Source organism: Thermobacillus xylanilyticus (genome assembly GCF_907165215.1).
Taxonomy (GTDB): Bacteria; Bacillota; Bacilli; order Paenibacillales; family Paenibacillaceae; genus Thermobacillus; species Thermobacillus xylanilyticus.
In genome coordinates this window covers 1-57105 of record NZ_CAJRAY010000041.1, presented here as the reverse complement: position 1 = coordinate 57105, position 57105 = coordinate 1, and the positions used below count along the sequence as shown (strand labels likewise).

The 57105-nt window shown below is 61.6% G+C and carries 55 protein-coding genes, 4 tRNA genes and 1 other annotated feature (1 of these 60 only partly in view); of the genes, 12 read left to right on the top strand and 47 right to left on the bottom strand.

The genetic code is table 11. The features are described 5' to 3' along the window. The 5 genes from KJQ12_RS08715 to KJQ12_RS08695 form a co-directional block, all read right to left on the bottom strand. Nucleotides 1-1799, bottom strand: partial view of a helicase-associated domain-containing protein gene (locus tag KJQ12_RS08715; RefSeq protein ID WP_213484336.1) — the 5' portion only. 286 nt of this gene lie to the left of the window's left edge; only the first 1799 of its 2085 coding nucleotides appear in the window; the start codon lies at nt 1797-1799; its stop codon lies beyond the left edge, outside the window. Next, the gene (locus tag KJQ12_RS08710) at nt 1793-3499 is read right to left on the bottom strand and encodes a DNA repair helicase XPB (RefSeq protein WP_213484334.1); all 1707 of its coding nucleotides are present in this window, start codon (nt 3497-3499) and stop codon (nt 1793-1795) included. Before KJQ12_RS08710 ends, KJQ12_RS08715 begins: the two co-directional genes overlap by 7 nt. 159 nt (nt 3500-3658) lie before the next feature. Beyond that, nucleotides 3659-4516: a thermonuclease family protein gene (locus KJQ12_RS08705; protein ID WP_213484333.1), complete on the bottom strand. Its 858-nt coding sequence runs from the start codon at nt 4514-4516 to the stop codon at nt 3659-3661. A gap of 105 nt (nt 4517-4621) precedes the next feature. Next, entirely contained in the window at nt 4622-5065 is a 444-nt protein-coding gene (locus KJQ12_RS08700; RefSeq protein ID WP_213484332.1) for a CBS domain-containing protein, read from the bottom strand. 131 nt (nt 5066-5196) lie between these two features. Continuing rightward, the gene (locus KJQ12_RS08695) at nt 5197-6396 is read right to left on the bottom strand and encodes an amidohydrolase (RefSeq protein WP_213484331.1); all 1200 of its coding nucleotides are present in this window, start codon (nt 6394-6396) and stop codon (nt 5197-5199) included. A 209-nt stretch (nt 6397-6605) separates the two neighbouring features. Here KJQ12_RS08695 and KJQ12_RS08690 point away from each other — a divergent pair, with 209 nt between their 5' ends. Both KJQ12_RS08690 and ftsW read left to right on the top strand, forming a co-directional pair. After that, nucleotides 6606-6950 carry a YugN family protein gene (locus tag KJQ12_RS08690; protein ID WP_213484330.1) on the top strand — a complete coding sequence of 115 codons (345 nt, stop codon included), beginning with the start codon at nt 6606-6608 and terminating at the stop codon, nt 6948-6950. Between the two features lie 11 nt (nt 6951-6961). Further along, entirely contained in the window at nt 6962-8188 is a 1227-nt protein-coding gene (gene ftsW, locus KJQ12_RS08685) for a putative lipid II flippase FtsW (protein WP_213484329.1), read from the top strand. 84 nt (nt 8189-8272) lie between these two features. Here ftsW and KJQ12_RS08680 read toward each other — a convergent pair whose 3' ends face one another. The 6 genes from KJQ12_RS08680 to KJQ12_RS08655 form a co-directional block, all read right to left on the bottom strand. Beyond that, on the bottom strand, nt 8273-8653 hold the full coding sequence (locus KJQ12_RS08680) for an Asp23/Gls24 family envelope stress response protein (RefSeq protein ID WP_015255072.1): 381 nt from the start codon (nt 8651-8653) through the stop codon (nt 8273-8275). A gap of 92 nt (nt 8654-8745) precedes the next feature. Further along, nucleotides 8746-9042: an Fpa/YlaN family protein gene (locus KJQ12_RS08675; protein WP_015255073.1), complete on the bottom strand. Its 297-nt coding sequence runs from the start codon at nt 9040-9042 to the stop codon at nt 8746-8748. A gap of 139 nt (nt 9043-9181) precedes the next feature. Continuing rightward, a complete protein-coding gene (locus KJQ12_RS08670) occupies nt 9182-9424 on the bottom strand; it encodes an HPr family phosphocarrier protein (protein WP_015255074.1) in 243 nt (80 codons plus the stop codon). Nucleotides 9425-9515: 91 nt separating this feature from the next. After that, on the bottom strand, nt 9516-10631 hold the full coding sequence (locus KJQ12_RS08665) for an aminopeptidase (RefSeq protein WP_213484328.1): 1116 nt from the start codon (nt 10629-10631) through the stop codon (nt 9516-9518). 57 nt (nt 10632-10688) lie between these two features. Beyond that, complete coding sequence (locus KJQ12_RS08660) at nt 10689-11447, bottom strand: hypothetical protein (protein ID WP_213484327.1); 759 nt, start codon at nt 11445-11447, stop codon at nt 10689-10691. Between the two features lie 120 nt (nt 11448-11567). Beyond that, on the bottom strand, nt 11568-13451 hold the full coding sequence (locus tag KJQ12_RS08655; protein ID WP_213484326.1) for a diguanylate cyclase: 1884 nt from the start codon (nt 13449-13451) through the stop codon (nt 11568-11570). Nucleotides 13452-13912: 461 nt separating this feature from the next. Between KJQ12_RS08655 and rpsD the strand changes: the two genes are divergently transcribed. After that, on the top strand, nt 13913-14512 hold the full coding sequence (rpsD, locus tag KJQ12_RS08650) for a 30S ribosomal protein S4 (protein WP_213484325.1): 600 nt from the start codon (nt 13913-13915) through the stop codon (nt 14510-14512). A 76-nt stretch (nt 14513-14588) separates the two neighbouring features. Here rpsD and tyrS read toward each other — a convergent pair whose 3' ends face one another. Next, nucleotides 14589-15845, bottom strand: coding sequence for a tyrosine--tRNA ligase (gene tyrS / locus KJQ12_RS08645; RefSeq protein WP_213484324.1), 1257 nt, complete (start codon nt 15843-15845; stop codon nt 14589-14591). Between the two features lie 89 nt (nt 15846-15934). Next, nucleotides 15935-16181, bottom strand: a binding site (T-box leader). Nucleotides 16182-16388: 207 nt separating this feature from the next. Between tyrS and KJQ12_RS08640 the strand changes: the two genes are divergently transcribed. Then, complete coding sequence (locus KJQ12_RS08640) at nt 16389-19484, top strand: transglycosylase domain-containing protein (protein ID WP_213484323.1); 3096 nt, start codon at nt 16389-16391, stop codon at nt 19482-19484. A gap of 76 nt (nt 19485-19560) precedes the next feature. On the opposite strand, the gene acsA is transcribed toward KJQ12_RS08640, so the two are convergent. Next, entirely contained in the window at nt 19561-21282 is a 1722-nt protein-coding gene (acsA, locus tag KJQ12_RS08635; protein ID WP_213484322.1) for an acetate--CoA ligase, read from the bottom strand. Between the two features lie 240 nt (nt 21283-21522). Between acsA and KJQ12_RS08630 the strand changes: the two genes are divergently transcribed. Both KJQ12_RS08630 and KJQ12_RS08625 read left to right on the top strand, forming a co-directional pair. After that, a complete protein-coding gene (locus KJQ12_RS08630; protein ID WP_213484320.1) occupies nt 21523-22155 on the top strand; it encodes a GNAT family N-acetyltransferase in 633 nt (210 codons plus the stop codon). Nucleotides 22156-22195: 40 nt separating this feature from the next. Beyond that, on the top strand, nt 22196-23374 hold the full coding sequence (locus KJQ12_RS08625) for an acetoin utilization protein AcuC (protein WP_213484319.1): 1179 nt from the start codon (nt 22196-22198) through the stop codon (nt 23372-23374). 86 nt (nt 23375-23460) lie between these two features. Here KJQ12_RS08625 and KJQ12_RS08620 read toward each other — a convergent pair whose 3' ends face one another. From KJQ12_RS08620 to KJQ12_RS08565, 12 genes are all read right to left on the bottom strand, one after another. Next, a complete protein-coding gene (locus tag KJQ12_RS08620) occupies nt 23461-24165 on the bottom strand; it encodes a 5'-methylthioadenosine/adenosylhomocysteine nucleosidase (RefSeq protein WP_213484317.1) in 705 nt (234 codons plus the stop codon). 106 nt (nt 24166-24271) lie between these two features. Beyond that, nucleotides 24272-25279: a catabolite control protein A gene (gene ccpA, locus KJQ12_RS08615; RefSeq protein ID WP_213484316.1), complete on the bottom strand. Its 1008-nt coding sequence runs from the start codon at nt 25277-25279 to the stop codon at nt 24272-24274. Nucleotides 25280-25412: 133 nt separating this feature from the next. Then, nucleotides 25413-25826 carry a hypothetical protein gene (locus KJQ12_RS08610; protein ID WP_213484315.1) on the bottom strand — a complete coding sequence of 138 codons (414 nt, stop codon included), beginning with the start codon at nt 25824-25826 and terminating at the stop codon, nt 25413-25415. A gap of 78 nt (nt 25827-25904) precedes the next feature. Further along, complete coding sequence (locus KJQ12_RS08605; RefSeq protein ID WP_342344833.1) at nt 25905-26363, bottom strand: VanZ family protein; 459 nt, start codon at nt 26361-26363, stop codon at nt 25905-25907. A 32-nt stretch (nt 26364-26395) separates the two neighbouring features. Continuing rightward, nucleotides 26396-28267, bottom strand: a complete 1872-nt coding sequence (gene ptsP, locus KJQ12_RS08600; protein ID WP_213484312.1) for a phosphoenolpyruvate--protein phosphotransferase — start codon at nt 28265-28267, stop codon at nt 26396-26398. After that, the gene (locus KJQ12_RS08595) at nt 28264-30150 is read right to left on the bottom strand and encodes a glucose PTS transporter subunit IIA (RefSeq protein WP_213484311.1); all 1887 of its coding nucleotides are present in this window, start codon (nt 30148-30150) and stop codon (nt 28264-28266) included. Before KJQ12_RS08595 ends, ptsP begins: the two co-directional genes overlap by 4 nt. A 144-nt stretch (nt 30151-30294) precedes the next feature. Continuing rightward, complete coding sequence (locus KJQ12_RS08590) at nt 30295-30960, bottom strand: hypothetical protein (protein WP_213484309.1); 666 nt, start codon at nt 30958-30960, stop codon at nt 30295-30297. Between the two features lie 100 nt (nt 30961-31060). Beyond that, nucleotides 31061-31495 carry a CoA-binding protein gene (locus KJQ12_RS08585; protein ID WP_213484307.1) on the bottom strand — a complete coding sequence of 145 codons (435 nt, stop codon included), beginning with the start codon at nt 31493-31495 and terminating at the stop codon, nt 31061-31063. Between the two features lie 26 nt (nt 31496-31521). After that, entirely contained in the window at nt 31522-32817 is a 1296-nt protein-coding gene (gene aroA / locus KJQ12_RS08580; RefSeq protein WP_213484306.1) for a 3-phosphoshikimate 1-carboxyvinyltransferase, read from the bottom strand. A 58-nt stretch (nt 32818-32875) separates the two neighbouring features. Continuing rightward, nucleotides 32876-33247, bottom strand: coding sequence for a FluC/FEX family fluoride channel (locus KJQ12_RS08575; protein ID WP_213484305.1), 372 nt, complete (start codon nt 33245-33247; stop codon nt 32876-32878). Beyond that, entirely contained in the window at nt 33244-33642 is a 399-nt protein-coding gene (locus tag KJQ12_RS08570) for a fluoride efflux transporter FluC (protein WP_213484304.1), read from the bottom strand. The genes KJQ12_RS08575 and KJQ12_RS08570 overlap by 4 nt, the downstream gene beginning before the upstream one ends. Beyond that, nucleotides 33639-34163, bottom strand: coding sequence for a shikimate kinase (locus tag KJQ12_RS08565; protein ID WP_213484301.1), 525 nt, complete (start codon nt 34161-34163; stop codon nt 33639-33641). The genes KJQ12_RS08570 and KJQ12_RS08565 overlap by 4 nt, the downstream gene beginning before the upstream one ends. A gap of 203 nt (nt 34164-34366) precedes the next feature. Between KJQ12_RS08565 and KJQ12_RS08560 the strand changes: the two genes are divergently transcribed. Next, a complete protein-coding gene (locus KJQ12_RS08560; protein ID WP_015255094.1) occupies nt 34367-34654 on the top strand; it encodes a hypothetical protein in 288 nt (95 codons plus the stop codon). Between the two features lie 4 nt (nt 34655-34658). On the opposite strand, the gene gndA is transcribed toward KJQ12_RS08560, so the two are convergent. The 4 genes from gndA to KJQ12_RS08540 form a co-directional block, all read right to left on the bottom strand. Further along, entirely contained in the window at nt 34659-36071 is a 1413-nt protein-coding gene (gndA, locus tag KJQ12_RS08555) for an NADP-dependent phosphogluconate dehydrogenase (protein WP_213484300.1), read from the bottom strand. Nucleotides 36072-36183: 112 nt separating this feature from the next. Continuing rightward, complete coding sequence (locus KJQ12_RS08550) at nt 36184-37737, bottom strand: gluconokinase (RefSeq protein ID WP_213484298.1); 1554 nt, start codon at nt 37735-37737, stop codon at nt 36184-36186. A gap of 193 nt (nt 37738-37930) precedes the next feature. Further along, complete coding sequence (locus KJQ12_RS08545; RefSeq protein ID WP_213484297.1) at nt 37931-38527, bottom strand: hypothetical protein; 597 nt, start codon at nt 38525-38527, stop codon at nt 37931-37933. Between the two features lie 202 nt (nt 38528-38729). Continuing rightward, nucleotides 38730-39983 (bottom strand): MFS transporter, encoded by a 1254-nt coding sequence (locus tag KJQ12_RS08540; RefSeq protein ID WP_280529256.1) that lies wholly within the window; start codon nt 39981-39983, stop codon nt 38730-38732. A 113-nt stretch (nt 39984-40096) separates the two neighbouring features. Between KJQ12_RS08540 and KJQ12_RS08535 the strand changes: the two genes are divergently transcribed. Beyond that, a complete protein-coding gene (locus tag KJQ12_RS08535; RefSeq protein WP_213484293.1) occupies nt 40097-41566 on the top strand; it encodes an aminotransferase class I/II-fold pyridoxal phosphate-dependent enzyme in 1470 nt (489 codons plus the stop codon). 85 nt (nt 41567-41651) lie between these two features. Beyond that, nucleotides 41652-42065, top strand: a complete 414-nt coding sequence (locus KJQ12_RS08530) for a DUF1885 family protein (RefSeq protein WP_041853880.1) — start codon at nt 41652-41654, stop codon at nt 42063-42065. A 93-nt stretch (nt 42066-42158) separates the two neighbouring features. Here the strand turns inward: KJQ12_RS08530 and KJQ12_RS08525 are convergent, their stop codons facing one another. The 3 genes from KJQ12_RS08525 to KJQ12_RS08515 form a co-directional block, all read right to left on the bottom strand. Beyond that, nucleotides 42159-42473 (bottom strand): DUF1292 domain-containing protein, encoded by a 315-nt coding sequence (locus KJQ12_RS08525; RefSeq protein ID WP_015255101.1) that lies wholly within the window; start codon nt 42471-42473, stop codon nt 42159-42161. A gap of 121 nt (nt 42474-42594) precedes the next feature. Further along, nucleotides 42595-43167 carry a stalk domain-containing protein gene (locus KJQ12_RS08520; RefSeq protein ID WP_015255102.1) on the bottom strand — a complete coding sequence of 191 codons (573 nt, stop codon included), beginning with the start codon at nt 43165-43167 and terminating at the stop codon, nt 42595-42597. Between the two features lie 159 nt (nt 43168-43326). Beyond that, nucleotides 43327-43527 (bottom strand): hypothetical protein, encoded by a 201-nt coding sequence (locus KJQ12_RS08515; protein WP_015255103.1) that lies wholly within the window; start codon nt 43525-43527, stop codon nt 43327-43329. A gap of 160 nt (nt 43528-43687) precedes the next feature. Here KJQ12_RS08515 and KJQ12_RS08510 point away from each other — a divergent pair, with 160 nt between their 5' ends. Continuing rightward, nucleotides 43688-44452, top strand: a complete 765-nt coding sequence (locus KJQ12_RS08510) for an MBL fold metallo-hydrolase (protein WP_213484292.1) — start codon at nt 43688-43690, stop codon at nt 44450-44452. A gap of 62 nt (nt 44453-44514) precedes the next feature. Here KJQ12_RS08510 and KJQ12_RS08505 read toward each other — a convergent pair whose 3' ends face one another. Next, nucleotides 44515-44745, bottom strand: a complete 231-nt coding sequence (locus KJQ12_RS08505) for a DUF3892 domain-containing protein (protein WP_213484291.1) — start codon at nt 44743-44745, stop codon at nt 44515-44517. 211 nt (nt 44746-44956) lie between these two features. On the opposite strand from KJQ12_RS08505, the gene KJQ12_RS08500 reads away from it, so the two are divergent. Continuing rightward, nucleotides 44957-45032, top strand: a tRNA-Val gene (locus KJQ12_RS08500). 148 nt (nt 45033-45180) lie between these two features. After that, entirely contained in the window at nt 45181-46122 is a 942-nt protein-coding gene (locus tag KJQ12_RS08495) for an S-layer homology domain-containing protein (protein ID WP_213484290.1), read from the top strand. Between the two features lie 18 nt (nt 46123-46140). Here the strand turns inward: KJQ12_RS08495 and KJQ12_RS08490 are convergent, their stop codons facing one another. The 14 genes from KJQ12_RS08490 to KJQ12_RS08430 all read right to left on the bottom strand — a co-directional run bounded on the left by KJQ12_RS08490 (nt 46141) and on the right by KJQ12_RS08430 (nt 56917). Continuing rightward, a complete protein-coding gene (locus tag KJQ12_RS08490) occupies nt 46141-46959 on the bottom strand; it encodes an SPL family radical SAM protein (protein ID WP_213484289.1) in 819 nt (272 codons plus the stop codon). A 90-nt stretch (nt 46960-47049) separates the two neighbouring features. After that, nucleotides 47050-47445 (bottom strand): LytTR family transcriptional regulator DNA-binding domain-containing protein, encoded by a 396-nt coding sequence (locus KJQ12_RS08485; RefSeq protein WP_213484288.1) that lies wholly within the window; start codon nt 47443-47445, stop codon nt 47050-47052. Between the two features lies 1 nt (nt 47446). Continuing rightward, on the bottom strand, nt 47447-47578 hold the full coding sequence (locus KJQ12_RS19755) for a hypothetical protein (protein WP_280529255.1): 132 nt from the start codon (nt 47576-47578) through the stop codon (nt 47447-47449). Further along, nucleotides 47575-48108, bottom strand: a complete 534-nt coding sequence (locus tag KJQ12_RS08480) for an accessory gene regulator ArgB-like protein (RefSeq protein WP_213484287.1) — start codon at nt 48106-48108, stop codon at nt 47575-47577. The genes KJQ12_RS19755 and KJQ12_RS08480 overlap by 4 nt, the downstream gene beginning before the upstream one ends. Beyond that, entirely contained in the window at nt 48098-48766 is a 669-nt protein-coding gene (locus tag KJQ12_RS08475; RefSeq protein ID WP_015255112.1) for a hypothetical protein, read from the bottom strand. Before KJQ12_RS08475 ends, KJQ12_RS08480 begins: the two co-directional genes overlap by 11 nt. Nucleotides 48767-48977: 211 nt before the next feature. Further along, nucleotides 48978-49066 (bottom strand) — tRNA-Leu (locus KJQ12_RS08470). Between the two features lie 17 nt (nt 49067-49083). Further along, a tRNA-Ile gene (locus KJQ12_RS08465) sits at nt 49084-49160 on the bottom strand. 23 nt (nt 49161-49183) lie between these two features. After that, a tRNA-Met gene (locus KJQ12_RS08460) sits at nt 49184-49260 on the bottom strand. A 139-nt stretch (nt 49261-49399) separates the two neighbouring features. Further along, complete coding sequence (locus tag KJQ12_RS08455) at nt 49400-49564, bottom strand: hypothetical protein (RefSeq protein ID WP_015255113.1); 165 nt, start codon at nt 49562-49564, stop codon at nt 49400-49402. Nucleotides 49565-49714: 150 nt separating this feature from the next. After that, the gene (locus tag KJQ12_RS08450) at nt 49715-51232 is read right to left on the bottom strand and encodes an ABC transporter substrate-binding protein (RefSeq protein ID WP_213484286.1); all 1518 of its coding nucleotides are present in this window, start codon (nt 51230-51232) and stop codon (nt 49715-49717) included. Nucleotides 51233-51237: 5 nt separating this feature from the next. Continuing rightward, nucleotides 51238-52110, bottom strand: coding sequence for an ABC transporter ATP-binding protein (locus KJQ12_RS08445; RefSeq protein WP_041854386.1), 873 nt, complete (start codon nt 52108-52110; stop codon nt 51238-51240). Between the two features lie 24 nt (nt 52111-52134). Then, nucleotides 52135-55071: an ABC transporter permease gene (locus KJQ12_RS08440; protein ID WP_213484285.1), complete on the bottom strand. Its 2937-nt coding sequence runs from the start codon at nt 55069-55071 to the stop codon at nt 52135-52137. Between the two features lie 3 nt (nt 55072-55074). Beyond that, nucleotides 55075-56196, bottom strand: a complete 1122-nt coding sequence (locus KJQ12_RS08435) for an efflux RND transporter periplasmic adaptor subunit (protein ID WP_213484283.1) — start codon at nt 56194-56196, stop codon at nt 55075-55077. Next, nucleotides 56162-56917, bottom strand: coding sequence for an ABC transporter ATP-binding protein (locus KJQ12_RS08430; protein WP_213484282.1), 756 nt, complete (start codon nt 56915-56917; stop codon nt 56162-56164). The genes KJQ12_RS08435 and KJQ12_RS08430 overlap by 35 nt, the downstream gene beginning before the upstream one ends. Nucleotides 56918-57105 lie beyond the last annotated feature (188 nt).

Here is a 57105-nt window from a genome sequence, read left to right as displayed (position 1 = left end):
GTCGCGCGGATCGCGTGCATCCGTCCACTGTCGGCACCTGCAGCGGCATGCATCCGTGCGGAACCGGACGCCGACTGCGTCCGTCCGGCTCCGGATGCGGCGCCCGCCGCGGGCAGACGGATGTCCAGATCCGGCGCATACCGTGTGAGCTGCATGCCGGTCAGCAGCCGAATGGCCTTCACCGCAGCGGAATCCCCGGGCTGCTCCGGTGACACTCGGCCCCGAGCGCGGTCCGCGTCGCCCGAATCCCGGACGGACGGGTACGTTTGACGCACCTGTTCATCCGCTTCCGGAAGCCCGGAGCGCGCCGGGACGCCGGCCTTTGCCAGCCGTCTGCGCAGCTCCGCAATGTGCCGCCGGTCGACCAGGAAATGCCGGTCGCCGATCCGCTCGCCGAGCCGTTCCGCAACCGGCGGTTCAGCGGCAATGCGGTCCGCAATCCGCTTGTCGTCGCAGACGAGCAGCAGCGCTTCCTGAAAGCCGATTCTGCCGGCCGTCGCTTCCCAGTCCCGGATCGACCGCTCCAGCTCGTCCGGCGGGGGGCTGCCGGCGGCTTCTTCCAGCAAGGCGAGCGCTTCTTCGGCCGTTCGGCCGTTCTCGACCCATCGCACATACGAAGCGGCCGAAAGCCGCATGCCCGTCATCGGTCCGGGTTGGACCTTGTCCGCCAGCAGTTCCAGTTCCCACCGCAGCCGCCAGTCGAGGTCGGGCGGCACGGCCAGCTCCGCTCCGGGCATGAAACGGATCGGCGCGCCGGCCGCGCAGTCCGTCCCGGCGCCTTCCCGCGGCTCGATCAGCCATCGGACGACCGTCTCGCCTTCCGGCGAGACTCCGGTCTGCATCCAGCCGAGAGCGGCAAGCGTCTCGAGCCAGACGCGCCAATGCGCCGCACCGGCCGGAACATGCCGCTTGAGCCACGCATCGATGCCCGCCGCCGGATACCAGACGCCGCCTTCGAGTCCGCGCAGCAGCGCCGCGGCGTGCATGAACCGTTCATCGCAGGCCGCGAGGCGGTCCGTCACGAACGCGAGCAATTCCCGCTCGCGGCGGCCGGCATCCATCGCCAGCCATGCGGACAGCGCCTCCCGGCGCCAGGCCGGCCGGCCATCGGATTCATCGAGCAGGCCGAGATGAACCGCCGCGGCCAGGCCGAGCTGAAGCGTCGGCTCCTCCTTGCCGCCCGGGGCGAACCGGGCTTCATACGGGCGCAGCGCTTCCGGCCCGAACGACAGCCGGGCGGCGGCTGCGGCGGCCGTCCGGCTTTGGATGCCGCCGGTCCCCGACGGCGCCAGACCGCGTTTGCCCAGCTCGGCAAGCAATTGCATGAGCTGCATGCCGAACGGTTCCGTATAGTCCTGCAGCGGACGCGCAGACCTTCGGCCGCCCGGCAGCGGCCGGATCTCCGCCGGCAGCAGCGCGGCCAGCCACGCGGCCAGCGCATCGGAGGCCATGAAATGCAGCCGGTCGCCCCATGTCTTGCGGACGGTGAAGATGATGCCGGCCGCGCGCAGGCGCTCCAGCTCCCGCGCCGCAATGCCGGCGGGCAGGCCCGCGGCGGAGGCCGCCGCTTCGTACTGATCCGGTTCGAACGGCAGGGAACCGAACCGGACCATGATCAGGCGGAGCGCGTCAGCCGTATCCCGGGACAGCGCGGCGGCCGCCCGCGACACCGTTGCCGGGTCGGCCGATTGCGCCGGCCACCCACTCCGATCCGTTCCGGCCGCGGGCCAGGGAGAAGCGGCGGCAAAGCGGTCTGCGGCATCGGGAGGCAGCCGCCGCAGCCATTCGCGAATCAGCATCCCGCCGCCTCCGTTCCGGCCGCGCCGTCCGCCTCCGGCATGCGCGCGATTCGATAAGTGTAACCTTGCTCGGTCAGGAAAAGCTGCCGTCTGCGCGCATATTCCGTCTCCTTCGTCCCTTCCGTGACGACGGTGTAGAACCAGCATTCGTTCAAACCGGATTTCGGCCGCATGATCCGGCCGATCCGCTGCGCTTCTTCCTGGCGCGAACCGTAGCTGCCTGAAACTTGCACGGCAACGGCGGCATCCGGCAGATCGACGGCGAGATTGGCCACCTTCGAGACGATCAGAACCGGCTCCTCCCCGCTGCGAAAACGGGCGTACAGCCGCTCGCGTTCGTCAAGGCTTGTCTCGCCGGTGATCAGCGGCACGCCCCAAGCGGCGGCCATCTGTTTGAGCTGGCGCAAGTACTGGCCGATGATCAGCACCTGCTGGCCGCGGTGCCGGGCGAGCAGTTCGCGGACGACGCGCAGCTTGGCCGGGTTCTCGGCCGCGATCCGGATGCGCGCCCGCTGGCCGGCGGCCGCATATTCCGCGGCGGCGGCCGGATCAAGCGGCACGCGGATCTCCGTGCAGGTCACCCTCGCGATCCAGCCTTTGGCTTCAAGTGTCTTCCAGAACAAATCGAACCGTTTCGGGCCGATCAGCGAGAACACATCTTCTTCCCTTCCGTCTTCGCGAACGAGGGTGGCTGTCAGGCCGAGCCGCCGCTTCGCCTGCAGATCCGCCGTCATGCGGAATACCGGCGCCGGAAGCAGATGCACTTCGTCGTAGATGATGAGTCCCCAGTCCCGCTCGCTGAACAGTTTCATATGGCGGTAATCATCCGTCTTCGAATTCCGGCTGGTGAGGATCGAGTAGGTTGCGATCGTCACCGGCCGCACCTGGCGCTCGCTGCCTGCATACACGCCGATGTCGCGCTCCGTCAGCGTCGTTTTGTCAAGCAGTTCGGACCGCCATTGCTGCACCGACGTTACGCTGGGCGTCAGAATGAGCGCCTCGCAGCGGAGCCGCGCCAGCGCCGCGATGCCGACGATCGTCTTCCCCGCGCCGCAGGGCAGCACGATGACGCCGCTGCCGCCCGCACCGGCGTCTTCCAGGCAGAACAGGTCGACCGCGCGTTCCTGATAGTCGCGCAGTCGGAAGAGCGCCCCGGACGATGCGGCGGCCTTCAGCTCGACATCCAGCTGCCCGCCCCGGCTATAACCGGCGAGATCGAGCACCGGATAGCCGCTTCTCGTCAGTTCGCGTTTCACTTCGCCGCGCCGCGCGGACGGCACACGCCATCTGACTTTTCCGTCCGGAGCCGGGACCCCCGCCTCCGGAAACAGTCCCAGTCCTTCCAGTTCGACGGCGAGATCGCGGTCAACCGCAAGGGCAAGTTGTTCTCCGTCCGCCTCCAGCTGAATTTTGCCGTAACGTTCGGCCCATGTCCCGATCCGGTCGATCAATCCCGCGGGCACATCGTACCGGCTGAAAGCGATCAGACAATCGGTCATCTCGTCCGCTGTCAGACCGGATGCCGCCGCATTCCAGACGGACAGCGGCGTAATGCGGTAGGTGTGCAAATCTCCCGGCCGTTTCACCAGTTCGGCGAAGCGGGCAAGCGATTCGCGCGCCTGCTCCGCATCCGGATGCCGAACATCCAGCAGAACGGAAGCGTCGCCTTGGACAATCAACGGACCCCCGGCCGCATGCATGGCATCCACCCCTCATGTTTTGGTAACAGTATGAGAACGGGAGATGTTTTTTATGCCGTCCGGAACCCATAAAAATGGCGGGCCCAGGGCCCGCGCAAGATGCCTGCCGCCCGCGGATCGCCCGCCGGCCTGCAATATTCAGCTTATCAAACCGGCGGTTCAACCGCCGTTCTTGGGCGCGCGGAATCCCGCCGCCTGCGCTTCTTCCTCGGTGCAAAACCAGACTTCCGCGACCGTCCGGTCGTAATAGCGGCTGCCGGGCACATGGTAAATGCGTTCGCCGCGCGAGTTGATGTTGCCCTTGATGTCGGGAGACGGGCAAGACGCAGCGCTTTCGCTATCCCGTGCGCCGGATGCGGCTTCATCGCCGGATGATCCGCCGCCTTCCTCCGCTGCTGCCCCATGATCGGCCGATCCCGTTTTCTTATCCGTGTCGGCCGCGCCAGCGCCGTCTGCTTTCCCGCCTCCGCCGTCACCGCCCCACAGGCCCGTTCCCGCCGTCCGGGCTTCCCTTTCCGCTTCGCGGAACCGGTCCGCCAGGCTGACATCGGGCGGGTAGGTGGCCGCATTCGCGTACCCTTCGCGGACAAGTCGTTCATTGAACATGATCCCGTCGCCCGGAATAAAAACGAACCGCAGCAGTCGGCCGTATCGGTCGGTCTCCGACACATCCTTGAACATCCATACCGTCTTGCCCGTCAGCATGCGCTTGGTGTATGCCGCCGCTTCTTCTCCGTAAAACTCCGCGCTGCCCGTGATCTCCGGCGTGTTCACGCCGATCAGCCGCACGCGGCTGCCTTCGCGGGTCACGAAGGTGTCGCCGTCGACGACCCGTTCCACGACCGTTTCCTCGGCGGTCTTGCCGCGCAGCTCCGGGTAGTCGGACCAGACTGTTTCCCACGGCCTTGTCACGGCAGTCTCGGCCGCGCAACCCGCAGCCGCCAGGAGGACCGGCAGAAGCAGCGCGATCAGGCCGGCCAGCCGCACGGCGGGCGGCGATATTTTCTTGATGCTCATCTATGTAGTGCCTCCGCTTGTCTCTGGATATCGCCTGTATGCTTGCAAACTTTCCGCCCGCGTCCGGGAGGTTCCCTTCGGCGGACCGCCGAAGGGCCTCGTCGGTCAGTGGACCGCGGACGGCTCGCGGTGGTCGTGCTCGGAGATGGCGCTGAGCGCGTCGCCCGCTTCGTTCACGAAAATTTCGCGGATCGCCAGGTCGCCGATCGATACGATGCCGACCAGTTCGCCATTGTCCACGACCGGCAGACGCCGGATCTGATTGTCGGCCATCAGACGCGCGCATTCATCGACGGTCATGGAAGGAGGCACCGTTCGGATATCCTTCGTCATGACTTCGGTTACGGACGTCGAGCCCGAATGCTTCTCCGCGTACCCGCGGATGACCAGGTCGCGGTCCGTCACGACGCCGACCAGCTTGCGGCCTTCGACGATCGGAACGAACCCGATGTCGTGCTGTTTCATCAGCACGGCGCACTCATAAATATTATCCTGCGTCGTCGCCGTCACGGGGTTGGTCGACATGATCTCCTTGACCGTCTTCGCCATGGGGCATCCTCCTCGCATGGATCATTGCCGGCCGGTCGCCTTCGCCTCACAGCCTCAAAACCGGCCTTCCGTTAGGCTTGCCTGAACGGCTGCGGGGCATTCGATGCGAAGAATGCCAGACGTGCCACGGCTTATACGGCGGACGCCGTCTCCCCGGCATAATCGTCGGCCATCGCGGTCAACAGCCGCGCCGCCGACAGCATGGCCCGTTCGTCGATGTCGAAGCGCGGATGGTGGTGCGGATAAACGGCGCCGCAATCCTCGTTGCCCGCCCCGACGAACATGAAGCAGCCGGGAACGCGCTTCAGGTAATAGGCGAAATCTTCGCCCGCCATGAGCGGACGGATCCGCTGAACCGCATCGCCGCCGAAAAGCCGGCGGGCCACCGCGAAGAAACGCTCCGCCTCCCGCTCGTCATTAACGACCGGCGGGTAGCCGTCCCGCCAATCGAGCGAATATTCCGCTCCGAACTGACGGCATACCGCGTCCGCAATCACGCGGAGCCGCTCCTGCACCCGATCGCGCACCGATGCGTCGAACGTGCGGACGGTGCCGGACAGCCGGCATGTATCCGCGACGATGTTGGGTGCGGTGCCGGCCTGAAATGAACCGATCGTGACGACTGCCGGCTCGAGCGGATTCACCGACCGGCTGACGATCGTCTGCACGGCCTGGACGAATGCGGCTCCGGCCGCGATCGCATCGACCGCCTCATGGGGCATGCCCCCGTGGCCGCCTTTGCCCCTGATCTCCACGAAAAACTCATTCTCGGCCGCCATCACCGGCCCCGGCGCGCTGGCAATCGTGCCGAACGGCAGCGGCGTCCACAGGTGGACGCCGTAGATCGCGGAGACGCCGTCCAGCGCCCCGTCCCCGATCATCCCGAGCGCTCCGCCCGGCGTCACCTCTTCGGCGGGCTGGAACAGCAGCCGGCGTTCCCCCGTCAGGCCGTCCCGCGAAGCGGCGTAATGGGCGGCAACGCCGAGCAGCGCGGCCGTATGCGCATCGTGGCCGCAGGCGTGCATGACGCCGGGCACGGTCGAACGGTACGGCACGTCTTTCTCGTCCTGGATCGGCAAGGCGTCGATATCGGCGCGCAGCGCGACGACCGGCCCGGGTTTCGCGCCGCGGATGACGGCGACCACACCGGTGCCGCCGACGCCCGTGCGCACTTCGTCGCAGCCGATTTCCCGCAGCCTGTCGGCAATCCACGCGGCGGTTCGCTCCTCGCGGAACGACAGCTCCGGATGCCGGTGCAGATGCCGCCTCCAGGCCGTCATGTCCGGCATGTATCGCAGCAACGTTCCGGCGGATTCCAGAGAATCTCGCATTCTTCCGTCTCCTCACTTTTCAGTCAGTGCCGATCTTCATAATTCTAGTGTATCAGAAGCCGGGATCGGTGTGAAATCGCGGACTTGCGCGCGGTGCATGCCGCGAGCGGCGCGGGCTTGCGCGCATTTGTGAAACATACTAATATGAGAAAGAGAATGACGGGCCCGCAGGGCTGCAGGGCATATTCCGAAGGAGGAACATCTACTCAATGATTATCGAACAAACCGGCCTGAACGGCATGACCAGCGATCTGGCTCATCTGGATGAATCCGCGGAAAAACTCGGTTTTGTCCGTTGGCAATGGGAATACAACCGCGCGACCTATGACCTGAAGCTGGAAGACCGCGCAAGCGGCGATGACTACTTCCTGCGCATCAGCACGCGGGCTGTCGAAGGCAAGCTGGAGTCTCCCGACGCGATCCTGTCCATCGAATCCGTGTACATCGGCAAAGCAACGTTTCCGCACGGACTCGATTACGAATCGCCGATTCCCGAACCGATCCTGAATACGGCCAAGCAGCGGCTGAATGAATTGAAGACGCTGCTGAGCTGACTCCCTTTTCCATGAACGCGCAGCAGTCAAGCGGCCCCCGCGGCAGACCGGATTTCCTGCTGCTCATTCTGACGCTGCTCCTGGTCGGATTCGGACTCGTCATGGTGTTCAGCGCAAGTTCGAACTATACGCTCGCCTCCGATGCGTTCAACCGGGATCCGCTCTATTTCACGAAAAGGCAGCTCGTCTGGATTGCGGCAGGGTTGTTTCTGCTGCTGGTGCTGATGAACATTCCTTACCGCCGATTCAAGAAAGGCTACGTGCTGTTCTTCATACCGGCGATGATTCTGCTTGCGCTCGTGCCGTTCATCGGCGAGGAGCGCAACGGCGCCCGCAGCTGGTTCGGCGTCGGGACGCTCGGCATCCAGCCGACCGAATTTGCCAAGCTGGCGCTCATCATGTACCTGGGCGCCGTCATCTCCAAGAAGGATGAGCGTTTTCGCGATTTCAAACACGGCTTGCTTCCGGTGACGCTTGTCATCGGGTTCGTCTGCTCCCTGATCATGCTGCAGCCGGACCTCGGGTCCGCGATGGTCACCGCGCTCTTCGCCGCGATCGTCCTGTTCGCCGGCGGCGCAAACCTGAAGCATCTCGCCGTCCTCGGACTGTCGGCCGCCGTCGTCATCACGGCCTTCGTGAGCGTCTCGATGCTCATGAACCCCGGCGCATGGTCATACCGGATCGATCGGCTTACCTCGTACCTCAATCCGTTGGAGGACGAGCTGGGCAGCGGATATCATCTGGTCAAATCGCTGGAAGCGCTCGGCCACGGCGGTCTCACGGGCGCCGGGTTCGGACACAGCGTGCAGAAGCTGAAATACTTGCCTTTTCCCTACAACGATTTCATCTTCTCGGTGATTGCCGAAGAATTCGGATTCATCGGATCGGTCATCTTTCTGCTCACGTATCTGTTCTTCATCTGGCGCGGCATAATCATCGCGCTGAGATGCCCCGATCCATACGGCACGCTCGTCGGCATCGGCATCATGAGCATGATCGGCATCCAGGCCGTCATCAATATCGGAGGCGTCATCGGGGCGATCCCGATCACCGGCGTAACGCTGCCGCTCATCAGCTACGGCGGCTCATCCATTATCGTAACGCTCGCCGGGATCGGCTTGCTGCTCAGCATATCGCGGGAATACAACCGGGTGGCGCGGCTCGAACAGGAGCAGCTTTCACGCGGCGTCAGGCCCGACGCTCCGCGATTCGGATCCGCTCCGGTCCGCCGGAGATGACGAACATGCGGACATTTCCGATCAAAACGAGCGGGACGGCATCCTGTAAGGATCCGTCCCGCTTATGTTCTCAGCCGATTCCGGTCAGTTGACACGCTGCGGCGCTTCTTCCTTCTCCTCGTCCTTGAACGCGACGCCTTCCACTTTCACGTTCACTTCCACCACGTGAAGACCGGTCATGTTCTCCACTGCCTGGCGGACATTGTCCTGGAGCTGCCGGCACACCGACTGGATCGGAATGCCGAATTGCACAATGACGCGAAGATCAATGGCCGCTTCCAGCTGCCCGACCTCGACCGAAACGCCCTTTTGTACATTTTTGCCGCTGAGTCGTTTTGCCAGTCCTTCCGATATGCCGCCCGACATGCCGGCTATGCCCGGCGTCTCCAGCGCCGCCATCCCGGCTATCGTAGCGACGACGTCGTCGGATATGCGAATGTTGCCGCCAAGAACGTCTTCGGTCATCTTCGTCATCTCCCCTGGTACCATATGTACCCATTGTAAAGGAATTGCCCGGCCCGAAGCAAGAGCGCATGAAAAAGACGAAAGGCCGCCTCTCACGGAGACAGCCTTCCTTCGCCGAGCGCTTCGTACAACAGCGCCAGATTGCGTTCAAGCGTTTGGATCATCTGTTTGCCGGTCGATTCGCTGATCAGCCCGGCGCGGATCGCGAAATCGACTTCGCGCGAAAACCCGTACATCTGGGTGTCCAGCACTTCTTCATAGAGCGGACATTTGCGCGTCGTCAGATTGTCCATCTGAACTTTGATCAATTTCTCGATTTTATCTGCATCTTCCTGAAGCAGAAGAAGCGCCTTCTGATTCAGGTGAACCATGACATCCGATGAAGACACGGTACTCTCCCCCCTGCGGCCGCCCACGCCGTCTTATACTTGTATATTAGACGAATTCGGGGCAAACCTCAAGCTCGTCTGCCTGCGGGAACAGCCGCGGACCGCGAACGGGAAAAAGGAGACGCGAACGCTGGGAAGATCAGTCCGAAACAATCGTGACGTTCAGATTGTGTTTCGCAAATACTTCGGCCATCGCCGCCTTCGCTTCTTCGGCATCCGGACCGTGTACGTGAAGTTCATACGAATGGCCGCTCACAAGCGTCGTGAACAGACCGAGAATGCTCTTGACATCGATATACTTGTTCTCGGCTTGCAGCACGATGGACGAACGGAAACGGTTGGCCGTCTGGGAAATATCCACGATCGCTGCATTGTTGGACATGTCGATTCCCTCCATAGGAATAGGATGAACTTTTCTCCATGATAGCGTGATTTTACGCCGCCTACAAGAGGAAGCTGCTTATTGGTGTAATTTACGACAAATTTTCCGGATTAAGCCCTTCCAGTTCCGGGACGACAAACCGTCCGTCCTTCCGGATCAGCCGGCCGTCGAACCAGACTTCGCCTCCCCCGTACTCCGGCCGCTGGATGAGCACCAGATCCCAGTGGACGGAAGAACGGTTGCCGTTGTCGGTCTCTTCATAAGCCTGACCCGGTGTAAAATGAAGACTGCCGGCGATTTTCTCGTCAAACAGCGTATCGTTCATCGGATGCAGAATGTGCGGGTTGAATCCGAGGCTGAACTCGCCGATGTACCGCGCGCCTTCGTCGGTGTCCAATATCTGATTGAGACGCTCCGGATCGTTCGCGTCGGCCTCGACAATCCGGCCGTTCGCGAATGTAAACCGGATCTGCTCGAACGTGAATCCGCCGCGGTTGCTCGGCGTGTTGTAGGTGATCGTGCCGTTCACCGAATCGCGAACCGGCGCCGTGAACACCTCGCCGTCGGGAATGTTACGCTTTCCCGAACATTTCTTCGCGCCGATGCCTTTGATCGAGAAGTTCAGATCGGTTCCGGGGCCGGTGATCCGCACCTGATCGGTGCGCTCCATCAGTTGTTTCAGCGGTTCCATCGCCCGGTCCATCTTCGCATAATCGAGGTTGCACACCCGGAAGTAGAAATCTTCGAACGCTTCCGTGCTCATGCCCGCAAGCTGCGCCATCGATGCATTCGGCCAGCGCAGCACGACCCATTTCGTCGCTTTGACCCGGCGCTCGAGATGCACCGGTCTCACATACAGCTGCTCGTACAGCCGCATGTTCGCTTCCGGAACATCGGTCAGCTCGCTGATGTTGTCGCCGGCGCGCACGCCGATATAGCCGTGCATCCGGCGCATCCGTTCAAGGTCGAACGCCGCCCACTCCTCGATCTGTTCGCGCGTCGCGTGGCGGAGCAGGGTGCGCCGCACAGAGAGGTCGGCAAGCTCGACATACGGCCGGCCGCCCCGCTTCGCGACCGCTTCAATCAGCGCCTTGGCCAGTTCCTTGTCTCCGCCGATTACTTCAATCAGCACATTTTCGCCCGGCCGGACATCAATCGAATAGCCGGCCAGCCGGTCCGCCAGTTCCGTAAGCCGCGGATCCCTCATCTCTTTCATCCTCCTCTTCTATGGCTGGGAGCCGGCATACGCGGCGGACAATGCCGCTCATGATGCGGGCGGTTTGCCGTCGAAGCCGCCCAGCATCATGCGGGTCACCCGCTCCTCCGTGCGCACTCTGCCGCCCGCCTCGTACCGGAGCACGGTCGTCTCCTCGAGCTGAAGCGGCAGCATCGTCTTGCGGTCGATCGTGACCAGCACGCCGGTCTCCGCCTGAAGATCTTTCAACATCCGGGTCAGCGATTCCTTGAAGCGCGCCGTCTCATCCGCCACGGCCCGGCGGTAGGCTTCCGCAGCCGCGGCATCCGCGGCCTGGAGGCTCCCGTCAGCAAGGCCGGATTCCGCCTTCTTCGCGGCAAGTTCGAACTGCCGCATCAGCCGCTCCCGTACATCCTCCGCCGCCGTTTCCCCCGACAGCTTGATGCGCAGCGCCACACAGCCGGCCGGCGCCTTCTCGGCAAATTCGACCTCCGCCTCCCGTTTTGCAAGCTCCGCAAGCCGGGAAGCCGGAGTCGCCGCAGGGTCTGCCGCCTTTGCGGAGCCGTCGGACAGGCTGCGGATCATGCGCACCGCATGGCCGGCAATCTCGCCTTCGTACGATTCCTCCTCCAGTTCGATGCCGTCGAACCGGACGAGGGTCCGGGCGCGGAACGTGTAGCGGTCCACGCCTTCCAATCCGGCGGAAACGATGGACAGCACCTCGTCCGGCCGGCGGCCGTCCTCCGGACCGGCGCACCCGGTCTGTACGGCGGCGAGAAGGAGTGCCGCCCCCAGTCCGAGGCGGCGAATCGTCAACCGGCAGCCCATGGGCATCTCTCCCGTTCATCCAGGTTCTCCGCTTAGGCTGTCCCCGGAAGCTGCGGGCTTATTCGGCTTTCATCCCCTGTCTCAAAAACAAAGAAGCCGGCCGGTCTGCCGGGCGGAGCGCTACCCGGAAATGACCGTGTTCCGGCCGCTGTTCTTGGCGGCATACAGCGCCATGTCGGCGCGGTAAAACAACGTCTCGGGACTGATCTTCTCGTCATCCTGCGTCCATTCCGATACGCCGCACGACACCGTAACATCCGGCTCGGTCTCCGCCTCGACGCGCTGCCGGATGCGGTCGGCGACGCGCAGCGCCTGCTCGACGCGCGCCATCGGCAAATACACGGCCAGTTCTTCGCCGCCCCACCGCGCCGCGATATCGGTTTCACGAATGCAGGACTTGATGACATTGCCCACCTGGACCAGAATCTGGTCTCCGATCTGGTGCCCGTATGTATCGTTCACCTTTTTGAAGAAATCGATATCGACCAGGATGAGCGAGCCGCCCGGATCTTGACGCTGTCGTTTCTGAATCTGCTCATTGAGGTAATGGCGCGCGTACAGCCCCGTCAGATTGTCCGTGATGGCCATCCGCCGGACGGCGGCATGAAGCGTGGCGTTTGCGATGGCCAGCCCGACGTGCGAAGCGATCACTTGCAGCAGTTTGTAATTGTCGTAGGAGAAGAAGTTCGCGCTCCGGTGGGCGACGAGAATGACGCCGCCGACCTCGCCGCCGACGAAAATCGGCGAAGCGATGAGCGATCTTGCTCCGGTCACTTCCATCAATTTCGACTCGACATTGCCCGATTCGCGATAATCGGAAATGATGAGCGGCTCCTTCGTCTGCATGACAATGCCGCAGAATCCGTAATCCGCGGGGAAGCTCTCGTCGACCATCGCCGGAATGTTCGACGACATCACGATAAAGCGGTGTTCTTCGCGGTCGTATTGCAGCACGCAGCAAAATTCCGCCTTGAAAACATTCAGAAACTCGCGCGTGATAAACTCGAAGATCTCTTTCGGACGGAGCGACTGGTTGAGCCGTTTCGTCATGTCGTTGATGAGCTGCAATTCCGCGATGAGCAAGTTCGATTGTTCATACAGTTTCGCGTGTTCGAACGCGGATCCGGCTTCCTCGGCAAGCATGACGAACGCGGGCAGCTCCGCTTCGTTCCATTCGCCGGCCTTGAGCTTCAGGTCCAGAACGCCGTATACCGCCTGCTTGCCGGAGAACGGCACGGCGACTTCCACGGATCCGTCCTCTCCGTACGCCGTAATCGGCCGGCTTTCGAGGAACGAGCGCGCACAGATTTCATCGACGCCCTGCTTGAAGACGAGCGGTTTGACGCGCCGGTCGACTGCCGCGTAATCCTGGGACAGATGCAGTTCCAATTCCGCGCCCGCGAACAACGTTTCGATGATGGAAATGGTCTCTCTGAGAAGCGAGGGGACGTCGATCTGGTCGTGCAGCCGGCGCACCGCGTCATGGAGCAGGTCTTTCCGCTTCCACACCCTGTCGGCTTCCCGCTGGAACTTCATGATGCGATGCAGCAAACGGCGCTCCGCCGCGGCGGCCACCCGGCTGCGGAAATGCAAAGCGCCGGCCTCCGCCAGCAAACGGCAGGCGTTCGCTCCCGCAGCCGTCGGCATGACGAAACCGAGAACCGCGCAGATGCCGTATCTCTCAGGCTCCTCGACGGAATAGGCCGCCACGTAACGGCCGTCCGGCATCGAATCCGCTTCCGCGGAGCCCCCGGAACGCATGGCGCGGGAGACGCATTCCCTGAGCACCGTCTCGACTTCTTCGGTCAGATCGCCGGCTCGCGCCAGTTCGCTCCCGTCAATGCCGAAAAGCCTGAACGCGCATCCGGACCATGCCCGGCTCTCCCCGATTTCCTTCAGCCACACCTCGAAACTGTCCGTAAGCAGCGGCCGGATCGGCCTATTCCGCTCTTCGTCCGGGCGACCGGCCGGGGAAGGCGAACCGTCGACTTCGTGATCGCGCATAGGCAACCCTTCCTGCCGCACACGGCAATGCAAGATGGAACATGAACCCGACAACAATCAAAGAATAACTCTATCATACCGTATTTTTGATCTTTTTGCACTAGTTTCCGTTTTCGCAAGCCGGATTCGGCGAGAAAGGCGGGGACTTTTCTCCTACCGGCACGTTGGAAACCCGCTCCGATCTTTTTCGGGCGTCATGTTTCAAATCGTCCGGCCGCCCCTTGCGGCCGGACGCGCCGAAGTGCAGATATTGCAGACGCGCCTTGACATCGGGCCGCGTTTATCTATAATATCTATGTGTTGAATAGGGCTACGGTTTAGTGTCACCCTCCCGATGTCTGCCGCCGGCGGGCCGCGGCTGATTTTTGCCCGTCGGGACCGGATGCGCGGTTGCAAGGCGGCGTCGGCGAATCGTTAACCCTTTTTCAAACAACCATTTGAAGAAGGAGCACATTCCACACATGGCACGTTACACTGGACCCAAATTCAAATTGAGCCGCCGGCTCGGCATTTCGCTGAGCGGCACCGGCAAAGAACTGAAACGTCCTTTCCCGCCGGGTCAACACGGCCCCGGCCAGCGCCGCAAAGTGAGCGGCTACGGCGCACAGCTGATGGAGAAGCAGAAACTCCGCCACATGTACGGCCTCAGCGAGAAGCAATTCCGCAACCTGTTCGACAAGGCCGTCAAGATGAAAGGCATCGCGGGCGAGAACTTCATGTTCCTGCTGGAAAGCCGGCTTGACAACCTCGTCTATCGGCTCGGTTTCGCGAACAGCCGCGCCGGAGCGCGCCAACTGGTCGCCCACGGGCACGTGACGGTCAACGGCAAGAAGGTCGACATCCCGTCGTACCTGGTGCAGCCGGGCGACGTCATCGGTCTGCGCGAGCGCAGCCGCAGCCTGAAAGTGATCAAAGAAGCGCTTGAAGCTCGCCGCCATCTGCCGAACTACCTCGAGTTCAACGAACAGGCGATGGAAGGCCGCTACATCCGGCTGCCGGAACGTTCCGAGCTGACCCAGGACATCGACGAACGTCAAATCGTCGAGTTCTACAGCCGCTGATCTTCGGCGCAACGACAAAGGGCCCCTTCCCTCTTCACGAGAGGAAGGCGGCCCTTGTGTTTTGCATCCGTTCCGGTCAGACCAGGCGAATCTTCGCGAACTTCCGCTTGCCGACCTGCACAATGTCGCCGTCCTGCGGCCGGATTGCTTCGTTCGGATCCTCGATGCGGCGCTCGTTCACCCGCACGGCGCCCTGCTGCACGCTGCGCCGCGCTTCGCTGCCGGACTGCTGCAGCCCCAGCGCCGTCAGCAGCTTCACGATGCGGATCGTTCCGTCCTCCAGGTCGCTGAGACGAAGATCGACCGACTCGATGTCATCGGGCAAGGCGCGCTGCTGGAAGACGGTCACGAAATGGCGTTCCGCCGCCTCTGCCGCCTCCTCGCCGTGATACATCCGGACAAAGGTACGGGCGAGCCGCATTTTCGCATCGCGGGGATGAACGGAGCCGTCCTTGAGCCCCCTCCGCAGCTCCTCAAGCTCCTCCAGCGAAATGTCCGTCGCGAGTTCGTAATATTTCACCATCAGCTCGTCCGGCACGGACATCGCCTTGCCGTAAATCTCGTTCGGTTCTTCGTCGATGCCGATGTAGTTGCCGAGGCTTTTGCTCATCTTGTTCACGCCGTCGAGCCCTTCAAGAAGCGGCAGCATGATCGCCGCCTGCTGCGCCTTGCCGTACTCTTTCTGCAGCATCCGGCCCATGAGCAGATTAAACTTCTGGTCCGTTCCGCCGAGCTCGATGTCGCTTTCCAGCGCCACGGAATCGTACCCCTGCATGAGCGGATAGAAGAACTCGTGGATGCTGATCGGCTGTCCTGACTGGTACCGCTTCGTGAAATCGTCGCGCTCCAGCATCCGGGCGACCGTCATCTTGGCGGCCAGTCCCACGACATCGGCGAACGACATCGGCGCAAGCCATGCGGAGTTGTAATGGATCGTCGTCCGGGCCGGATCAAGAATCTTGAAGATCTGTTTCTGGTATGTCTCGGCGTTTCGCTTCACGTCTTCTTCCGAAAGCTGCTTGCGCGTCTCGGATTTGCCGGTCGGGTCGCCGATCCTTCCGGTAAAATCGCCGATGATGAGCTGCACCTCGTGGCCGAGCTGCTGGAACTGGCGCAGTTTGTGCAGCACGACCGTATGGCCGATGTGGATGTCCGGGGCGGACGGATCAAGTCCCAGTTTCACTTTGAGCGGCCTTCCCGTCCGGACGGATTCGGCCACCTTCGCTTCCAATTCTTCTTCCGGCACAATCTCGACGACGCCGCGGCGGATCACCGCCAGCTGACGTTCCACTTCCGCCCGCTGCTCGGGCGAAAGCTCCACTCGATCTGACATGACTGTTCCTCCATTCACCTGTAACATTCTGTCCGTTTCACCCGTTTCGCACGAAGCAAATGCCGCAAACAACAAAAAAAGCCCTTCTCCCAAGGGACGAGAAGGACTTGCTGCCCGCGGTACCACCCTCGTTAAAGCGCGCAACCCGGCCGGAGTTCACGCTTTCACTCGCTGCGCGATAACGGGCGCATCCGGGTCCGGCTACTTGTGCCGCAGCATGTTCGCCGAACCGGCTCGGGGATGTAATTCGCCCGCGGCCCGCAACCGGTTCGCAGCTCCCACCGGCTCTCTGGATGCGGCCATCCGCTGGCTACTCGTTCCCGTCATTGCCTGTTTCGAAAAGACAAGACACTGATCTTTCATCGCAAAACGGGGGCGCCGCCAGAGATGGACGGCGTCAGCCGGTTTGCTTGAATCCGATACCAGCGTTATACCATACGCGAAAGCGGCTCGTCAACCGCGCGGCCCGCCGCGATTCCAAACCTTGCGCGGCAAAAATGTGCTATAATGGTAGTCGTGATTCGGAGGGGGAGATACAACCATATGGAAAAGAGCAATAAGCCTCCCGGAAGAAACGGATGGCTGGTCTTCGGTTATGCCGCATGGCAGACCTTCAAATGGCTCTTCATCTTCTGCTTCATCTTCGCCCTGTTCGCAGGCGGCGCCGTCGCCGGCTATGTCGCTTCCCTGGTGAAGGACGAGCCGGTGCGGTCGCGCTCGTATATCGAAAGCAAGATCGGCGACTACGACGTGACGGGATACGTTTACTTCAATGACGACACGCCGGTCGGCCAGCTCCGCACCGAGGAAGACCGCCAGCTTGTCACGTATGACGAAATTCCGCAGGTGGTCATTGATGCGGTGCTCGCGATTGAAGACGACGATTTCTTCAAACATATGGGCATCGACATCTGGGCGCTGGGACGAGCCGTCAAGCAGAAATTGCTGAATGAGGACACCCAGACGGGCGGCAGCACGCTGACACAGCAGCTTGCCCGGCAGGTATTCCTGTCGCTCGAAGTCACGGACAGCCGCAAAGTGCGGGAAATTTTCCTCGCGCTCCGGCTGGAGCGATTCCTTTCGAAGGAAGAGATTCTGACCGCGTACCTCAACAAGGTGCACTTCGGCAACGGCTCGTCCGGTTACAACCTGTACGGCATCAAAGCGGCGGCCAAAGGGATTTTCGGCATTGAGGACCTGAACCAGCTCAATATCGCCCAGGCGGCCTATCTGGCCGGCCTGCCGCAGCGTCCGGCCGCCTATACGGCCTTCACGAGCAAGGGCGAGTACAACGAAGAAGGCATCGGCTATGCGATCAACCGGCAGAAGCTCGTGCTCCGGCGGATGCTCGAGACCGGACGCATCACGCAGGAACAATACGATGAAGCGCTGGCGTTCGACATCCGCGCGTCGCTCGCGAAGCCGGAGAAGAAAGCCTACAATACCTATCCGTACCTGATGCTCGAAGCGGAGCGCCAGGCAGTCGAGATTCTGCTCCTGTCGGAGAATCCGGACCTGACGAAAGCCGATCTCGCCAAGCCGGAATTCGCCTACAAGATCGAGGAAAAACGCGAGGAATTGCTGCGCGGCGGCTATCACATCTATACGACGATCGACAAGGAAGTCTACGATTTGATGCGCGCAATCGCGTCGAATCCGGACAACTTCTCCCCCGACCATAAAGAGAAAGGCATCGAGCAGGTTGCGGCGATGATGATCGACCACAAGACGGGCGCCATCCTCGGCATGATCGAAGGACGCGACTTCTATGTGGAACAGATGAACTATGCGACGCAGATGACGCGTCAGCCGGGTTCGACGATGAAGACGATCGCCGCCTATCTGCCCGCCATTGACGCGGGACTTGTGCAGCCGGCGTCCATTCTGGACGATGCGCCGATCGTGCTCAAGGACGGCCAGAAAGGCTATCACTTCCCGAAAAACTCGGCCGGCAACTCGTCCCACGGCGGCTACAACGGGCTCGTAACGGCGAGAGAAGCGCTCAACCGTTCGCTCAACCTGCCCGCGCTGAAGCTGTTCCTGGATAAGGTGACGATCCCGAAGGCCTGGGAGTTCGTGCGCAAATTGGGCATCACCACGCTGCAGCCGGAGGATGACTACGCCCAGACGGGCGTCATCGGCGGGCTCAGCGTCGGCGTTACGGTCGAAGAGCTTACGAACGCCTACGGCGCCATTCCGAACGGCGGCGTGTTCAACGACGCGTACATGATCCGCAAGATTACGGACAGCTCCGGCAAGATCATCTACGAGCACAAACCGCGTCCGCAGCAGGTGTTCTCCGACCGGACGGCGTTCCTCGTCACGGATATGCTGCGCACCGTCATCACGAACGGCACCGGCTCGGTCGTGCGGCGGGAATACGAGAACAAAGACATTCCGATCGCCGGGAAAACGGGGTCGACGCAAAGCTACGGAGACGTCTGGTTCATGGGGTTCACGCCGGACATTACGCTCGGGGTATGGGCGGGACACAAGAAGCCGGTCCATACGCTCACCGGCGACGCGCGCTACCGGGCCCAGCACATCTGGGCGAAGATCATGAACGAGGTGACGAAGGCGCGGCCCGACCTGTTCCCGACGAAGGAGTTCACGCGGCCGGAGGGCATCGTGAAGGCGACGGTATCCGGCGTCAGCGGCAAGCGTCCGACCGAGCTGACCAGACAGTACGGCAAATTGGTCACCGACTGGTTCAATGAAGACTATCTCCCGAAAGAAGAGGACGATGCGCTCGTCAAGATGAAGGTGATCAATTACAAGGGCATCCCGTACATCGCCCAGCCGACAACGCCGGCCGATTTCGTCCGGGAAGAGGTTCTCATCGTCCGGGAGAAGCCGCTCGACGTGCTGTTCGAAGAGATCGAAGCCGCGATGGCGAAGATGCCGGCGTCCAGCCGCAAGCCGCTGTCGTACTTCATCCCGAAGGATGCGGCGAACAACGCGCCGTCGAAGGTGGACCCGCGGGTCGACGACGGGCAAGATCCTTCGCCGCCCGCCCAGCTGGCGGTTGAGGAGCTCACCGATGCCTCCGCCGTCCGCATCACGTTCAAGGGCGCGCCCGAAGCGGATGTTGTCGGTTACCGGCTGTATCGCTCGATGAACGGCGGCCCGTTCGTGAAGACGGGAGAATCGATCTATCATGGCGACAACATGAGGTTCATCAACTACGTCTCGGCGGCCAACCAATACCGCTATTACATCACGTCAGTCGACGTCGCGGGAAGGGAGTCGGCGCCGAGCGCCATCGTCACCTACGGCAGCGGGCCGGCCGTCCAGCATCCGTCTCCGTACGATACCCAGGATCCCCAGGCGGGCTTGCCGGACGGCGGAACTGGCCAGGAGCCGCAGGGCGCGGAACCTTCCGTGCCTGGCGGCCTCACGATCGAGCGGACCGAAGTCGGCTTCTCCGTGAAATGGAACGCCAATCCGGAAGCCGAACGCGTGGAAACCTACCGGATCTACTTCAGTGAAGACGGCAGTCTGTACCGGCGAATCGGGGAAGTGAACGCGAACCGTTTCGAATATGTCTCGCCCGTCGCCGCGGGCTACATCCGGGTGACGGCCGTGAATGCCGCCGGCGAATCGCCGGCTTCGGATCCGGTTGCCCTGCCCGAACAGTGACATGACAAGGGGCGCCCTCCGGTCAATGCGATGACCGGAGAGCGCCCCGTCTTTCTGTCCGGCAATTTTCCGACAGTCAATCCTCAATCGTCGACAAGTCGCCGGTCGGGAGGTTCAACTCCCAGGCTTTCAGCACGCGGCGCATAATCTTGCCGCTGCGAGTCTTCGGCAGTTTGTCCTTGAACTCAATCTCCCGCGGCGCCGCATGGGCGGACAACCCTTCCTTCACGAACCTCGCGATATCCTGCTTCAACTCCTCGGAAGGCGTATAGCCTTCGCGCAGCGAAATGAACGCCTTGATGATCTCGCCGCGTACCGGATCGGGCTTGCCGATGACGCCGGCTTCCGCTACGGCCGGGTGCTCGACGAGCTTGCTCTCGACTTCGAACGGTCCGACGCGCTCGCCCGACGTGTTGATCACGTCGTCAATCCGGCCCTGGAACCAGAAGTACCCTTCCTCGTCCATGTAAGCCGAATCGCCGGAAATATACCAGCCCGGAATGCGGAAATACTCTTCGTACTTTGCGGGATTGTTCCAGATCTTGCGCATCATGGACGGCCAGGGCGTGCGGATCGCCAGGTTGCCCATCCGGTAAGGCGGCAGCTCATTGCCCTGATCGTCGATGATGGCGGCCTTGATGCCCGGCAGCGGGCGGCCCATCGATCCCGGCTTGATGTCCATGCATGGATAATTGCAGATCAGCTGTGCTCCCGTCTCCGTCATCCACCAGGTGTCATGAATGCGCTGGCCGTAGACTTTCAGTCCCCAGCGGACGACTTCCGGATTGAGCGGCTCGCCTACGCTCATGACATGGCGCAGGCTCGACAGATTGAACTGCTTGACGATTTCGTCGCCGGCGCCCATCAGCATGCGGAACGCCGTCGGCGCGCTGTACCAGACCGTCACGCCGTATTTCTCGATCGTAGCGTACCAGTCCTGCGGACTGAAACGGCCGCCGCGCACGACGTTCGTCACTCCGTGCAGCCAGGGCGCGAATATGCCGTAGCTGGTGCCCGTCACCCACCCCGGGTCCGCCGTACACCAGTAAATGTCGTCTTCTTTCAAGTCAAGCACGAATTTGCCGGTGACATAGTGCTGGATCATGGCGTTTTGGACGTGGAAGACGCCCTTCGGCTTGCCTGTCGATCCCGACGTGTAGTGGAGAATCAGACCGTCCTCGCGGCCGAGCCACTCGATGTCCGCCTCGTCCGATGCCTGCGCCATTTCGGTCTCGAAATCGACGAAGCCTTCGCCTTCGGGCGCGCCGCCGACCACGATGATATGCTTCAGGTCGGGCAGTTCGGCCTTCGGCACGCGATGCAGCAGTGCAGGGGTCGTCACGATGGCAACGGCTCCCGCATCAAGCAGCCGGTCTTTGACCGCCGTCTCCATGAACGCTTCGAACAGCGGACCAACGACGGCGCCGACCTTCAGGCTGCCGAGCAGGCTGATATACAGTTCCGGCGTCCGGGGCATGAAGATGAAGACGCGGTCGCCTTTCGCCACGCCCAGCTTCCGCAGCACGTTCGCGAAACGGTTCGAACGTTTCGCCAGTTCTGCGAACGTGTACGATTCATCGCGGGCGGCGTCGCTGTAAAGGAGCGCGATTTTGTCCCCTTTGCCGGACTCGACATGCCGGTCGATCGCTTCATACGCCATGTTCACCCGGCCGGTCGTATGCCAGGAGAAGGCTTTCTCCGCTTCCTCGAACGAGAAGGAGGCATACGTCTCCTCATAGTTCTTCATGTTCGGGTTAGCCGCGACCGGCGCGATTCGTTCCTGGTGACGGTCTTCCATGCTGGAAATCAACCTCCCATGTGACGATTACTTCGCGATTACCCGCAAGAATGCGCTTACACGTCGGTTTGCCGAATCTGCTTCTGAACCAGCGCGTTATGCAGGCAGACAACGCCATTATAGCACAACTGTCCGCGCATCGCCTATACTTCTCACGGGCCGCGGAATCTGCTACGATGGACGAAGAAACTTCCGAAGCCGGAAATGACTGCGTTTCAAGCGGACAGGAGGCCGCAGACCATGGAGCACCGCAAAATCTACCACTGCGTTCGCGTGACGACCCCGAAGGGCGAGCTGATCGTGGAGGGACCGGTTCCTCCGGAGAAGCTCGCCGGTTATGCGATGCACCCGAAGCTGGACGCTTTCCGCCGTCCGGCCGAGCAGCATGCCGCGCTCGTCGAAATCGCGGGTCTGCCCGAAGGGCGGATCATCGTGGCCAGGGACGGACAGACGATCGTCGGCTACGTGACGTTCCATTACCCGGACGAACTGGAGCGGTGGTCTGCGGGCGGACTCGAGGATCTGATCGAGCTCGGCGCGATTGAGGTCGCGGATGACTACCGCTCGTGCGGCCTCGGCAAGCGGATGATCCGGCTCGCATTCGAAGACGGTCAGCTCGAGAACGCCATCGTTTTCACGACGGAATATTACTGGCATTGGGATCTGGAAGGCAGCGGGCTGAACGTGTGGCAGTACCGCGAAATGATGGAGAGGCTGATGAAGTCCGTCGACATGGTCTGGCATGCCACGGACGATCCGGAGATTTGCGCGCATCCCGCAAACTGCCTGATGGTGCGCATCGGCAAGGAAGTGCCGCTCGAATCGATCGAACGGTTCGACCGCGTCCGCTTCCAGCGGCGGATCATGTACTGATCCGGCTTGTCAGAAGTTCAGCGGAAAGGATGAACGCATGATGCCGGAAAACGCCGTATTCGTTCACCATGCCGGCGAAATCCGATATAAATTCAACGAAAGCCACCCCTTCAATCCGAAACGGCTGACGCTCGCCATCGACCTTCTGCGGCGGATGGGCGCGCTGAACGACGCGCAGATTGCGGTGCCCGAGCCGGCTTCGGACGAACAGCTGCTGCGCATTCACCGCGCCGATTACGTGCGGATCGTGCGCGCCCTCAGCGTGCCCGAGCCGGCGCAGGCCGATCTGGATGACGCGGGGCAATACGGGCTGGATACCGAGGATACACCGTGCTTTCCGGGCATGCACGACGCAGCCGCGCTGATCGTCGGCGGGTCGCTGCTCGCCGCCGAGCTCGTCATGTCCGGCAAGGCCGGCCACGCTTACCATATGGCCGGCGGACTGCATCATGCGCTGCCCGGCAGAGGTTCCGGCTTCTGTGTCTACAACGACGCGGCGGCCGCGATCGCCCATATCCGCAAGCATTGGGGCGCCAGGGTCATGTATATTGATACGGACGTGCATCACGGGGACGGCGTGCAATGGATGTTCTACGCCGATCCCGATGTCATGACGTACTCGATCCACGAGACGGGCAAATATCTGTTTCCCGGCACAGGTTTTGTCCACGAACGCGGTGAAGGCGAAGGGTACGGCCGCTCGGTCAACATGCCGGTCGAACCGTACACGGAGGACGCGTCGTGGCTGGAATGTTTCCGCGATACCGTCCGGCGCGCCGCGGAATCGTTCAAGCCCGACGTCATCGTCAGCCAGCACGGCTGTGACGCGCACGCCTACGATCCGCTGTCGCACATTCATTGCAGCATGTCCATCTACGCCGAAATGCCCGCCGTTATCCATGAACTGGCCCATCAATATGCGGACGGGCGGTGGATCGCCGTCGGCGGCGGCGGCTACGACATCTGGCGCGTCGTGCCGCGCGCCTGGTCGCTCGTCTGGCTGGAGATGACCGATCATCCCGCGGCGGCCGCGGCCCGGGAAGGCGGCGACGGCGGACGGCTGCCGGAAGACTGGATCCGCGCCTGGCAGGCCGAGAGCCCCGTGACGCTCCCCGAGACATGGCTTGATCATGCGGAGAGCTGGACGCCGATTCCCCGGCGGAGCGCCATTGCGGAAGCGAACCGCCGCATGAAAGAGCTCGCCGTCCAGTTTCTGTGACGAAATGCGGCAGGAGGCCGCTCCGTCCGAAAAGCCGCGAGGCCGCGACGTGGTACACACGCCGCGGCCTCGTGCCGCTTTCTCTCTCATTCCCCCATGCGCATGATCATCGACTCGACGAGCCGGTACGAACGGTTGGACGCTTCGATGGTGAACGCTTCGAAGCTGTCCGGGGCGCCGCCGTCGGCGCGGTCCGACATCGAGCGGATGATGACGAACGGCACGCCGTTCATCGCGCATACCTGCGCGACCGCCGCGCCTTCCATCTCGACGCATGCGCCGCCCATCGTCTCGCGCAATTCCCGCACCGTCTCGCGGCTTGCGATGAACTGGTCGCCGGACAGCACTTTCCCCGTCCGGCACCGGCCGGGAAACAGGGATTCGCCCGCGCTGACGGCCAGCCCGACAAGCCTGTCGTCCGCGGCGAATTCCGATTGCTCCTGAAACGGAATGACGCCGCGCGGAAATCCGAGCGCCGTCACGTCCATATCGTGCTGCTGGCAGACGGTCGAGATGACGATGTCGCCGACGTCCAGACCCGGGTCGAGCGCGCCGGCGACGCCGGTGAACAACACGCAGTCCACGCCCTGATCGATCAGCACTTGCGTGCATACGGCCGCGTTCACCTTGCCGACGCCCGATCGGCAGAAGATCACTTGCTTGCCGTGAAGTTCGCCCGTCACATATTCGATACCGGCTTTCGAACGGGTGCCGGTCACCCGCACATTCCGATGCAGAAGCTCGACTTCTTCTTTCATGGCTCCGATGATGCCGACAGTTCCGAATGTCATGTGCTGCTTCGCCCTCTTTCGCTGTGGTGCAAGACAGAAAACGGCTGTCCGTCCTCGCAAGCCTGGCGAGGACGGAAGCCGTTCAACCTGTACGTATCACGACCGGTTAACGCGCCGCGGCCACGGATTGCCGCGTAATCAATTCGTGCGGCAGAATGACGCGCAGTTGATCGACCTGCTCCTTCTTCATCAGCTTGGTCAGGAGACGCATGGACACGGCCCCGATGTCATACATCGGCTGGGCAACGGACGACAGCTGCGGCCGCACCATTGACGCCATGCGCGTGTTGTCCACGCTGATAACGGATACATCTTCCGGCACACGCAGGCCGAAATCCTGGATATAGTGGATCGCTCCAATCGCCATCTCGTCCGTGGCGGCGAAGACAGCTGTCGGTCGTTCATCCAGCTCGAGGAAATACTTCATCGCCTCGACGCCGGATTCATAACGGTAATTGCCGACGCGGACCAGCGATTCGTCGTAAGGAATGCCGGCCGCTTCCAATGCGCGCCGGTACCCCTGGAACCGTGCATACCCGTTCGACGGGTCCTGCAGCGTGCCGCTGATCATCGCGATGCGGCGATGTCCCGCGCCCGTGAGCGCCGACACCGCGTCAAACGCCGCCGACTCGTGATCGATATCCACGGACGGCATCGAGCCGTGCTCATCGGTCGTGGCGCACAGCACGATCGGAACATTCGCGGACTTGAACGCTTGCAGATGCTCCTCCGTCACGGTGCCGCCCATGAACAGCAGCCCGTCCACCTGCTTCTCCAGCAGCGTGTTGACAACGCGGATCTCCTTGTCCTTGCGTTTGTCCGCGTTGCACAGAATGATGTTGTAATGATACATGTTGGCGATATCTTCGATACCCCGCGCCACTTCCGCGAAGATCGCGTTCGAAATGTCCGGGATGACAACACCGACCGTCGTCGTCTTCTTGCTCGCAAGTCCCCGCGCGACCGCGTTGGGACGATAACCGAGCCGTTCGATCGCTTCGAACACCTTCTTGCGCGTCTGCGGCTTTACGTTCGGGTTGTTGTTCACAACCCGGGATACCGTCGCCATCGAGACTCCGGCTTCACGCGCTACATCATAAATGGTTACCGTCACGTTCCTTCTCTCCATATCTCGATTTAGTCGTCATGCCGCCGTCCGCCGTGAATAGCATTCATTGGTTATCATTGTACGACAAATTCGGGACGAGCGCAACGCAAACCGGCCACGGGATCGGACAGGCGAACATTTATGTATTCGGTGTTCTGCGCGTGATCTGGGACAACCGGCTGCGCAATTCCTCCTGCCAGCCGACATCGCCCAGCGACTGTGCCAGCAAATGCAGATCCAGCAGCGCATTGACGCGCTCCTCAACCAGCCGTTCGACTTCCCGGGCGTCGGGTTCTTTGCCGTCCATCCCGGCCTGCAGCAGCAGATCCGCCCACTCGCTCCATTCGCTGAAGGAAAACGACTGCCTTGGCGGCTTGGCGCCCAGCTTCCCGATCAATCCCGTCAAATCCGGCTTGACTTCCGGAAACACTTCGCTGCGGTTGCAGGCCGGACATGAATAAATCGGCACATTGTCAATCTCGACACGTCCCGAATAGATGACGGTGGACAGCCGGATCTTCATCTCGCTGCCGCAGGAACACCATTTGCGCAAGTCTGTCACTCCTTCGTCAACAAAGAGCGAACGGCCGCGGCTGCCGAACAGGCAGAACGGCCGCAATTCGCGTCGGAGTTACTTATTCGACCCGCGCGGGCGAGACTCCTGCCGTCCGCTTGTATCAAAATTTGTCTGGCCGGGCAGCTTGCGCCAGATGCGCCGCACGCCTGGCAGCGCCGTGAAGCATACCGCCGCCGCGGCGCCGATGCCGTCGTTCAGCAGATCGAGCGGATCCGGCATCCGCCCGGCAACGAACGACTGGTGGTACTCGTCCGTCACGCCGTAGAGCACGCAGGCGAAGACGACCGCCGCTTTGACAAGCGGCCGCCGCGACGCGGCGCCGATCGCAAATTCGAACGTCAGCGCCAGAATGAAATAGGCGGCATAATGCCCCCAGTTGAAATCGGTCATGCCGGGAATGAACCGCTGAAACAGCGGCAACATGCCGTCCAGCTCATCGGCGGGCCGGGAGGACAGCGCAAAGATGACCGCCATCCAGGCGACGGGCGCCAGCCAGCGCGCGGCATGCCGCAACCGCCGACCTCCGGAATAAGCAGATCCCGCCATCAGGACGCCCCCGCGGTGCCCGCCGTCCGCGCCGAATTCCGGATGCCCGGCTCCGCCGCGGGGAGGCCCGCATCCGGAGATTTGTCGGCAGGCGCGCTTCGTTCGTGCGATGCCGGCTTCCCTTTCGCTTCCGCTTCCTCCATCCGCGCTTCGACCGACAGCCGGAACGACTCCAGCAACCGGATCGCTTCTTCCGCCGTTCGACACTCCCACAAACGGTTGAGCACATCGATGCTGTCCGAACGATGCGTATGAAGCAGCCGTTCCTTGATCGGCAGAATGGAATGGGACGACATGCTGATGCTGTCCACGTCCAGTCCGAGCCAGATCGGCAGCGCGCGCGGATCGCCCGCCATCTCCCCGCAGACGCCGACATGGATGCCCCGGCGCTTCGCCGCATCCACCGTCATCCGCAGCATGCGGAGCACGGCGGGATGGAACGGCTGATACAGGCGCGAGATCCGCTCGTTCATCCGGTCGACCGCCAGGACGAACTGGATCAGATCGTTCGTGCCGATGCTGAAGAAATCGACCTCTTCCGCTAGCAGATCGGCGATCGTGACGGCGGACGGGAGCTCGATCATGATGCCGCATGGCACGTTCGGGTCGAACGGCACGCCTTCCGCCTGAAGCTCCCGCTTCGCTTCTTCCAGCAGCCGGTTGGCGGCGCGCACTTCTTCGACGGATGAGATGAGCGGGTACATGATTTTGACCTTGCCGTACGCGCTGGCTCGGAGGATCGCCCTAAGCTGCGTCTTGAACAGATCCGGCCGGTCCAGGCAGATGCGGATCGCGCGGTAGCCGAGGAACGGGTTGTCCTCTTCCCCGATCTCGAAATAATCGAGGTTCTTGTCGCCGCCGATATCCAGCGTCCGGATAATGAGCGGCCGGCCCGCCAGCTTCTCCGCCACCGCCTTGTACACTTCGAACTGTTCGTCTTCGCCGGGAAACTGATGCCGGTCCATGTACAGAAACTCCGTCCGGAACAGTCCGACGCCGACGGCGCCGGAGGAGAGCGCCACCTCCAGCTCCTTCAGCGAGCTGATGTTCGCTTCCAGCGCGATCTCCTTGCCGTCGGGCGTGACGGAGCGGACGCCGGCCAGCCGCCGCAGCCGGCTGCGATGTTCGCTCTGCCGGCGCTGAAACTCGGTGTATACCCGGATCTGTTCTTCCGTCGGCCGGGGAATGACGATGCCGGCATCGCCGTCGATGATCATCATGTCGCCGGTTTCGGCCAGCGACTCCAGAGGAACGTCCAGTCCGGTGACAAGCGGCAGGCCGAGCGCGCGTGCCATGATGGAGGCATGCGACGTCATGCTGCCGGTAATCGTTACGATGCCGAGCACATGCTGCGGATTGAGATGGACGAGCTGGGAAGGCGAAACTTCACGCGCCACAAGGATAAACGGCTGCGTGTCCGTCGGCAGCGAAATCTCCGGCATGCCGAGCAGATGCTTGAGCAGCCGGTTGCCCACGTCCTTGATGTCGAGCGCCCGTTCCTTCATGTATTCGTCGTCGAGCAGATCGAACATCGTCACGAAGTGGTCGATCGCTTCCTTGACCGCCGCTTCGGCCGCCTTGTACTGGCGCTTGATGATGCCTTGGATCTCGTTCATGAAGACCGGATCGTTCAGAATGGCCAGATGGGCGTCGAAAATGCTCCGTTCCTCGCTGCCGACGACATCGGCAAGCTCGCCCTTGATCTGCTCGATTTCCCGCTTCGACGAACGGATGCCTTCGTACAGACGCTCGAACTCCCGAGCGAGGTCCGTGACATCGATCTTCTGGTCCGGCACGTCCCACTCCCAGTTCGGAAGGACGAACGCCTTGCCCATCGCAATGCCCGATGATGCGCCTATCCCTTGAATCATCGTTTCTCTCCTCCACCGTCTCTCTCTTCCAGCACGACGGACATGACCGACGCCTGCCCCTTCTTGACTGCCGTAAACGGGGCGAACACCCATGAACGGACGCGTTCCGGATTGGTGATGACCATCGGCGTGACCGGCGACTTGCCGGCGCTCCGGATATGCCCCAGATCAAACCGGAGAAGCGGCTGGCCGGGAACGACCGTGTCGCCTTCTTTCACAAACGTCAGAAAACCGGCGCCATTCAGCTCCATCGTGTCGATGCCGACATGCAGCAGCACCTCCAACCCCTCCGGCGTGCGGATGCCGACGGCGTGCTTTGCCGGATGGACATGGATGACAACCCCCCCGACAGGCGCCGCCGCCTCGCCGCGTTCCGGCACGAAGGCGACGCCGCCCCCAACCAGCCGGCCCGCGAAGATCGGATCGGGCACTTCGTCGAGCGGAATCATCCGTCCCTGGACGGGCGACTTGAACTGCACCCGCCTCAGGTCGCGCTTCATCACTTTCATAATTTCTTCGCGAATCAGTTCGGAGAAAGTGCCGAATACGATCTGGACATTGCCGCCGCCCAGCCGGATGACGCCGGCCGCGCCGAGGCTGCGGAGCGCCGGCACGTCAAGCTGCCTGTCGTCGTGCAATTTCAGCCGGAGCCGCGTGATGCAGGCTTCCATCTGGATGATGTTGTCCTTGCCTCCGATCGCCTGCAGAATCAGCGGCGCGCGGTACGGAATGTCCCCCGCCCATTCGTCAAGCGGCGATCCTTCCTCCCGCCCGGGCGTCGGGATGTCGAACCGCTGGATGGCCCAGCGGAACAGCCAATAATAGCCGATGCCGACGGCGAGACCGATCGGCAGCAGCATCCAGCCTTTCGTGGAGAGATGCAGGTTGATGAAAAAATCGAACGCGCCCGCGGAGAAGGAAAAACCGTGCAGTATGCCGAGTTCGTAAGTGAGCCACATGATGAGTCCGGACAGAAAAGCATGCAGCACGAACAGATAGGGAGCCGCGAACATGAAGGCGAACTCGACCGGCTCCGTCACGCCCGTCAGAAACGAGGACAGGGCGGCGGAAATGAACGTCTTTCTCACCTTCGGCTTCAGGTCTTCCCGCGCCTCGCGGATGATCGCCAGCGCGATCGCCGGCAGCCCGAACATCATGATCGGATACAGTCCAGCCATGTACGCGCCGGCCGTCGGATCGCCGGAGAAGTAGCGCGGCAGATCGCCGTACACGATCATGCCGGCTTCGGTCTCATAGGCGCCGACCTGGAACCAGAACGCGTGGCTGACGAGATGGTGAAGTCCGAAGGCGACGAGAATCCGGTAGGTGAATCCGAACAGGAATACGCCGAATCCGCCGGCCGCTTTCGCCGCTTCGCCGAGGACGGCCATCGCCTCCTGAATCGGCGGCGCGATCTCGATCATGATGATCGAAAAGGCGAGCGAGACGAAACTGACGAACAGCGGCACGAACCTCGGCCCCCCGAAAAACTGCAGGTACTCGGGCAGGCGGAAATCCTTGAACTGTTCGTAGCTGTAACCGGCCGCGATGCCGATGACGACGCCGATCAGCACCGTCGGCTGGATGTCCAGTCCCGCGTACGAGCCGGTGACGGCCGTATAGATGAACATGCCCGCAAGCGCCGATACGCCGGCCGCCACGGCATTGCCGGTCAGGCCGAGCGCGACGCCGAGCGCGAACAGATAGGGCAGAGCGTGGAACAGAATGCCGCCGGCCTTCGTCAAATGGCCGGCCATCGGCGACATGCCCCAGTCCTCCCAGGGCAGTCCGCTCAGACTGAGGAAGACGGCTGCTGCCGGCAGCGCCATCATCGGGAGCATGAGCGCCCGACCGAATTGCTGCAGATTGCCGATAAGCTTCACGCCTTCTCCTCCTGCGCTACGTAAGTCGCTGCGTGGAACCCCGCGCATGCCGTCCGCGAGGCCTATTTCGATGGTACGCGTTCGCCCGCGGTTTGTCAAAAACAAAAAAGAGCGGACCATGAAAGTCCGCCCTGCCGTCGGCAATCAGAAGCTGTAGCGGTTCGGTTGGCCGAACGCACCAGCCTGATAGCCGGTTTGCTGGATGACCGGGCCTTCCTGCTGGCGCGCGTTCGTCGCGCGGTAGACCGGATGCTGTTGCTGCTGCGCGAACGAAGACATGCCGGCTTGACCCGCAAAGTTTTGTTGCTGGAAGTTCTGCTGTTGCACGCCCGCTTGATAGCCGGTGTGTTGGATGACCGGACCTTCCTGCTGACGGGCGTTCGTCGCGCGGTAGACCGGATGCTGTTGCTGCTGCGCGTTGAACGAGGACACTCCGGCCTGACCCGCAAAGTTCTGCTGACCGATCGGCTGCCGGAAGTTCTGCTGTTGCGCGCCCGCCTGATAGCCGACGTGCTGGATGACCGGGCCCTCCTGCTGGTACGCGTTCGTCGCGCGGTAAACCGGATGCTGTTCACCCTGCTGCGAAGCGAACGAGGAAGCCTGGTACGCACCGGCCTGACCGGCGAAGGACTGTTGACCGAACGACTGCTGCTGGCCGGCCTGATAACCGAACTTCGCCGTCACCGGACCGGAAGCCGCCGAGCGCGACAGCTGTCCCTGATACTGGGATTGCACGAACCCGGCCGGCTGATAGCGGTTCTGGCCGGCACCGAAAGACTGGCCGCTCTGGAACTGCGATTGGTTATACATTCGGCTGTTGCCTCCTAAGCGGAAGGTTAGTCTCCATGACGCCGTCAGGGCGTCAGAAGCCAACTTTATTGTTGGAGGCGCGCGCCGCTTTTATCCGAATTCAGCGGTTGGTTTTCCCTTCCGGCAGCAGGATCGAATCCTCGACCTTGATGCAGCGGTCCATGATGACGTTCATGCCCGCCGCCTCCGCGATCTCGGCCGCTTCCTCGCTGACGATGCCGAGCTGCAGCCAGAGCGTCTTCGCGCCGATCTCCGCCGCTTCCCTGGCAACGTCGGCGCAATATTCGCTTCTCCGGAACACATTGACAAGATCGACGGGAAACGGAATGTCCTTCAGCGATTTGTAGCATTTCTCGCCCAGGATGGTGTCCGCGTTCGGATTGACCGGCACGATCCGGTATCCCTTCGCCTGCATCGCGGCGGATACCATATGGGATGTGCGGTCCGGCTTGTCGGACAGGCCGACGACGGCGATCGTATCAGTCTCTTCCAGAATGCGCTTGATCGTCTCCCGATCAGGGTGCCGGTATGCCATGGCCCTCGCTCCTTTCGCTTAAGGCATCAGCCTTCGAGCCGCTCGATGCGGCCGCCGATGGCGGTCAAATGTTCGAAGAAGTTCGGATAAGACTTCGCCACATGGTGCGCGTCGCGAATGACGATCGGTTCCTTCGCGCGCAGTCCGACGATGGAGAGCGCCATGATCACGCGGTGATCATAGTGCGAGTCGATGACGGCGCCGCCGGCCACGCCTTCCGGCTTGCCGTGAACGATGATTTCGCTGCGGCGTTCTTCGACGTCGGCGCCCGCCTTGCGCAGCTCCGCCACGAAGTCGGAGATCCGGTCGCATTCCTTGTAGCGCAGGTTCTCGACGTTGTAGAAACGGGACGTGCCTTCCGCGAACACGGAGGCGGCGACCATGGCGAGCACGCCGTCGGTGAAGGCGTCGCCGTCGAATTCACCCGCTTTGAGCTTGCCGTTGCCCGCAACCCGCACGCTGCCGTTAGCATGCGTCAGCGGCACGTTCATCATCCGCAGCACGTCGACGACCGCCCGCTCGCCTTGCAGGCTGTCCTCCCGCAGCCGATGGACCGTGACATCCGACTGGGCAACGGCGGCCGCGGCGAGAATGGCCGCCGAGCCGGGGTAGTCGCCTTCCACGGTGTATGTCCGCGCCTGATAGCGCTGGCCGCCCGGGATGCGGTAATGCATCAGGTCGTCGCTCGCCTCCACGGTGATGCCGGCTTGCTTCAGCACATCCAGCGTCTGTCTGACGACCACCTTCGATTTCAGTTCGTGCAGCACTTCGATCTCGCTGTCCTCGTCGAGCAGCGGCGTCAGGAACAGCAGGGCGCTCAGGTATTGCGAGCTGATCGCGCCGGAGACGCGGATCTTGCCGCCCTTCGGGTTCCCGCCGCGGATCGTGATCGGCAGCTTGCCGGCGTTGTGCTCGACCTGGACGCCGAGCTGGCCGAGCGCGCCGATCAGATCGTCATGCGGCCGCTGGCCGAGCGACTTCGGATAGGCGTTGACAAACGTCACTTCCGGCACGAGGGAAGCGACCGCCATCAGGAAGCGCAGCACGGCGCCCGCGTTGCCGACGTTCAGCTCCTTCACGTCCTTCGGCCGGCGGCCGAAGCCGGTGATCGACATCCGCTCGCCGTCTTCTTCCAGCACGGCGCCGAGATCCCGGATGCACCGGCGCATCGCGTCGCTGTCGTCGCTGCGGGCGGGATACAGAATCGTGCTCGTTCCCTCCGCCAGCGCGGCGGCCAGCATATAGCGCGTCGTATAGTTCTTCGAACTCAGCGCCTGAATTTCGCCCTTTAGCCCGGGCGTCGGCAGAATGCGGACATCCATCCGTTCTCTCCAGCTCCTTCTCCCTGTTCGGGTTATGTATTGACAGGCATATGCCCCGTCAGACGAAGATGCATCTTCCGGCGGCATAACCGGCGGCCGCCAGCAGCAGGGCGCAGACGAAAGTGCCAAGGCCGTATCCGGCGGCCGTTCTCCATCGTTTGGCCCGCAGCAATTCCGCCAGCTGCGCCATGACGGTCGAGAACGTCGTCAGCCCGCCGAGGAAGCCGGTGCCGACGAGCAGCTGCGCGGCGCGGTTTTCCGCCGTGAGCGGCAGGCCCAGCAGCAAACCGAGCGCGAACGTTCCAACCAGGTTGACGAGCAGCGTGCCGGCCCGGGGCTGGCCCGTCCGCGCAATGAAGGCCCGCTGCACGGCGTACCGGAGCAGCGCGCCCGCGCCGCCGCCCAATGCGACCAGCAGGAAGGCGGTCATGCGGCATCCTCCCGTGCGTTGCGGAATACGGCCTTTGCCAGCGCATATCCGGCCGATGCGGCGACGAGTCCCGCCGCGGCGGATGCGGCGGCATAGGCGAATGCCATTGCGGCGTAACCATCCGCCGCAAGCCGGACCGTCTCGACGCCGAATGCGGACAGCGTCGTGAAACCGCCGAGGAAGCCGGTGCTCAAGAATTCCCGCAGCGCTTCGGGCAGCGGACGGTTCGCGAGCAAGCCGCCGAGCAGGCCGATCAGCAGGCAGCCGGCGGCGTTCGCCGTGAACGTGGCGGAGGGAAACGCGCCGGATTCGGGCGCGCCGAGCGCCAGCGCGACGGCGTACCGGGCAAGCGCGCCGAGCGCGCCGCCGGCCGCCACGCATGCGGAAGTCTTCATGCCGTCGACTCCTTCACGGCAGCCAATATCCGATCGGCGACTTCGTCCGGTTTCAGATCGGTCGTGTCGATCTTGATATGCGCGAAATCATAGGCGTGCTCCCGCTCCGCCATCAGCCGCCGCACCCGTTCCCCGACGTCTCCGCGCAGGAGCGGCCGCGCCCCGTCGCCCGATACGCGCTCGATGATCCGCTCAGGCAATGCCGTAAGCGCCGCGACGAACCCCGAGCGCAGCATCGCCTCGCGGTTCGCTTCGCGCAGCACGGCGCCGCCGCCGGTCGCCAGCACGAGCGGCCGGTCCTCCGCCATAAGCCGCGCGAGCACGTTGCTCTCCAGATCGCGGAAATGCGCTTCGCCTTTCGTGTCGAACAATTCGGCAATCGTGCATCCCGCTTCGCGCTCGATTTCTTCGTCGAGATCCACGCGCCCGATGCCGAGCCGTCCGGCCAGCAGCCGCGCGACGGTCGATTTGCCCGTGCCCATGAAGCCGACGAGCACGATTTTGTCCGTTCGGGCCTTCACCCCGATCGTTCCCCCCGCTGCTCAAACTCGTGAACTCCAATGTTTTCATGATAACACAGCGGCCAAGGAGCGGACAACGCGGAAGGGGACACGCGAAGCGTTTCCCGCATGGCGTTCCCGCGCTGCGCGGCCCGGTCCTGCGGGCATAGTTCGGACGATCCGGTCGTATGGATGATAGCAGGGAATGAACGGGGGGATTCGCCATGCCGATCGCAGCGCCGCAGTCCGCCGGAAGCCGGATCGACCGGATCCGTGACCCGGCCCGTCCGGCATGCAGGGACGATCTGATCTGGCTGCTTCATGCAGTCAAGAAAAAAGTGGCCGACGGCGCTCCTGCCCTGCAGGAACTGCCGCGGCCACAGCTGATTGCGCTCTTCCGCGATTTCGCCGAGGCGGCGCTGGTGCTGCTTCACGGCCGGACCTGCACCGCCGATGAACTCGAGCGGGCGCGGCGCAGTCTGGCCGATGCCGTTGCCATGCTGTACGATTGACGCGTCAGTTGCTCAGCCAGTCGAAGTGGAACGTGCCTTCCTTGTCCACCCGCTGGAACGTATGCGCGCCGAAGTAGTCGCGCTGCGCCTGCAGCAGGTTGGCGGGCAGCCGCTCGCTGCGGTACGAGTCGTAGTACGCGAGCGCGCTGGCGAAAGCCGGCACCGGGATGCCGTGCGTGACCGCCGTGGCCACCACTTCGCGCCATGCGTCCTGATAATTTTCGACGACCGATTTGAAATACTCGTCCAGCAGCAGGTTGCTGAGGTTCGGGTTGCGGTCGTAGGCTTCCTTGATTTTGTGCAGGAACTGCGCGCGAATGATGCAGCCGCCGCGGAAGATCATCGCGATGTCGCCGCAGCGCAGATTCCAGCCGTACTCCTCCGAAGCGATGCGCATTTGGGCGAAGCCTTGCGCGTAGGAGCAGATCTTGCTCGCGTACAGCGCCTTGCGCACCGATTCGATGAACGCCTTCTTGTCCCCCGCAAACGGCTTCTTCTCCGGCCCCTTGAGCAGCTTGCTCGCGGCGACGCGTTCCTGCTTCATCGCCGAGAGGAAACGGGCGAAGACGGATTCGGTGATGATGGACAGCGGCACGCCGAGATCGAGCGCGCTCTGGCTTGTCCATTTGCCCGTGCCCTTCTGGCCCGCCGAGTCGAGGATGACGTCGACCATCGGCTTGCCCGTCTCCGGATCGTATTTCGCGAAGATCTCTTTCGTAATCTCGATCAGATAGCTGTCGAGCTCCCCTTCATTCCACTCCGCGAAAATCTTGTGCAATTCCTCGTTCGTCAGGCCGAGCACCGAGGTAAGCAGATGATACGCTTCGCAAATGAGCTGCATGTCGCCGTACTCGATGCCGTTGTGCACCATTTTCACGTAATGGCCGGCACCGTCCGGACCGATATAGGTGCAGCAGGGCTCGCCGTTTACTTTCGCGGAAATGGCGGTGAGGATCGGTTCAACGAGCCTGTAGGCCGATTCCTGGCCGCCGGGCATGATCGCCGGACCTTTCAGCGCGCCTTCTTCCCCGCCCGACACGCCGGCGCCGATGAAGCGGATGCCTTTCGCTTCAAGGTCGCGGCTGCGGCGCTGCGTATCCGGGTAATGCGCGTTGCCGCCGTCGATAATGATGTCGCCTTCGTCCAGATGCGGCACGAGCGCGTTGATCGTCGCATCGGTGCCCGCGCCGGCCTGCACCATGATCAGAATTTTCCGCGGCTTTTCAAGGGATTCGACGAACTCCTCGATCGTATACGTCGGGTGCAGATTGCGCCCGGGATTCTGGCTGATCACTTCGTCCGTCTTTTCACGCGACCGGTTGTAGATCGATACGGTAAATCCCTTGCTCTCGATGTTGAGGGCAAGGTTGCGTCCCATGACGGCCATGCCGATGACGCCGATTTGTTGTTTTGCCATTTCCGAACGTCCCATCCTTTGCGCTCTTGAATTATTTAACGCCCCTATTTTACTCGTTTTGCAGGATTATGAAAACCTATAGATTTCTTCGATACCCTTATGGTGAAGCCGCTTATCCGCCGGATCTGAACGCGTCCAGTTCGGCGAAGGTGTCCGATACGCGTTCGTACGATCGCTTGAACATGCCGTGGAGCCGGTCATATACGGGGACAAGCTCCGGATTCGGATCGCACCTGTCCGTTACCGTCGAAGCGGACGCCGCCGGATCCGGCATCAGGCCGAGCGCGTGCAGGGCGAGCCGGGCGGCGCCGACTCCCGACGCGTCCTCGCTGTCCGTGCGGACGACCGGCCTGCCGAGGATGTCGGCGATGAGCTGCCGCAGCGCCGCCGACCGGGCGAAGCCGCCGGACACCCGGATCTCCCGCAGGCCGCCCGCCAGGCCGGCGAGCGCGTCCGCCACCGAGCGCAGATGCAGCACGATGCCTTCCAGACCGGCGCGAATCATGTGCCGGCGGTCATGTTCGAGCGACAGGCCGAGAAATACGCCGCGCGCCCGCTCGTCCCAATGCGGCGCGCGCTCGCCGGACAGGTGCGGCAGGAACAGCAGTCCGCCGGCGCCGGGCGGCGCTTCCATCGCCAGTTCGACGAGCCGGGCGTAGCCGTCATTACCGTCCGACAGGTCCGGGGCAAGCTTGTCCCGCATCCAGCGGAAGACGACGCCGCCGCTGTTGACCGGCCCGCCGGCAATCCACCAGCCTTCCGCCAGCGGATAGCAGAACAGCCGTCCGTGCGGATCGGCGGCCGGCTGCCGGACGGCGACGCGCACCGCGCCGCTCGTGCCGATCGTGAGCGAAGCGACACCCGGTTCGAGCGCGCCGCCGCCGAGATTGGCCAGCGGGCCGTCGGCCGCTCCGAGCACGACGGGCACGTCGGGGCTCAGCCCGAGTTCGGCTGCCGTCTCGGGAAGCAGGCCGCGCAGAACATGCGTCGAAGGCTTAAGCTCCGGCAGCCGGTCCGCGTCGATGCCCGCGATCCGCATCGCCTCCCCGTCCCAGGTCCGCTCATGCAGATTGTAAAAACCGGTGCCGCCGGCAGTCGATTCGTCCATCGGGACGGGCCGGCCGAACCAGCGCTCCAGCACATACTCCTTGATGCCGATGAACCGCCCGGCGGAAGCGAACAGCTCCGGCCGCCGCTCGCGGAGCCAGAACAGCTTCGCGAGCGGCGTCATGGCGTGCAGCGGCACGCCCGTGCGGGACGGAAGATCCGCCGCATCCTTCGATCCGCGCAGCTTCCGCGCATGTCCGGCCGCGCGAAGATCGGCCCAGGTCAGCACCCGCGTGAGCGCCTTCCCGTCCCCATCCGTGACAATCAGAGAATGCATCGCCGTGCTGAACGCGACGGCCAGCACCCCTTCCGGGCCGCATCCGGCCCCGTCGACCGCTTCGCGCACCGCTTCGGCCGCCGCTTCGGCGATGCGGTCCGGATCCTGCTCCGCATATCCGGGCTCCTGCGACAGAAGCGGATATTCCCGTTCACCCCTGGCCGCTATCACTGCCTGGCCGCCTTCGGTCAGGCTGCCGGCGTTGATTGCCAGCACCTTGGCGCTGGTCGTGCCCAGATCGACGGCCAGCACGATTTTCCTACCTAGCCCGCTGTCGCTCAATCCGATGTCCTCCCCCGAACCTTCCGAATCGTCAGCCTTATTCTAGAGCATCCCGGTCTCCCGGCGCAACTTGACCGCCGGCCCGGCGGGGACGGACAGAAACAGGCTTCCCTTCCTCCGCGGCGGAGCAAGAGAAGCCTGTCAATTCGGCTTATTCCATTGACTTTCGATCATACGCACATCCTTCCGCCCGTCACATTTCGAGCTGCAGCATCTCCGTGCGCATCTCCATCAGCCGCTTCTTGGATGCTTCGACATCGGCGATGCGGCCTTCGGCCAGCGCTTCGTGCAGCACCGCCAACTCGTAATCGAGTTCAAGCCGCAGGACATGCACGCGCTCTTCCGCCCGCTTGTTCTGAAATGCGCGAATCATCTCTTCTGTCGTGACCGTCGTATTCCTCTGGTAGATGACGCGATGTTCCATACCCGACACCTCCACCAATCGGATGATTTCGCCAAACATGATGTCTTCGATTACGATGCGGCGGTCTTTGATCCGTTTGACGACGGCATGGCCGCGGGAATCGTTGATCATTTTCTCCAGCAGTTCCGACAGTCTGACGTCCCGAATCGTGTAGTCGCCGATCATCTTGTAGCAGTTCCGGATGCGCCGGAATCGCAGCTTGACCAGCCTGCGTCCGGTGCGGATCGAGATGAAGAACAGCCCGTTCGCCTCGCTCCAGAACAGGGAGTAGCCGGCCTGGATCAGCTCTCGGATCAGATCGTGAATCTTCCGCCGGTCGAACCGGATCTCCAGGTTGCAGTACTCCACCTCGTCGCTTTTGTTCACGGCGATCCCTCCCCTGCCCGAGAATCGGCGGAATGTTCTGAAATTTCTACCTCACTTTCAGTTTATACTCCATTTTATGTTCTGGCAACTTGGTTTATTGACGAAAATTGAAGCGCAAATTCGCCGTACTTGTCCGAATCGGGGCACCAATGCAAAAGGCTTCCCGCCGCGCCGTTGAAAGCACGGAGGAAAGCCTTGGAGATCAGACGACCGGCTGCGGACCGGCATCATCCCGGCGGGCGAGCGTGCGGAACCGCTCCAGCAGCAGCAAGGCGGCAATCGACAGCGCGCCGCTGGCCAAGAGCGGCAGCGTCATCTCGATGCGGTACAGGAACGCGGCGACGAGCGGACCCGCGATGCGGCCGAGACTGTCCATCGAGGAGCTGAGGCCGGAAGCGACGCCCTGCTCGACCTTCGTCCGCTGCGTAATGAGCGAGGTGACGCACGGCCGGACGAGCGCGTTGCCGACGCCGAATATCGCGAGGAAGACCGTCGCCGTCCACAGCTCATGCGACGCGATCAACAAGAAGAACCCGGCCGCCGAGATGAGCAGGCCCGCCGCGATCCAGGCCGGTTCCCGTCCCGGCTTGATCAGCCGGCGGACGACGCCGCCCTGCACGATCGCGCCGACGAGGCCGCAGACGAAGAACATGAGGCCGAACTGGGCCGGCGTAACATCGAACCGCTCCATGCCGAACCATTGCAGCGTCGATTCGATGCCCGCCAGCGAGAACGTGACGAAGAAGGCGAGCACGTACAAATATTTCAGCGGACCGGTGAACGCCGTCCAGCGCGAAGGGCGTTTCTTCCCGGAGCCGCGACGCTCCGGCGGCAGCGATTCGCGCAGCGTGTACAGTCCCGTGACGAACAGCAGCGCCGACAGCGCCGACGCCGCGAAGAACGGCGTCTCGAGCGAGATGCCGCTGAGCAGCCCGCCGATTCCCGGACCGAACGTGAAACCGAGACCGATCGACATCCCGACGAGTCCCATCCCGCGCGTGCGCTGCTCGGGCGGCGTAATGTCCGCCACATACGCAACGATGACGGAGACGACCGCTCCGGAGAACAATCCGCCAAGCAGGCGCGCCGCGTACATGAGCGGCAGATGGCCCGATGCCAGACCGAACAGGAGAAAGCTTGCAGAGAAGCCGAACACGCCGGTCAGAATGACCGGACGGCGGCCGATCCTGTCGGACAGCGCCCCCCATGCGGGAGACAGCACAAACGAAACCAGGGAATACAGCGACAACATGAGCGCGTTATGATATTCCGCCCTGCCGGGATCAATGCTTTTCACCAGTTCCGGCATGACGGGAATAATGATGCCGAAGCCGATGAATACGGTCATGAGCACCAGCATGACCATCACGATTCGCCTGTCCATCTTGAACCGCTCCTTCCACCCGCTTATCGTACCACATCTTGTCCTCACAGAAAAATGAACAAACTGCGACATCCCGCACCGCGCTTGCATCCATGCCGAAACCCGATCTTGCATTCGCTACCCGTTTTGCTATACTCTAGCTTGTTTGACTTAAATCGCGTGCAAGGAAAGGACGGGATGGGGCGTTGGATCAGTCATCCACCCCGCTGTTCACCGCGCTTCGGCGGCATGCCGAACGCAACCCGCTGCAATTTCACATTCCGGGCCACAAGAAAGGCAGGGGCAGCGACGAAGAGTTCCGCGCGTTTATCGGCGACAACGCGCTGTCCATCGACCTGATCAACATCGCGCCGCTGGATGACCTGCACCAGCCGGCCGGCGTCATCGGCGAGGCCCAGAAACTGGCAGCGGAAGCGTTCGGAGCGGACTATACTTTCTTCTCCGTGCAGGGAACGAGCGGGGCGATCATGACGATGATCTTGTCCGTCTGCTCGCCCGGCGACAAGATCATCGTGCCGCGGAACGTGCACAAATCGGTGCTGTCCGCGATCATTTTCGCCGGCGCCCGCCCGGTCTTCGTCTCTCCCGTCCGCGACGGGAACCTCGGCATCGATCACGGGATCACCACCAGCGCGGTGCGGCGCGCCCTTGAGCGCCATCCCGACGCGAAAGCGGTGCTCGTCATCAACCCGACCTACTTCGGCGTCTGCGCCAATCTGCGCGAAATTGTCGATCTCGTGCATTCCTACGATATCCCGGTGCTGGTCGACGAAGCGCACGGGGTGCTGATCCACTTCCACGACGAGCTGCCGATCTCCGCGATGCAGGCCGGCGCGGACGTGGCCGCGACGAGCGTGCACAAGCTCGGCGGTTCGATGACCCAGAGCTCGATTCTGAACGTCAAGGGCACCCGCGTCAATCCGCACCGGATTCAGACGATTTTCAGCATGCTCACGACGACATCGACTTCGTATCTGCTGCTGGCATCGCTGGATACGGCACGGCGGAATCTCGCGCTGAACGGCCGCGCGATGGCCGAGCATGCGCTTTCGCTCGCCCGCTACGCCCGCCGGGAGATCAACGCGATCCCGGGGCTGTATTGCTTCGGCGACGACATTCTGGGCGGTGAAGCGACGTACAGCTACGATCCGACGAAGATCACGATCCACGTCCGCCATCTCGGCATCACGGGCTACGATGCGGAGAACTGGCTGCGCGAGAAGCACCGCATCGAAGTCGAATTGAGCGACATGTACAACATTCTCGCCCTGATCACGCCCGGCGACACGAAGGAGACGGTCGACGCGCTGCTCCGGGCGCTGCGCGAGATGTCGGAGACGTTCTACCAGGTGAACGAGGCGAAAGAACTGGTCGTGAAGATACCGGAGATTCCGCAGCTCTCGCTTACGCCGCGCGACGCCTTCTACGCCGAGACGGAATCCGTGCCGCTTGCCGAATCGGCCGGCCGGATCATCGCCGAGTTCATCTACGTCTATCCGCCCGGCATTCCGATCCTGCTGCCCGGAGAGGTCATCTCCCAGGCGAACATCGACTACATCCTTGACCATCTCCAGGTCGGCCTTCCGGTCAAAGGGCCGGAAGATCCGAGTCTGAACTATGTCAAAGTGATTGTCGAAGAGACGCCGATCAGCTGAACCCGGGCGGTTTCCTGCCGAAGCCGGTGCTTGTTGTCAAGCGCCGGCTTCAGTGCTATCCTAGTTCTGGGAGGTGGCTTTGCAGGTGAGTCAAAGCGCTTACATCTATTTCGTGGAAGGCTCCGCCGTCGAGCAGCTGACGCTGGACGGCGTGAAGGAACAGTTGCAGCGATATCGGGAACAGACCGCGCTTACCGGCCGTCAGCTGGGCTGGGACTACGCGGACGCCGCCTTCCCGTACACGATCGAGACCAAGGAAGGCGAACCGTGGTTTTACCTGAAAGGTACGGACTCGCACTATCGCTACATCGTGATCGGCGTCGGGCAGACGGAGCGCGGCGATCGCACGGTGCATTACGTGCAGGTCGTGCTGCCGGACGATGCGACGCACGGCGACAAGGGAAAAGCGAACGAATTGTGCAAATATCTGGCCAAACATCTGCAGGCCGAGTTGAAATTGTTCAACGGCCGAACCATCTACTACAACCCGCGGAAATAAGCCGTCCGTTCGGCGGACGCATCCGTTGGGCGTGCACGTAAAAACGGCCGGCCATCGATGTTCGATGACCGGCCTTCTTGCCGGAGTTCAAGATCAACCCTGGTCTTCCTGGCTGGCAATCTCCTCGTAAATCCTTGCCACGCGTTCCCATTCTTCGTCGTCTTCAATGCCGACGAGGAACATTTCATCATTCTCTTCCTCGATCCGGAAGATGACGCCGTCCGCTTCCGGATCATTCCGATCCAGCAGCACGGCATAGGCCGAACCTTCCGAATCGAACGTGTACACCATGATCATCTCGTGTTCGCGGCCTTCTTCATCCGTTACGATGAACACGGGATCGTGTTCGTGATCATGCTCGTGGTCATGGCCGCAACCGCAAGCATGGTCATGCGAATGTTCGCTCATCGACAACCCTCATTTCGAATATCATATGCCATCAAACGTATCGTACCATGCCGCTAGCCGCCGGGTCAAACGACAAGCGCTCCGCGAACGGAGCGCTTGTGCGGCACCACGGGCATGCAGGTCATTTGGAGAAAATCAGTTTCTCGGAAACGAGCGTCCATTCGCTTCCCGACGCGGGCATCATGTACATGCGCACTTTGTACTCGCCTTCGGAGGCAAATTTGTATTTCAGCTCTTTCGTGCGAAGCTGAAAGATGTTCAGGTTTTCGGGATTGCTCTCGTAATATAACTCCTTGGCCGTATTGCCCGGATCCACAATTTCCATCTTGGCGGCCGAAATCGGCGTACTCAGGCTGTCACCGTGCACCAGCACATAAAAGGTAACCGTGCTGCCCTTCTCGACGGCCTGGAAAGGATATACGCCGTTCGAGTTCACGCTCATGGTCATCATGTGGATGTTCGGCTTGTTGATATTGACCTGCTTGTTGTCGCCCCAGGAGATAAAAGCATTCAACGAGTCGGCCAGCTGCCTGATCGGCAGAAACGTCGTTCCGTCCACCACGATGCCCGATTCGCTCAGGGCCGAACCGTTCACCGAAACCTTGATTTTCTGGCTGACCGTGTCCGCGAATATCATGCTGCCTCCCCACAAGGACAGCAGGAGTGCGGATATGAGCACCTTCTTGAATCTCATGCGCATGAACCCTCCGTCAGCATTTCCTTGGATGTATAGTTATACTCGACCAGTTGTCCAAAGTTGCGGGGCGCCATGCGAACAATTTTCCGACTTTCCTGCTGTCGTCTCTTGTCGCGATTTGCGCTCGCCCGGGAAATACGCATGCGCTCGAGAGATTCATTGCACGGTGCGGGTCAGGATGCAGGGCACGCCTTTGCCGACAGCTCCGGGTTCCCGCATGCGCAGCCGGTACCGGATGCCGCGCGGGCAGGGTGTCGGACACGCTTCACAGGTATCGGACAGCACGATGCTCATGCGGACGACGGGGCGGTCTGAGCGTTGATTCGCCCGTTTTTTTCCCGCTTTGGCCTTGCTCATGGGCAGGACTCCTCTCCGCGAAAATCCGCCCCATTATATGCTAGCGCCCGCCTCCGCGCATGCGCGAATGCCCGGTTGTTCAGAATTTGTTCAGCCTCTTTCCTTACTGTAAAAAAAATGATAAAGTTTGAACAAACGTACCCGGAAGGGAGTTCCGTTATTGGATATTTTAATGCTCGGAACCGGAAATGCGTTTGCCAAGAAGTATTACAATAACAATGCATTGCTCTGCCAGAACGGGTTCACGCTGCTGATCGATTGCGGCATTACCGCGCTGCTCTCGCTCCACCAGATCGGCCAGCCGCTGGACGGCATCGATGCCGTCCTGATCTCCCATATTCACGCCGACCACATCGGCGGACTGGAAGAATACGCGTTCCGCATGAAATTCCAATATCGCAAACGGCCGGTGTTGTACGTACCCGACAAACTGGCCGAACCGCTGTGGGAGCATTCTCTCAGGGGAGGTCTGTGGCAGGAACAATCGCAGAAGCTCGAAGATTATTTTGAAGTGCGGCGGATCCGTGAAGGCATTCCGGCCGTTCTGCACGACGGTCTGACCGTCGAGATCATTCGCACGGAGCATATTCCGGGCAAAATCAGCTACTCGCTGCTGTTCAACAACAGCTTCTTCTATACGGCCGACATGCGGTTCCATCCCGAGCTCGTGACGGACCTGGTGCGGAATCGCGGATGCGTCGTCTTCCACGATTGCCAGTTTGTCACACCGGGCGAGGTCCACGCCACGCTGGAGGAACTGCTGACGCTGCCCGAAGATGTGCAGTCGAAGATTTATCTCATGCATTACGCGGACGACAAGGACCGCTACGAAGGCCGCACCGGACGGATGAAGTTCATCGAACAGCATGTCCGATACACGATTTCGGACGGCAAAGTCGAGCCGACAGCCCCGTCCGGTCCGTAATAGTGCATAACACGGCGAAAGCCTCCGGCCGACGATCGGCAGCCGGAGGCTTTTTGCACGTTTCAGAACATCGGCAGATTGTCGAGGTTGTTGGCGGGATCTCCGTCGGCATCGCCGCGGATGTACATCTCGCCGTCCCTTCCCTTGAACACATTCGCGCCTTTGATCCGGCCTTCCTGCACTTCGCGGAGGGCCTGTTCGTAATTCAGTTCCCGCCCCGCCGAGGTGCGGAAAGCCGTTATATCGCCGTCGCCGTTCTTGCGCACGGCCGTAAAAGTCTCCCGTTCCGTCATCACCGTCTCGCTCCTTGTCCATGCGAGAGGCCGAATCGCAGCCGCCCCGTCAGCCATTCTGTCCGAAAGTCAGTATGCCCGCAAAGGTCATCCATTAATCCGGATCATCCGGAGGGCGTTCCGACGAAAACGAATCACCAAAAATTTTTTTTGATAATGGGGTTGACTAACGGTTCGAAACTTGATATATTATAACTCGTCACTGCGATATGATCTGTTAGCTCAGCTGGGAGAGCACCATCTTGACAGGGTGGGGGTCAGTGGTTCGAGCCCACTACAGATCACCATTATCAAACGTCCAAGAACCCTTGAGACTCAAGGGTTCTTTTTCTTTTTGCCGGCAGTTGCCACGCAACTTTTCGACAGTTTCAGGCGTCCAATGGTTTATAAAGGATGCTCGCCTTACCCATCAATCGCTTCGAGGTGATCGGCATGATGAACACGCGCAGAGGCTGTCGGTACCGTCTTTCGGCGGCAATGTTTGCGGCAGGGCTGCTGATCTGGCTGTCATTCGTTGGATCGGCCGCGGCATTTCCGGACATTCAAGGCGACCCGAACGCCGACCGGATACGCCATCTTCAGGAAGAAGGCGTCGTGTCGGGCGATGCAAACGGCAGGTTCCGGCCGGACGACAGGCTGACGTATGCTGAAGGCGTTTCCATGATCGTCAAGGGACTCAAGCTCGGACTCGACGGCATCCGATTCGTCAAAGAACCGAAGGCAAGCGATTCCTATGATTTCGTCCTGGACGGCAAATGGTATTCCGACGCGTTTATTACGGCAAGTTTTTATCTCGACATGCCGCGCAGCGTCAAACCCGACCTGTCGATGACGCGCGAGCGCTTTGCCTATCATCTCTACCGCGGAATTTCGTCCAAGGCCGGCTTTGCTCTTCCGAAGCCGAAACTGGTGATCGAAGACGCCGCCGACATCGCGCCGGAGTACCGGGAAAGCGTGCAGCTGCTGCTTTTTGCCGGCATAGCCGAACTGGACAAGGACCGGCGTTTCGAGCCGAAGCGGGCCATCACGCGCAGCGAAGCAGCCGGCATGGTCTACGAAGCTTCGGCCTTCCTCCGCCAGCTTGAAGCGTCGGGCAAACCTGCAAAAGCCTCCGATCCGTCGCCGCTCACCGATCTTAAGCTTGAATCCGCGCCGCTGACCGGCGAAGTGAACACGGTGACCGTTCGGGCGACCGCGCCTCACCCGGGATACGGCATCCGGGTGGCGTCCATCGTATTTGATCAAGGCAAGGCATTCCTGCATGTCGAGCCGGTCATGCCCAATCCCGACCGCATCTACCCGCAGGTGCTGACCGAAGTCTCGACGGCGGTGTACATCGGCTCGGAATACAAGCCGGTGCTCGCGCTCCCGGAATAACCGGCGGGCGGGGGATCGTTACGGCAGAAACCCGTCCCGGCTCCACAACGCGATGCATCCGGATTTGCCGGCATGACGGCGCAGCGTGTCGTAGAACGTTCGCGCCGTCTCCGGATGGTACAGTTCCCCTTCCCCGGCTTGCTCATACATCCTGCGAATGCCCAGCGCTTCCGTCCGCTTCCCTCCCGCTCCGTCGCCGTGAAAAAAATCGTCCACGACGATGCGCGGCGCCATTCGCGCCAGATCGGCGGCGAACGATCCGCCGTGCGGCAGCAGCGGCGATACGGCGATCTGCACGTCAACGCCGGCATCCCGCAACTCCGCGAGCGCGCGCTTCCTGGCCGCAATGGGCGGCGCCTTCGGCGTGAAACGCTTGCGGACGGACTCCAGGTCCGTCTCAATTGTCATGCTGACGCGCACGCGGGGTCCGAGGCGGCGAAGCAGATCCGCATCGCGCACCACGAGGGGGCTGCGCGTCTGCAGCAGCACGAAGTCAGCCGGCGCCTCCGCCATGATCTCCAGAAGGGCGCGCGTGACGCCGAATCGGGCTTCTGCGGGCTGGTACGGGTCCGTCGCAGACCCCACGAAGACGGTCATCCTTCCCCGACCTCGGGCCCGCTGCCATTCCTTGCGGAACGCCTCCCGGTCCATCCGCTTCACGTCGACCCATTCGCCCCAGGGTGACGCACGGAACATGCCGACCGGCATTCTGCGGACATAGCAGTAGGAACAGCCGAATGCGCAGCCGGCGTAAGGATTGAACGTATGCGTGTACCCTTCCAGAAATCCGCCGGCCGGATTCAGCATCCTGCCCGGAGTCCTGAATCGGATGTCCATCTTTGACCACCGCCTCCCGCACTGTGCGAATTTTGAAGGCCGGCCGAATTCATCGGCCGGCCTTGCTGCACTTGATCCGCTTCTGACACATCATCGTTCAAACGGGGAGTAGAACCCGCGCGCATAACCGCGCGCGCGCCGTTTGACGACCAGTTCTTCCGGCACATCCTTGCGATGCACGCGGGACACCGGAGCGCTCGGCGCATTCTTGGAAGGGTACGGCTCGAAGAACACCTGATGGGTCTCGTCATCGTACCACTTCACCTTGTCCATTTGAACAAGGTACCCGCGCTCGAGTTTTTTGAAACCCATCGTCGACAGGAATCGCTCCTGCTCCTCGAGCGTGCTGATTTGACTGAACACTTCGTTCTTGGTCTGGTACTTGATGACGTTGCTTTCCACAAAGGTGAAGAGGACGTCGTTCAAGTCGAGCATGACGATTTCGAATTCTTGTCGGCTTACGCGTCTGACTACCGGTATTTGCATGTTATGCGTCCTTCCTTCTGAGTTCAGCCGGGATCTTCGGGTTGTTGAAATAATACAGCGAACCGGTCAGAACGAACAGCGAGGCCAGGCCCGCTATGCCGGCAGCGATCAACCTGAGTACGCGCCTCTTCATCCTTGTTCACCCCCTTCCGGCGTGTTCTTGATGAGCAAGGACACGGCTTGCAAGAGGCATACCAAGGCCAGCACATCCGATCGGATGAAGAAATTGGCTGCGACCGCGGCGGTCGTAAGCGCTTTGAGCAACGGATAGTACCCAGGAGCAATTCTCGCGTACTTGTCCAGATTGGACGGGGCGAAGATAAGGAAGAGCAGCGCCGCTGCCGCCGTGAAGACGCAAACCCAAAGATCGTTCAAAACAATATGCGGTATGACGGACATGACGGCGGTGGAGGCGATGATGCAGAACCATCCGGATTTCAGATGATACCCGCCGCTGAACATCCGGATCAGCGCGAACGAGACCAGCGCAAGCGCCGTATCGGGCAGGGCGTCGGTGAACCATCCGATCAGCAGCGTGAGGCCAATGATCGACAAGGTGTTGCCCGCAACGTTCAGCGCGTAATAAATGACGTCCACGGAAGGCGGCGATACCCCGTTGCGCACCATGCCCCCATGCAGCGACTCGGCGGCTCTACGAAGCATCCTCATAATCCTTCCTCAAGAGATAGTACAGGAATATGGGAAGCGTAACAAAAAACACTATATAGGTAAACAAGAAGTAATTGTCGAATTTGTCCCGGAACAGGTATGCCGCGGCCGCGCCAAGGGAAATGCACAGCACGATGGTGAAGAGCAAGATGGCATTCGTGCCGCTGAACCGCACATCCGCGCGATGCGAGGTCGGAACAAAATCAAAGTTCCAGTTCATGACATAGAGCAGCCGGCACAGCGCAAGTTCAAGAATGGCCGTGAGCACCTGGATGGAGGACATGATCCAGGGGTTGTTCTGAATGTCGGTCAAAGTCAGATCGAGCATGAACATCAATCCGGAAACGACGATGCCCTGAAGCACAAACCCCGCCACGAAACCGGAAAAATTCATAATGATCGAATAGAACATCGGAACTCTGAACAACAGACAGAACCAGATCACCAGCAGAATGAGCTGGATGTAGGATGAGAATTCGGCCAGGTTCTCATTGAGCCGGGTGACATAGGAAATTTGGCTCATCAGAAAAGCGATCAACAGGGTGAACGCTATCATTTTGGGCTTGATGCGGAAACGGAACAAGGTGAACATGAAAACGAAATAAGCGAAATATTCAAATGACGAACCAATCAAAAAAAGAATATAATCCACGGCCGACCGTGCTCCTTTGGCTTCCAGGGTTGTCCATTCGCTATATTTCGATTATATTGCCTTTCCCTCCGGGCATCAATCTCCAAATGATCAATTGTTCACGGCATGGCCGGATCCGCAGCCAAACAAAAAACGTCAAATGAATTCGATCATTTGACGTTTCCGATGACAAATTATTATATAAAACCGATCTGCCAGGAATGAGCTCAAATGGTGCCGAGGACGGGAATCGAACCCGTACGGGTGTCACCACCCGCAGGATTTTAAGTCCTGTGCGTCTGCCAGTTCCGCCACCCCGGCGCGATTCCAACCCATGATGGTGGGCCCTGAGGGACTCGAACCCCCGACCAATCGGTTATGAGCCGACCGCTCTAACCAACTGAGCTAAGGGCCCCCGGAAGTTCCGTACGGAGATCATGGTTGCGGGGGCAGGATTTGAACCTGCGGCCTTCGGGTTATGAGCCCGACGAGCTACCGGACTGCTCCACCCCGCGTCAATTCAGTGCAGCACTGCAATACAGCGACAAACTTAACTATACAATAGCCATTCCCCGCGCGTCAAGTATCAAGGGTTGCCCGGAAGGGATGAAGCCGGGCAGATCCCGGACGTTCGGCGGTCGACATCCGGGATCATTACGGCAGGTAGCGGACGCCGTAGCGGCCTTTGCGCGAACGGAACACTTCAATTTCACGCGGACAGTCGCAGCCGTATATCCACCAGTCGTTCTCCATTCGCTTGACCAGGCAGCCCGCCTGAAATTTCGTATCATATAATCGGACCCAGTATACCCAACCCATGTCCATCCTCCCCGCTTGTGAAGATTCGCTGTTAGAATGCCCGCATCCGCGGAAATTCAAGCGGGCGTCCGCCTATGGTCGGACGGCCATGGTCGGATGCCGAAGGTCCTCCCGCAGCCAGGACTGGCCGTGGCTGCGGGAATCGCCGCGTCAGTCGATGACGACCGCATCGTCAAACGGGATGACCGGCGCTTCGACGTCCGTATTCGAATTGCCCTTGTTCTGCAAGATGGCATTGCCCTCGGTTTCCCATTCGGCAAGCGCATCTTTTACCGACTTCTTGTCATCGATCACTTCCTGGAACTTGGTCCGCCCGATGCTTTCCACTTGCCACAGATTCGGATTGTTCCGGTAGATTTTGTCCGTATCGGTCGTTGACGGCGGGACCGGCTTCAGCGTCGTGAACGCGTCAAGGTTGAAGCTGAGACCGGCCGGCGGTTTCAGGAATTCCTTGCGCGCCGACAGTTCATACATCGAGCGCGATTTCAGTTTGGCCCAATCCTTGCCATTGATGAACTTCACGTAATCCCAGGCGTCATCCGGATTTTGCGCCTTGGCATTGATCGCGGTGAGCGAGTTCAGATACGTGCTGCTGCCGATGCCCGGCGCTTCCTCATGCTGCGGCAGCGTGACGACATCCCAGTCCGGAGCCTGGAAGTTGGCGTTCTGGCTGGCATACTCCGCCGCCGCCTGCAGTTCGGTGATGTAGCCGTAATCCGCGGTGACCATCGCCACTTTGCCGGAAATGAACGGATCGCCGGCGAACGGGTTCGGCTGCTCGCCTTCTTTCACTTCCCAGGCATTGCCCAAGTCTTCCCAAGTCGGCACAATGTCGTTCTTGTGAAGATCCGCCATCGAGGTCCATACGCGTTCCCAGAGCGGCGAGTTGACCGTCATTTTCTCGCCGTTGTCGTCGAATACCTTCAATTGCAGCGGCGCGGCATAGGTGTACTGCATGTCGTAGTACGGATCGCCGATCCACCGGTTGAAGCTGAGGCCGAAAATCCGTTCCTGCCCTTCGCCGCGCGATACGCGTTTCGCGAGATCGAAGATTTCCGGCCAGAACATGTTGTCGGTCGGCGGGGTCACGCCCGCTTCATTGAACAGCTTCTTGTTGTAAAAGAGCGCGTTCGAGCTGAACGTCGGCGCAAGCGCGTAGAGATTGTTGTCGCCGACCGACTTGATGCCTTCCAGCACCGTCGGCACGAAGTCCTCCAGATCGAATTTGTCCCGCTGAATGAGCGGATCGAGCTGCTGCAGCAAGTTGTCCTGCACCAGACGGCGCAAATAGGTGTAGTCCACGATCAGCACATCGACGGGGTTGTCGCCGGTCAGCATTTTCGTCAGTTCCTCATAGGGATCGATCTGCTGCTGCTCTTCGCCCGTGTTGAATCGCTGCTTGTTCCAATCGATGGCCGATACGATCTGGATCTCGATATCCGAATTGAGCAGTTCGTACGAATCGGTGTACTGCTGCCGGAACCAGACTTCATCGCTCGGGCCGCCGTACAGGGTGCCGATGCGGAGCACGCGGGTTTCCGCGCCGCCCTGATCGCTTCCCTTGCTGCACGCCGCAAGCAGCGACATCATCATCAGCGCCGCCAGCAGAGCCGCGAAAGTCCGTTTCCATCCGCCGGCTTTGCCGGCCCTTTTCTCATAGGTGATCATGGTTCTCATCCCCCCAAAGATTTCGGCGCCGTGATGATAATCCGTTCGCCGTCAAATTCCATTGATGCTTTATCGCGAATGCCGAGGGCCGTCAAATAATCCTTCGGCACTTGCAACCGTCCTGCACGGTCGAGCACGACATACTCTTCATGCGCGTCCTTCAGCCCGCGGATCTCGCTGTCCGGCTTGTCGAGATTCTCGTTGCGCTTCACGAATTCGGTGCTGGTCAGACCGTCGCGGATCGCGACGACCCGGTCCACCTTGCCCGCCAGCGACAGGTCGTGCGTGACGATGACGATCGTGACGCCGAGCTCGCGGTTGAGCCGGCGGAAGATGTCCATGATCATGTCGGACGTCTTCGTATCGACCGATCCGGTCGGTTCGTCCGCCAGCAGAAGCTGCGGCCGGTTCGCCAGGGAGATCGCGATCGCGACCCGCTGCTGCTCGCCGCCGGACAGCTGGTGCAGCTTGTTCATCATCCGGTGTCCCAGCCCGACCATCTCGAGCAGCTGCTTCGCATAGGCGCGGTCAAGCTTGCCGGAGAGCATCATCGGCATCTCGACGTTCTCCAGCGCGGACAGATAGGGCAGCAGGTTGCGGGCGTTGTTCTGCCAGATGAATCCGACCGTCTTCCGCTTGTACTCGACGAGCTGCTCATCCGTAATTTTCAGCAGATCCCACGGACCGACGCGCACGCGTCCGGCCGACGGCCGGTCGAGGCCGCCGAGAATATTGAGCAGTGTCGACTTGCCGCTGCCGCTGTTGCCGATAATCGCCATCATTTCGCCTTTGCGGACGGTCAGGTTCAAACCTTGCAGCGCGACGACTTCCAGCTCGTCGGTTTTGTAGATTTTCACCAAGCCTTCGCATTCGATCATCGTTTCGGCCGACGTCTCCATCGATCACCGCTCCTCTCCCATCTTCACGGCCTGATGTACGCGCAGCCTGCGGATATGCAGGAACAAGAGCGCGGCGCCGGTCAGCAACATGAATCCGACGACGATATACAGCTGAATCGCATCCTGCTGCTCGAAAATGACCCGGAACGGCGGCACGGCATTGGCGACATTCTCCGCCGTCTGCAGGAACGGCAGGAACAGCCGGCTGGCCACCTTGCCGATGATGAAGCCGAGGCCGATCGCCAGGCCGCCCGTGAAGATCTGCTCCAGGAGCAGCATGCCGGTCAGCTGCTTCCTCGACAGCCCCATCGCGCGCAGCACGCCGAACTGCACAATCCGCCCGGACAGATTGAAGAACCAGTAGAGCAGATAGCCTGCCAGCGAGATGATGACCGAGACGAGGAAACCGAGACTGAGAATGCCGAAGACGCCGCCGCGCGTCGGATGCTTCGACTGGGTGATCAGCTCGGACCGGACATCCGTGACAGACGCCAGCTCGATGCCTTGATCCATCAAGGCCGTCACGATCGGCGCCACCTTCGCGTCCGGCTTCATCTTGAGCCATACTTCATACGGAATGAGCGGCACCTGGTCGTAGATGTAATCCAGATTGGCGATCACGAACGGCGATTGATCGGGATACTGCGACGGCCAGTATGGCAAAATGCCGACGATGACAAATTCCAGCATGCCGTCCGTCAGCCCCACCGAGATCAGATCGCCCGGCTTGAGCTGATAGCGCTCCGCCACATTCGACGGAATGATGGCCGCATGTTCGTATCGGCCCAGGAAATCCAGATAGTAGAACGGATGGATCGGGAACAAATCTTCCCGGAACCAGGCGACCTCGGCAAATTGGTCGTTGTTGATGCCCATCAGCGTCCCCTGACCGATCGACCGGCCGGAGACAACGATGTTGCCCCTCGTCTTGAGCACGCGCGCCGCGGCTTCGACGCCGTCCAGCGTGCGGAAGATTTCGAACGGCGGCTCAATGTAGTTGATGCGGGTCGGCGTACCCGATCCGCCGCCGGGATTGCCGCCGGGTCCTCCGGGATTGCCGCCCGGGTTGCCGCCGGGATTCTCGCCGGGGTTTCCGCCCGGATTCCCGCCGGGGTTTCCGCCGGGGTTTCCGCCGGGGTTTCCGCCGGGGTTGCCGCTCTGAGGCGGCACTTCCGCGCGTCCTTCCCACACGGTCTGGATGATGACGTCCGAGCCGTAGCGGTACAGGATGCGCTCGGTCGAGTTCAGATCGATCGTGCGCGCCGCCGCTGCGTTGTAGACGCCGAGACCGAGCGTCAGGATGAGCAGGATCATGAGCGGATAGTACGCGCCGGACGAGCGCGACAACTGCGTCAAGGTCAAATACAGCGGCAGCGGCAGCATTTTCCGCCCGAGCCATCCGATCAGCTTGAGCAGCAGCGGGAACAGCCGCAGGCAGAACAAGCCGATGGCGAAGATGGCGATGGCCGGGACGAAGAACAGAAACGGATTGACGTTCAACTGATCCGTCGTCATGCCGGTCCGGAACGTCAGCATCTGCCGCTCGTTGAACAGATACCAGCCGTATCCGGCTACGCCGATCAGCGCCACATCGAGGAACCAGCGCTGCCAGAGCGGTCTGCGGTCGCTTCTTGCGAGCTGCCGCTTGTAATCGACGATCGAGGACCGCGCATACAGGATGGCCGGGATGACCGTCGACAGAATGGCGAGCAGCACGGCCGCGACGCCCGCGATGGCCGCCTCCGTCGAGAAGCCGACGGGGATCGCCTTGCGGTCCACGAACGTCAGGAAGCCGTTCGCCGAACCGATGCTCTTCGCCATGAACCAGCCGATGAGCGGTCCGAGCACCAGCGCGGTTCCGCCGAGCAGCAGCCCTTCCAGGACGTAGATCCAGATGATCTGCCGCGTGCCGGCGCCGCGGCTACGCAGGACGGCGATGTCGCTCCGCTGCTTCTCCAGCGATTGCTTCGCGTTCATCGCAATGAAGTAGAACACCATGGCGATCATCGGCGCGGCGAGGGTGAAGAGCAGTGTCTGCAGCTGCAAGCCTTGCCGGCGGAATTCGGTCAGAGTATTCGCGAACGAGATTTCCACCCGCGTGTCCTTGAGCAGCTGATACAGCTCGATATCGAGCCGGTCCAGCGTCCTTCTGAGCGGCGCGAGCTGGCTCGTCTTGATCTCGCGAAGATCGAAGGAATAGTACCAGTAGGCGTTGTGAACCGGCACCCCCGCGCCGATCAGCTTGTCGGCGAAGGCGTCCTCGCTGACAAGCAGCGTATTCATGATCGACTCAAGCCCCTGAAACCAGTAGGGATCGGTCTGGTCCAGCGGCATGTACGCGCCGACGATCTTCACCTTGAGCACGAGATTCAGACCGCCGTAGATCGGATAATACAGTTCGTCTCCGATGTGCAGGTCGTTGCGGTAGAGCGCCTCTTCCAGCATGACAGCCTCGATGACGCCGTCGTCCGCGCCCTCGTCGCCATACATGCGGCCCTGCATCATCTCGACCTTCTCTTCAAGACCGGACATCGTCGCGATCGTCATCTGCCGGACGCGGCTCGCATCGACCTTCGTCGGGTCGACCGGCGCCGTCTCCGTGCCGCGGATCGACCGGACGGAAGCGAACGTGTCATACGGGAATCCGATCCGCTCCGGCACTTTCTCACGGATGAAGGCATCCACATCGGGAAGTCCGGCCTGGTCGGCGGCGGTGGAACCGCCGCTCGCCTGATAGCGGATGAGCAGCGAACCGGCCGGCATGCCGGTGCTTTTCTCCCGGAGCGAATCGGCCACGACCCGCTTGAGCGCGCCGTCCGCATACATCGGTATGCTGACGGTGAACGCGACGGCCGCGATCAGCCCCGCCGCCGTGCTGAGCGTCAGCCAGCGGGTATTCCACATTTTGCGGAACAGAAAGCGTAGAAGCGGCATACCCATCGCTCATCGACCTACGACTTTCTGTCCCGGCGTAAGACCTTCGAGGATTTCGACCAGCGTCGCCGTCTGCTGGCCGACCGCCACATCGACTTCGCGCTTGCTGCCGTCCTCTTCCACGACTTGAACGTAGGTCCGGGAACCGATCGTCCGGAGCGCCGATGGCGGGATGACGATCGCGTTCTCCTTCCGGTTGATGATGACGTTCGCCGACAGCGGCGTGCCGCGGTTCACGCCTTCCGGAATGCCGCCGATGTCGATCTGCACATAATCTTCCGGCCGCTCGGAGCGCTGCTGCTGCTGGGGTGGCCAGCCCCCGTTCCCTTCGTCGTCCGATTGCGCAACCGGCAGCAGCGAGACTTTGCCTTCGAACTTGCCCGCCCCGTTGATGTCGACGACCGCCGGCATGCCGACCGCGATCTTCTCCAGATCGCTCTTCGAGAAATCGGCGGTCACCACCAGCCGGCCGGTGTCGGCGATGGTGACGACCGGATCATACGCCTTGATGAGCGCGCCTTTCTCGACGTTCACCTGGACGACGGTGCCCGAGAACGGCGCCGTAAGCACCGCTTTCGCGATCTCGTTCTCCAGATCGACGATCGCCTGCCGCTGCTCTTCAAAGCTGATGACTTCCATCTCGTAATCGACCGGGTCCATCTCGTCGCGTTTGCGGATCGTATCCTTCATCCTTGTCTCCGCACTCCGGAACTGCAGCTTCTTCTGGCGCAGCTCTTTCTCCATGTCGTCCACGTCGAGCACGGCGATGACCTGCCCGGCTTCCACGTAGTCACCCGGCTTCACATTCAGCGTCCGGAGCCGCTTCCCGTCCAGCTCGAAGAACAGCGTCTCTTCCTGCTGGCTCATGATTTTGCCGAGCGCTTGCACTTTCGATTCAAGCGTTGCGGTGGTTACCTCGTATTCCGGCTTCTTCGAGATTTGCGGCGGCGTGATGTCGGGCAGCTGCTCTTCCTCGCCTTCATCCGGCAGCAGCGCGCATCCTCCCACCGCAATCGAGGCGGCGAGCAGCATGGCGGCGGCAGCCGGCACCCGGCGCCGGAAGAAGGCGGCAGCCCGCTCCATCAGTCCGCGCGGCTCAGATGAATTTTCCGTCAACCATTTCATAGACATGATCGGCAACCTCCAGAATCGTAGGGTCGTGCGTCGTCATACAGATCGTGATTTGCTCCGTTTCAATGATCGCCCGGAATACTTTCATGATCTGGGCGGCCATCTGGGAATCGAGCTCCGCCGTCGGCTCATCCGCCAGGATCAGCCTCGGCCGGTGGGCAATCGCCTTGGCGATGGCGACCCGCTGCTGCTCGCCGCCGGACAGCTCGAACGGGCGATGGTGCATCCGCTTCCCGAGACCGACCAGCTCCAGACATTCGGTCACCCGGTCCTTCCATTCCGCCTTGGGCACGCCCGCCATCCGCATAGACAGCTCCACGTTCTCGTAGGCGGACAGCAGCGGCAGAAGCGCGTACGCCTGAAAAATAAATCCGATCTCCTTCCGCCTCACGTTCGTCCGCTCGTCATCGCTCATCCGGTGGAATGCGTACGGTCCGAACTGAATCTCGCCGCGGGTCGGCGTATCCAGACCGCCGATCAGATTGAGCAGCGTCGTCTTGCCGGAACCCGATCGGCCGCGCAGCATGACAAGCCGCCGCGGGTGCAGTTCCATGTCGATCCCTTTCAGGACGTGCAGCTTCTGTCCGCCGACGTCGAAAGATCGTTCGACGCCTCGGGTCACAAGAAGCGGTCCCGCTTCCTCCGGTTCCCGGCCGCGCGCATCAGCGGCCGCGGCAGCTGCGGCATCCTGCCGCTCTTTGGTCCGTCTCAGCCGCAGCATGTCATCAATCCACTCCTTCCAACACCGCAAAACGGATGCGCCCGCCCGGGAGAGACAGCGCCAGCCGTTTTTGCTTGACTACCTATCAGTTAGACGGCGCAACCCCGGAAAAAGTTACGAAAAATTAATCACTCAACTTTCGCAGTATGAAATGGGCAAACAAGCCTTGATGTAGCTGGGCAAAGCTG

Bases quoted from the DNA above. Each gene is read 5' to 3' on its own strand.
- KJQ12_RS08670 (WP_015255074.1), bottom strand. From the start codon at position 9,424: ATGTCCAACAATGCAGCGATCGTGGATATTTCCCAGACGGCCAACCGT.
- KJQ12_RS08590 (WP_213484309.1), bottom strand. From the start codon at position 30,960: ATGTATAACCAATCGCAGTTCCAGAGCGGCCAGTCTTTCGGTGCCGGC.
- KJQ12_RS08540 (WP_280529256.1), bottom strand. From the start codon at position 39,983: ATGTCGCAGTTTGTTCATTTTTCTGTGAGGACAAGATGTGGTACGATA.
- ptsP (WP_213484312.1), bottom strand. From the start codon at position 28,267: ATGATTCAAGGGATAGGCGCATCATCGGGCATTGCGATGGGCAAGGCG.
- KJQ12_RS08455 (WP_015255113.1), bottom strand. From the start codon at position 49,564: ATGGGTTGGGTATACTGGGTCCGATTATATGATACGAAATTTCAGGCG.
- KJQ12_RS08490 (WP_213484289.1), bottom strand. From the start codon at position 46,959: ATGGACATCCGATTCAGGACTCCGGGCAGGATGCTGAATCCGGCCGGC.
- KJQ12_RS08525 (WP_015255101.1), bottom strand. From the start codon at position 42,473: ATGAGCGAACATTCGCATGACCATGCTTGCGGTTGCGGCCATGACCAC.
- rpsD (WP_213484325.1), top strand. From the start codon at position 13,913: ATGGCACGTTACACTGGACCCAAATTCAAATTGAGCCGCCGGCTCGGC.
- KJQ12_RS08695 (WP_213484331.1), bottom strand. From the start codon at position 6,396: ATGCGAGATTCTCTGGAATCCGCCGGAACGTTGCTGCGATACATGCCG.
- KJQ12_RS08690 (WP_213484330.1), top strand. From the start codon at position 6,606: ATGATTATCGAACAAACCGGCCTGAACGGCATGACCAGCGATCTGGCT.
- KJQ12_RS08480 (WP_213484287.1), bottom strand. From the start codon at position 48,108: ATGCTTCGTAGAGCCGCCGAGTCGCTGCATGGGGGCATGGTGCGCAAC.
- acsA (WP_213484322.1), bottom strand. From the start codon at position 21,282: ATGGAAGACCGTCACCAGGAACGAATCGCGCCGGTCGCGGCTAACCCG.
- aroA (WP_213484306.1), bottom strand. From the start codon at position 32,817: ATGGATGTCCGCATTCTGCCGACGCCCGGGCTAAAGGGCGAAATTCAG.
- KJQ12_RS08560 (WP_015255094.1), top strand. From the start codon at position 34,367: ATGCCGATCGCAGCGCCGCAGTCCGCCGGAAGCCGGATCGACCGGATC.
- KJQ12_RS08485 (WP_213484288.1), bottom strand. From the start codon at position 47,445: ATGCAAATACCGGTAGTCAGACGCGTAAGCCGACAAGAATTCGAAATC.
- KJQ12_RS08665 (WP_213484328.1), bottom strand. From the start codon at position 10,631: ATGAGGGATCCGCGGCTTACGGAACTGGCGGACCGGCTGGCCGGCTAT.
- KJQ12_RS08660 (WP_213484327.1), bottom strand. From the start codon at position 11,447: ATGGGCTGCCGGTTGACGATTCGCCGCCTCGGACTGGGGGCGGCACTC.
- tyrS (WP_213484324.1), bottom strand. From the start codon at position 15,845: ATGTCAGATCGAGTGGAGCTTTCGCCCGAGCAGCGGGCGGAAGTGGAA.
- KJQ12_RS08450 (WP_213484286.1), bottom strand. From the start codon at position 51,232: ATGATCACCTATGAGAAAAGGGCCGGCAAAGCCGGCGGATGGAAACGG.
- KJQ12_RS08520 (WP_015255102.1), bottom strand. From the start codon at position 43,167: ATGAGATTCAAGAAGGTGCTCATATCCGCACTCCTGCTGTCCTTGTGG.
- KJQ12_RS08440 (WP_213484285.1), bottom strand. From the start codon at position 55,071: ATGGGTATGCCGCTTCTACGCTTTCTGTTCCGCAAAATGTGGAATACC.
- KJQ12_RS08445 (WP_041854386.1), bottom strand. From the start codon at position 52,110: ATGATCGAATGCGAAGGCTTGGTGAAAATCTACAAAACCGACGAGCTG.
- ftsW (WP_213484329.1), top strand. From the start codon at position 6,962: ATGAACGCGCAGCAGTCAAGCGGCCCCCGCGGCAGACCGGATTTCCTG.
- KJQ12_RS08710 (WP_213484334.1), bottom strand. From the start codon at position 3,499: ATGCATGCGGCCGGGGGTCCGTTGATTGTCCAAGGCGACGCTTCCGTT.
- KJQ12_RS08680 (WP_015255072.1), bottom strand. From the start codon at position 8,653: ATGACCGAAGACGTTCTTGGCGGCAACATTCGCATATCCGACGACGTC.
- KJQ12_RS19755 (WP_280529255.1), bottom strand. From the start codon at position 47,578: ATGAAGAGGCGCGTACTCAGGTTGATCGCTGCCGGCATAGCGGGCCTG.
- KJQ12_RS08640 (WP_213484323.1), top strand. From the start codon at position 16,389: ATGGAAAAGAGCAATAAGCCTCCCGGAAGAAACGGATGGCTGGTCTTC.
- KJQ12_RS08655 (WP_213484326.1), bottom strand. From the start codon at position 13,451: ATGCGCGATCACGAAGTCGACGGTTCGCCTTCCCCGGCCGGTCGCCCG.
- KJQ12_RS08515 (WP_015255103.1), bottom strand. From the start codon at position 43,527: ATGAGCAAGGCCAAAGCGGGAAAAAAACGGGCGAATCAACGCTCAGAC.
- KJQ12_RS08495 (WP_213484290.1), top strand. From the start codon at position 45,181: ATGAACACGCGCAGAGGCTGTCGGTACCGTCTTTCGGCGGCAATGTTT.
- KJQ12_RS08575 (WP_213484305.1), bottom strand. From the start codon at position 33,247: ATGACCGCCTTCCTGCTGGTCGCATTGGGCGGCGGCGCGGGCGCGCTG.
- KJQ12_RS08625 (WP_213484319.1), top strand. From the start codon at position 22,196: ATGCCGGAAAACGCCGTATTCGTTCACCATGCCGGCGAAATCCGATAT.
- gndA (WP_213484300.1), bottom strand. From the start codon at position 36,071: ATGGCAAAACAACAAATCGGCGTCATCGGCATGGCCGTCATGGGACGC.
- KJQ12_RS08700 (WP_213484332.1), bottom strand. From the start codon at position 5,065: ATGGCGAAGACGGTCAAGGAGATCATGTCGACCAACCCCGTGACGGCG.
- KJQ12_RS08620 (WP_213484317.1), bottom strand. From the start codon at position 24,165: ATGACATTCGGAACTGTCGGCATCATCGGAGCCATGAAAGAAGAAGTC.
- KJQ12_RS08570 (WP_213484304.1), bottom strand. From the start codon at position 33,642: ATGAAGACTTCCGCATGCGTGGCGGCCGGCGGCGCGCTCGGCGCGCTT.
- KJQ12_RS08430 (WP_213484282.1), bottom strand. From the start codon at position 56,917: ATGCTGCGGCTGAGACGGACCAAAGAGCGGCAGGATGCCGCAGCTGCC.
- KJQ12_RS08630 (WP_213484320.1), top strand. From the start codon at position 21,523: ATGGAGCACCGCAAAATCTACCACTGCGTTCGCGTGACGACCCCGAAG.
- KJQ12_RS08705 (WP_213484333.1), bottom strand. From the start codon at position 4,516: ATGAGCATCAAGAAAATATCGCCGCCCGCCGTGCGGCTGGCCGGCCTG.
- KJQ12_RS08435 (WP_213484283.1), bottom strand. From the start codon at position 56,196: ATGTCTATGAAATGGTTGACGGAAAATTCATCTGAGCCGCGCGGACTG.
- KJQ12_RS08505 (WP_213484291.1), bottom strand. From the start codon at position 44,745: ATGACGGAACGGGAGACTTTTACGGCCGTGCGCAAGAACGGCGACGGC.
- KJQ12_RS08585 (WP_213484307.1), bottom strand. From the start codon at position 31,495: ATGGCATACCGGCACCCTGATCGGGAGACGATCAAGCGCATTCTGGAA.